At 71.6% G+C, this 56,703-nt stretch carries 51 protein-coding genes and 3 pseudogenes (1 of these 54 only partly in view); 26 read left to right on the forward strand and 28 right to left on the reverse strand.

The genetic code is table 11. From position 1 onward, the window contains the following. Positions 1–254: 254 nt before the first annotated feature. From OG737_RS31375 to OG737_RS31395, 5 genes are all read left to right on the forward strand, one after another. A complete protein-coding gene (locus OG737_RS31375) occupies positions 255–665 on the forward strand; it encodes a hypothetical protein (RefSeq protein WP_405922279.1) in 411 nt (136 codons plus the stop codon). Between the two features lie 528 nt (positions 666–1,193). Then, complete coding sequence (gene cseB / locus OG737_RS31380; protein ID WP_405681292.1) at positions 1,194–1,862, forward strand: two-component system response regulator CseB; 669 nt, start codon at positions 1,194–1,196, stop codon at positions 1,860–1,862. Beyond that, positions 1,859–3,121, forward strand: a complete 1,263-nt coding sequence (locus tag OG737_RS31385) for a sensor histidine kinase (protein WP_405922462.1) — start codon at positions 1,859–1,861, stop codon at positions 3,119–3,121. The genes cseB and OG737_RS31385 overlap by 4 nt, the downstream gene beginning before the upstream one ends. 90 nt (positions 3,122–3,211) lie before the next feature. Further along, positions 3,212–4,048, forward strand: coding sequence for an ABC transporter ATP-binding protein (locus OG737_RS31390; RefSeq protein ID WP_405676803.1), 837 nt, complete (start codon positions 3,212–3,214; stop codon positions 4,046–4,048). Between the two features lie 73 nt (positions 4,049–4,121). Further along, on the forward strand, positions 4,122–6,656 hold the full coding sequence (locus OG737_RS31395) for an FtsX-like permease family protein (protein ID WP_328929580.1): 2,535 nt from the start codon (positions 4,122–4,124) through the stop codon (positions 6,654–6,656). 84 nt (positions 6,657–6,740) lie between these two features. On the opposite strand, the gene OG737_RS31400 is transcribed toward OG737_RS31395, so the two are convergent. From OG737_RS31400 to OG737_RS31440, 9 genes are all read right to left on the reverse strand, one after another. Beyond that, entirely contained in the window at positions 6,741–8,297 is a 1,557-nt protein-coding gene (locus OG737_RS31400; RefSeq protein ID WP_328929581.1) for a GMC family oxidoreductase N-terminal domain-containing protein, read from the reverse strand. Further along, positions 8,294–9,847, reverse strand: coding sequence for an amino acid permease (locus OG737_RS31405; RefSeq protein WP_328929582.1), 1,554 nt, complete (start codon positions 9,845–9,847; stop codon positions 8,294–8,296). The genes OG737_RS31400 and OG737_RS31405 overlap by 4 nt, the downstream gene beginning before the upstream one ends. Positions 9,848–9,876: 29 nt before the next feature. Further along, positions 9,877–11,349 carry an aldehyde dehydrogenase family protein gene (locus tag OG737_RS31410; RefSeq protein WP_328929583.1) on the reverse strand — a complete coding sequence of 491 codons (1,473 nt, stop codon included), beginning with the start codon at positions 11,347–11,349 and terminating at the stop codon, positions 9,877–9,879. Further along, positions 11,342–12,472, reverse strand: coding sequence for an aromatic ring-hydroxylating dioxygenase subunit alpha (locus OG737_RS31415; RefSeq protein ID WP_405922280.1), 1,131 nt, complete (start codon positions 12,470–12,472; stop codon positions 11,342–11,344). Before OG737_RS31415 ends, OG737_RS31410 begins: the two co-directional genes overlap by 8 nt. Positions 12,473–12,482: 10 nt before the next feature. Beyond that, positions 12,483–13,652: an N-methyl-L-tryptophan oxidase gene (solA, locus tag OG737_RS31420; RefSeq protein WP_328929585.1), complete on the reverse strand. Its 1,170-nt coding sequence runs from the start codon at positions 13,650–13,652 to the stop codon at positions 12,483–12,485. Positions 13,653–13,676: 24 nt separating this feature from the next. Continuing rightward, positions 13,677–16,121 (reverse strand): FAD-dependent oxidoreductase, encoded by a 2,445-nt coding sequence (locus OG737_RS31425; RefSeq protein ID WP_328929586.1) that lies wholly within the window; start codon positions 16,119–16,121, stop codon positions 13,677–13,679. 32 nt (positions 16,122–16,153) lie between these two features. Next, positions 16,154–16,789, reverse strand: coding sequence for an MBL fold metallo-hydrolase (locus OG737_RS31430; RefSeq protein ID WP_328929587.1), 636 nt, complete (start codon positions 16,787–16,789; stop codon positions 16,154–16,156). After that, a complete protein-coding gene (locus OG737_RS31435; protein ID WP_328929588.1) occupies positions 16,786–17,871 on the reverse strand; it encodes an S-(hydroxymethyl)mycothiol dehydrogenase in 1,086 nt (361 codons plus the stop codon). Before OG737_RS31435 ends, OG737_RS31430 begins: the two co-directional genes overlap by 4 nt. 228 nt (positions 17,872–18,099) lie before the next feature. Further along, positions 18,100–18,918, reverse strand: coding sequence for an IclR family transcriptional regulator (locus OG737_RS31440; RefSeq protein ID WP_328929589.1), 819 nt, complete (start codon positions 18,916–18,918; stop codon positions 18,100–18,102). 181 nt (positions 18,919–19,099) lie between these two features. On the opposite strand from OG737_RS31440, the gene OG737_RS31445 reads away from it, so the two are divergent. Further along, positions 19,100–19,420: a bifunctional 3-phenylpropionate/cinnamic acid dioxygenase ferredoxin subunit gene (locus OG737_RS31445; protein WP_328929590.1), complete on the forward strand. Its 321-nt coding sequence runs from the start codon at positions 19,100–19,102 to the stop codon at positions 19,418–19,420. Beyond that, a pseudogene (locus OG737_RS31450) lies at positions 19,417–20,562 on the forward strand (NAD(P)/FAD-dependent oxidoreductase); the annotation flags it as partial. The gene OG737_RS31445 and the pseudogene OG737_RS31450, both read left to right, overlap by 4 nt. 12 nt (positions 20,563–20,574) lie before the next feature. Here the strand turns inward: OG737_RS31450 and OG737_RS31455 are convergent. Continuing rightward, on the reverse strand, positions 20,575–21,813 hold the full coding sequence (locus tag OG737_RS31455; RefSeq protein ID WP_328929591.1) for a SpoIIE family protein phosphatase: 1,239 nt from the start codon (positions 21,811–21,813) through the stop codon (positions 20,575–20,577). A 331-nt stretch (positions 21,814–22,144) separates the two neighbouring features. Here OG737_RS31455 and OG737_RS31460 point away from each other — a divergent pair, with 331 nt between their 5' ends. Then, entirely contained in the window at positions 22,145–22,756 is a 612-nt protein-coding gene (locus OG737_RS31460) for a GPP34 family phosphoprotein (protein ID WP_328929592.1), read from the forward strand. Positions 22,757–22,842: 86 nt separating this feature from the next. Here the strand turns inward: OG737_RS31460 and OG737_RS31465 are convergent, their stop codons facing one another. Further along, positions 22,843–23,826, reverse strand: coding sequence for a chlorophyllase/cutinase-like alpha/beta fold protein (locus OG737_RS31465; protein WP_328929593.1), 984 nt, complete (start codon positions 23,824–23,826; stop codon positions 22,843–22,845). Positions 23,827–23,991: 165 nt separating this feature from the next. Here OG737_RS31465 and OG737_RS31470 point away from each other — a divergent pair, with 165 nt between their 5' ends. Together OG737_RS31470 and OG737_RS31475 are read left to right on the forward strand one after the other, a co-directional pair. Then, positions 23,992–24,615: a TetR/AcrR family transcriptional regulator gene (locus tag OG737_RS31470; protein ID WP_328929594.1), complete on the forward strand. Its 624-nt coding sequence runs from the start codon at positions 23,992–23,994 to the stop codon at positions 24,613–24,615. After that, positions 24,612–25,652, forward strand: a complete 1,041-nt coding sequence (locus OG737_RS31475) for an MBL fold metallo-hydrolase (RefSeq protein WP_328929595.1) — start codon at positions 24,612–24,614, stop codon at positions 25,650–25,652. The genes OG737_RS31470 and OG737_RS31475 overlap by 4 nt, the downstream gene beginning before the upstream one ends. Before the next feature lie 70 nt (positions 25,653–25,722). Here the strand turns inward: OG737_RS31475 and OG737_RS31480 are convergent, their stop codons facing one another. Then, entirely contained in the window at positions 25,723–25,947 is a 225-nt protein-coding gene (locus OG737_RS31480) for a hypothetical protein (protein ID WP_328929596.1), read from the reverse strand. 330 nt (positions 25,948–26,277) lie between these two features. Between OG737_RS31480 and OG737_RS31485 the strand changes: the two genes are divergently transcribed. Together OG737_RS31485 and OG737_RS31490 are read left to right on the forward strand one after the other, a co-directional pair. Beyond that, on the forward strand, positions 26,278–27,012 hold the full coding sequence (locus OG737_RS31485) for an SOS response-associated peptidase (protein WP_328929597.1): 735 nt from the start codon (positions 26,278–26,280) through the stop codon (positions 27,010–27,012). Positions 27,013–27,165: 153 nt separating this feature from the next. Further along, entirely contained in the window at positions 27,166–28,524 is a 1,359-nt protein-coding gene (locus OG737_RS31490; protein ID WP_328929598.1) for a family 43 glycosylhydrolase, read from the forward strand. A 6-nt stretch (positions 28,525–28,530) separates the two neighbouring features. On the opposite strand, the gene OG737_RS31495 is transcribed toward OG737_RS31490, so the two are convergent. Further along, a complete protein-coding gene (locus OG737_RS31495; protein ID WP_328929599.1) occupies positions 28,531–29,409 on the reverse strand; it encodes a helix-turn-helix domain-containing protein in 879 nt (292 codons plus the stop codon). A gap of 363 nt (positions 29,410–29,772) precedes the next feature. Between OG737_RS31495 and OG737_RS31500 the strand changes: the two genes are divergently transcribed. The 3 genes from OG737_RS31500 to OG737_RS31510 all read left to right on the forward strand — a co-directional run bounded on the left by OG737_RS31500 (position 29,773) and on the right by OG737_RS31510 (position 31,421). Then, positions 29,773–30,372 (forward strand): hypothetical protein, encoded by a 600-nt coding sequence (locus OG737_RS31500; protein WP_328929600.1) that lies wholly within the window; start codon positions 29,773–29,775, stop codon positions 30,370–30,372. Between the two features lie 129 nt (positions 30,373–30,501). Continuing rightward, positions 30,502–30,993 (forward strand): RICIN domain-containing protein, encoded by a 492-nt coding sequence (locus OG737_RS31505; RefSeq protein ID WP_328929601.1) that lies wholly within the window; start codon positions 30,502–30,504, stop codon positions 30,991–30,993. Positions 30,994–31,097: 104 nt separating this feature from the next. After that, a complete protein-coding gene (locus tag OG737_RS31510; protein WP_328929602.1) occupies positions 31,098–31,421 on the forward strand; it encodes a hypothetical protein in 324 nt (107 codons plus the stop codon). Here OG737_RS31510 and OG737_RS31515 read toward each other — a convergent pair. Next, the gene (locus OG737_RS31515) at positions 31,414–31,641 is read right to left on the reverse strand and encodes a hypothetical protein (RefSeq protein ID WP_328929603.1); all 228 of its coding nucleotides are present in this window, start codon (positions 31,639–31,641) and stop codon (positions 31,414–31,416) included. The two genes, OG737_RS31510 and OG737_RS31515, sit on opposite strands and share 8 nt — an antisense overlap. Before the next feature lie 89 nt (positions 31,642–31,730). Beyond that, the gene (locus OG737_RS31520) at positions 31,731–32,618 is read right to left on the reverse strand and encodes an FAD-dependent monooxygenase (protein ID WP_328929604.1); all 888 of its coding nucleotides are present in this window, start codon (positions 32,616–32,618) and stop codon (positions 31,731–31,733) included. On the opposite strand from OG737_RS31520, the gene OG737_RS31525 reads away from it, so the two are divergent. The 6 genes from OG737_RS31525 (at position 32,589) to OG737_RS31550 (ending at position 38,471) form a co-directional block, all read left to right on the forward strand. Continuing rightward, positions 32,589–33,227 (forward strand): TetR/AcrR family transcriptional regulator, encoded by a 639-nt coding sequence (locus OG737_RS31525; RefSeq protein WP_405922281.1) that lies wholly within the window; start codon positions 32,589–32,591, stop codon positions 33,225–33,227. The genes OG737_RS31520 and OG737_RS31525 overlap by 30 nt on opposite strands. 55 nt (positions 33,228–33,282) lie before the next feature. Continuing rightward, positions 33,283–33,747 (forward strand): hypothetical protein, encoded by a 465-nt coding sequence (locus tag OG737_RS31530; protein WP_328929606.1) that lies wholly within the window; start codon positions 33,283–33,285, stop codon positions 33,745–33,747. A 482-nt stretch (positions 33,748–34,229) separates the two neighbouring features. Then, on the forward strand, positions 34,230–36,395 hold the full coding sequence (gene helR, locus OG737_RS31535) for an RNA polymerase recycling motor ATPase HelR (protein WP_328929607.1): 2,166 nt from the start codon (positions 34,230–34,232) through the stop codon (positions 36,393–36,395). 178 nt (positions 36,396–36,573) lie between these two features. Further along, on the forward strand, positions 36,574–37,197 hold the full coding sequence (locus OG737_RS31540) for a DUF308 domain-containing protein (RefSeq protein ID WP_328929608.1): 624 nt from the start codon (positions 36,574–36,576) through the stop codon (positions 37,195–37,197). Further along, positions 37,194–37,619, forward strand: coding sequence for a VOC family protein (locus OG737_RS31545; RefSeq protein WP_328929609.1), 426 nt, complete (start codon positions 37,194–37,196; stop codon positions 37,617–37,619). Before OG737_RS31540 ends, OG737_RS31545 begins: the two co-directional genes overlap by 4 nt. Before the next feature lie 150 nt (positions 37,620–37,769). Then, positions 37,770–38,471 (forward strand): DUF4232 domain-containing protein, encoded by a 702-nt coding sequence (locus OG737_RS31550; protein WP_328929610.1) that lies wholly within the window; start codon positions 37,770–37,772, stop codon positions 38,469–38,471. Positions 38,472–38,551: 80 nt separating this feature from the next. Here OG737_RS31550 and OG737_RS31555 read toward each other — a convergent pair whose 3' ends face one another. Then, on the reverse strand, positions 38,552–39,055 hold the full coding sequence (locus OG737_RS31555) for a cupin domain-containing protein (protein WP_328929611.1): 504 nt from the start codon (positions 39,053–39,055) through the stop codon (positions 38,552–38,554). A 120-nt stretch (positions 39,056–39,175) separates the two neighbouring features. Between OG737_RS31555 and OG737_RS31560 the strand changes: the two genes are divergently transcribed. Next, positions 39,176–40,054 carry a LysR family transcriptional regulator gene (locus OG737_RS31560; RefSeq protein ID WP_328929612.1) on the forward strand — a complete coding sequence of 293 codons (879 nt, stop codon included), beginning with the start codon at positions 39,176–39,178 and terminating at the stop codon, positions 40,052–40,054. A gap of 212 nt (positions 40,055–40,266) precedes the next feature. Beyond that, entirely contained in the window at positions 40,267–41,808 is a 1,542-nt protein-coding gene (locus tag OG737_RS31565; protein WP_405681290.1) for an IS1182 family transposase, read from the forward strand. 59 nt (positions 41,809–41,867) lie between these two features. On the opposite strand, the gene OG737_RS31570 is transcribed toward OG737_RS31565, so the two are convergent. Genes OG737_RS31570 through OG737_RS31590 form a run of 5 tightly spaced genes read right to left on the reverse strand, consistent with a single transcriptional unit; the run spans position 41,868 to position 49,342 of the window. Next, positions 41,868–44,435: an acyl-CoA reductase gene (locus tag OG737_RS31570; protein WP_405676788.1), complete on the reverse strand. Its 2,568-nt coding sequence runs from the start codon at positions 44,433–44,435 to the stop codon at positions 41,868–41,870. Continuing rightward, entirely contained in the window at positions 44,432–45,580 is a 1,149-nt protein-coding gene (locus OG737_RS31575; RefSeq protein ID WP_328929614.1) for an acyl-protein synthase, read from the reverse strand. Before OG737_RS31575 ends, OG737_RS31570 begins: the two co-directional genes overlap by 4 nt. Then, positions 45,577–46,722 (reverse strand): GNAT family N-acetyltransferase, encoded by a 1,146-nt coding sequence (locus OG737_RS31580; protein WP_328929615.1) that lies wholly within the window; start codon positions 46,720–46,722, stop codon positions 45,577–45,579. The genes OG737_RS31575 and OG737_RS31580 overlap by 4 nt, the downstream gene beginning before the upstream one ends. Continuing rightward, entirely contained in the window at positions 46,719–48,062 is a 1,344-nt protein-coding gene (locus OG737_RS31585) for an MFS transporter (RefSeq protein ID WP_328929616.1), read from the reverse strand. The genes OG737_RS31580 and OG737_RS31585 overlap by 4 nt, the downstream gene beginning before the upstream one ends. Next, positions 48,059–49,342, reverse strand: coding sequence for an AMP-binding protein (locus OG737_RS31590; RefSeq protein WP_328929617.1), 1,284 nt, complete (start codon positions 49,340–49,342; stop codon positions 48,059–48,061). Before OG737_RS31590 ends, OG737_RS31585 begins: the two co-directional genes overlap by 4 nt. A gap of 412 nt (positions 49,343–49,754) precedes the next feature. Here OG737_RS31590 and sigJ point away from each other — a divergent pair, with 412 nt between their 5' ends. Then, the gene (gene sigJ / locus OG737_RS31595; protein ID WP_405676784.1) at positions 49,755–50,744 is read left to right on the forward strand and encodes an RNA polymerase sigma factor SigJ; all 990 of its coding nucleotides are present in this window, start codon (positions 49,755–49,757) and stop codon (positions 50,742–50,744) included. A 13-nt stretch (positions 50,745–50,757) separates the two neighbouring features. On the opposite strand, the gene OG737_RS31600 is transcribed toward sigJ, so the two are convergent. Both OG737_RS31600 and OG737_RS31605 read right to left on the reverse strand, forming a co-directional pair. Further along, the gene (locus OG737_RS31600) at positions 50,758–50,841 is read right to left on the reverse strand and encodes a hypothetical protein (RefSeq protein ID WP_405922463.1); all 84 of its coding nucleotides are present in this window, start codon (positions 50,839–50,841) and stop codon (positions 50,758–50,760) included. Between the two features lie 52 nt (positions 50,842–50,893). Next, positions 50,894–51,088: pseudogene (locus tag OG737_RS31605) on the reverse strand (hypothetical protein); the annotation flags it as partial. 206 nt (positions 51,089–51,294) lie between these two features. Between OG737_RS31605 and OG737_RS31610 the strand changes: the two are divergent. Continuing rightward, positions 51,295–51,432, forward strand: a pseudogene (locus OG737_RS31610) (IS5/IS1182 family transposase); the annotation flags it as partial. A 43-nt stretch (positions 51,433–51,475) separates the two neighbouring features. Here the strand turns inward: OG737_RS31610 and OG737_RS31615 are convergent. From OG737_RS31615 to OG737_RS31625, 3 genes are all read right to left on the reverse strand, one after another. Next, entirely contained in the window at positions 51,476–52,183 is a 708-nt protein-coding gene (locus tag OG737_RS31615; RefSeq protein ID WP_405676782.1) for an intradiol ring-cleavage dioxygenase, read from the reverse strand. 149 nt (positions 52,184–52,332) lie between these two features. Next, a complete protein-coding gene (locus OG737_RS31620) occupies positions 52,333–52,689 on the reverse strand; it encodes a VOC family protein (RefSeq protein ID WP_405681286.1) in 357 nt (118 codons plus the stop codon). A 120-nt stretch (positions 52,690–52,809) separates the two neighbouring features. Further along, positions 52,810–53,955, reverse strand: coding sequence for an epoxide hydrolase family protein (locus tag OG737_RS31625; protein ID WP_405676780.1), 1,146 nt, complete (start codon positions 53,953–53,955; stop codon positions 52,810–52,812). A gap of 63 nt (positions 53,956–54,018) precedes the next feature. Here OG737_RS31625 and OG737_RS31630 point away from each other — a divergent pair, with 63 nt between their 5' ends. Continuing rightward, positions 54,019–54,987 (forward strand): helix-turn-helix transcriptional regulator, encoded by a 969-nt coding sequence (locus OG737_RS31630; protein ID WP_405676778.1) that lies wholly within the window; start codon positions 54,019–54,021, stop codon positions 54,985–54,987. On the opposite strand, the gene OG737_RS31635 is transcribed toward OG737_RS31630, so the two are convergent. Both OG737_RS31635 and OG737_RS31640 read right to left on the reverse strand, forming a co-directional pair. Next, positions 54,929–55,993 (reverse strand): LysR family transcriptional regulator, encoded by a 1,065-nt coding sequence (locus OG737_RS31635; RefSeq protein ID WP_405676776.1) that lies wholly within the window; start codon positions 55,991–55,993, stop codon positions 54,929–54,931. The two genes, OG737_RS31630 and OG737_RS31635, sit on opposite strands and share 59 nt — an antisense overlap. 106 nt (positions 55,994–56,099) lie before the next feature. After that, positions 56,100–56,703, reverse strand: partial view of an ABC transporter substrate-binding protein gene (locus tag OG737_RS31640; RefSeq protein WP_405922282.1) — the 3' end only. It continues 1,151 nt past the right edge of the window; the window shows 604 of its 1,755 coding nt (coding positions 1,152–1,755); its start codon lies off the right edge, out of view — the gene reads right to left on this strand; its stop codon occupies positions 56,100–56,102.

Here is a 56,703-nt window from a genome sequence, read left to right on the forward strand (position 1 = left end):
GACCGCTACGAGGGCCAGCTTGCGCAGGGGAGTCAGAGAGCCATGTGACGTGCCCCGGGCGCGCCTGCCGTGTACGGAGGGCCGGGAATCCGCGGCCCAGAGGTGTCCCCGTCTGTCAAGGTACGAAATGTGGGGACATGACCTTGTCTGCTCGGCGGGGCTTACTGGAGATGCGGGTTCACCGAGGACGGATGACCCCCTCAGCCCGCACCGCACACCACACACCACGAACCCTTTCCCGAAGGAGAACCACCGTGATCCGCACTACCCGCAAGCAGCGTTTCGTGATGCTCGGCCTGTCGACGGCCCTGGCCGCCGGAGGCGCCCTGCTCCCCTCGAGTGCCTTCGCCGCCCCCGCGACGACGCACGCCGGTGTCACCACGACAGCTGTCCAGGGCAAGCCGGCGCACGGCGACCCGAAGGGCAAGAACAAGAGCCACAACAGCGGTACCAAGAACAAGAAGGGCAAGAAGGGCAACAGGGCTCGCGACATCGAGAACATGCCCGGCTGCAAGTTCGTCAGCGGCAAGGTGTACTGCGAGTTCAAGCCCGAGAAGCCGAAGGCCATCGACCCGAAGCCGGTCGACCCCGCGCCCGCGCCCGCACCCGCACCCGCACCGGCGCCCGCGCCCGCGCCGCATCAGGGTGGGCCCACCGGCAAGTAGCCGCACAGGCGAGGCTCCCCGTTCCATCGTGAGAATCCCGTCCGATCGCTCAGATCGGGCGGGATTCTCCATGAGCGCGACATCCCGCGCCCGACCGGTGCCGTGATCTCGGAGCGGCGCACCGCCCCGGACGGCTTTCGTATCGGGCAGGTATCAGGGAGCGCTTGGTTGTCCATCGAATCGGTGTGCCGGGCAGTGCCGAAGGGGGCCGCCCGGAGCCGGAGTGTCGTGGACCTGGCCCCCGACTGAGCCGTGCCGACCGGCCTGACCTGGGCGTCAGCGGATGGAAGGTGCTGCCACGGCTGTGACGCGTGTCCGGTATGCGACGCAACGGCCACGCCCGGTGTCTGCCCTATCGTTCGTTCAGGTCATCGGCCGCGCGTGAGCGCACGCGCGGCGCGTACCTCCCGACCATCCGTCCGTCCGTCCGTTCGTCCGAACAGGAGTGATCTGCCCGTGCCCTCGTCCGTCCCGGCCCCGGCCTCTCCGCGCCCCGTGCGCGTACTGCTGGTGGAGGACGACGACCTGATGCGCCGGTCCTTCACCGTCGCCCTCGAGCGCTACGGATACCGGATGAAGGCCGCGGCCGACGGGCTGGCGGGGCTGGAGCTCTTCCGCGACGAAAGCTTCGACCTGCTGATTCTGGACGTGATGCTGCCCGGCCTGGACGGGATCGGCCTGTGCCGCAGGGTCCGGGAGACCAGCCTGGTGCCGGTTTTGATGATGTCCGCCCGCGGCGACGGACTCGACGTCGTCGCCGGTCTGGAGGCCGGGGCGGACGACTACGTGGTCAAACCCGTGGACACCTACGTGCTCGTGGCACGCATCCGTTCGCTGCTGCGGCGGGCGACCTACGCGCCCTCCCCGGAACCTGAGCGGGCCACGGGCGACGGGCCGTCACCGTCCGGGCGTGAGCTGTTGGTCTTCGGGGACCTGACCATCGACACCGGCGGCCTGGAGGTGTTCGTCTCGGGAAGCCCGGTGGCGCTGACCCCGACCGAACTGAAGCTGCTGCTGGAGTTCGCCGCCCACCCGGGCATCGTGCTGGAACGGCACACCCTGCTGCGGGACGTGTGGGAGTACGGCTGGGACGGCGACAGCCGGGTCGTGGACCTGTGCGTGCAGCGGCTGCGCAGCAAGCTGGGCCGCGACCGGATCGAGACGGTCCGCGGTTTCGGCTACAAGCTCAGGCGCTGAGCCCGGTGCGCCCGTTCCACCGGCCGCGGTCCGCCCGCGTGCCCCTGCGCTGGAAGATCGCCGCGCTGGCCGCGTCCACCGCTTGCCTGGTCGCGGCGGCCGTGGGCGTGCTCGTGCACCTGTGGACCGCACAGGACATCCGGAGCCGGGCCGAAGGGCAGGCCTTCAACAGCCTGTACTCGGCCATGGACACCTACCGTCGTACCGGAATCCTGGCGGACGGCGCCGAGCTCGATCCGGCCGAGCTGCCCGCCACACTGCGGCGCCCGGCCGACGACGCCCGGCACACGGCCTACGACGCACAGGTCCTCGGGAATCTGGGCCCGAGCGTCTGGGGCGCCCAGCGGGTCGACGGCCCGGGCAGCCGGGTGCTGGCCGTCCACGTCAACATGAGCTCGGAACTCCACGAACTGCGCCGGCTCGACGTGATCATGGCCGTGGCCTCGCTGGTCGCGCTCGCGGCGGCCACGCCGCTGGCCGTCTACGGAGCCGGGCTGCTCGGCCGCCGGCTGGGGCGGGTCTCCGAGACCGCGGGCCGGATCTCCGCCGGGGACCTGGATGCCCGAACCGGGCCCACCAAGGGCCGCGACGAGGTGTCCGACATCGCCGCCACCGTCGACCGCATGGCGGACAGCCTGAGCCGAAGGCTGCGCACCGAGCGCCAGTTCACCGCGGACGTGGCCCACGAGCTGCGTACTCCGGTCGGCGGTCTGCTGGCCGCCGCCGATCTGCTGCCGCCCGGTGAGACGGAGGACCTGCTCCGTGCCCGGGTGCGCGATCTGCGCGGTCTGGTCGAGGACCTGCTGGAGATCTCCCGGCTGGACGCCGGCGCCGAACAGCCGGTGCGCGCCCATGTCCCGCTCGACGCGGTCGTCTCCGAGGCCGTGGCGCGTACCGGCCTCGACGCGGAGGTCGCCGTCGCCGAGGCGGAGACCGCGCAGACCGTGGAGACCGATCCGCGCCGTCTCGAACGGATCGTCAGCAACCTCGTCGTCAACGCCCACCGGCACGGGAGCACCCCGGTGCAGGTCACCGTCGAGGGCCGTACCGTCGTCGTGCGCGACCACGGTCCCGGTTTCCCGCCCGATCTGCTGCGCGACGGCCCGCGCCGGTTCCACACGGGCAGGCCGGAGCGCGGTTCGGGCCACGGCCTGGGCCTGACCATCGCCCAGGGCCAGGCCCGGCTCCTCGGCGCCGAACTGCGCCTGGACAACGCCCCGGACGGCGGCGCCGTCGCCACCCTGCGCCTGCCGGCCTGACCGCCCGGCCCCGCAGAACCGCTACGAAGCGGAGCGGACGCCGATACACGGCTGCTGAGTTCCTGATACGTCCCCCGGACACCCTTTGGCATGCACCCTTCCGCACCCGAAGACCGCACCCGAAGAGGAGTCCCCGTGACCGCCGACCCCCGTGACGTGATCGCCACGCTCACGCCGCACCCGACGACCGGGACCGCGGCCGCCACCACCGACCTGTCGAAGGTCTACGGCAGCGGAGACACCCGCGTCGTCGCCCTGGACCGTGTCAGCATCTCCTTCCGGGTGGGCGAGTTCACGACGATCATGGGTCCCTCCGGCTGCGGCAAGTCCACCCTGATGCACTGCGCCGCCGGACTCGACTCGTTCAGCTCCGGCTCCGTCCGCATCGGCACCACCGAACTGGGCACGCTCGACGACCGCCGGCTCACCGAGCTGCGCCGGGACCGGATCGGCTTCATCTTCCAGGCGTTCAACCTGCTGCCGACACTGACCGCGCTGGAGAACATCACGCTGCCGCTGACCATCGCCGGCCGCCGGCCCGACCAGCAGTGGCTGGACCACGTGGTCTCCATGGTGGGCCTCTCCCAGCGCCTCGACCACCGTCCCGGACAGCTGTCCGGCGGGCAGCAGCAGCGCGTCGCGGTCGCCCGCGCCCTGGTCTCCCGCCCCGCGATCGTCTTCGGCGACGAGCCCACCGGCAACCTCGACTCCCGTGCCGGGGCGGAGGTCCTCGGCTTCCTGCGCGACTCCGTGCGCGAGCTGGGCCAGACCGTGGTCATGGTCACCCACGACCCCGTCGCCGCGGGCTACTCCGACCGCGTGGTCTTCCTCGCCGACGGCCGCCTGGTCGACGAGATGACACGTCCCACCGCGGACCGGGTGCTGGACCGGATGAAGGCATTCGACACCCGCTCGCGCACCAGCTGACCCAGCACCGAACGCGCATCGAAGCAGCCACCCGCTCGCATCCGCCGAGCCAGCCCCCCAGGATCCGCATCCCATGTTCCGTACCGCCCTGCGCAACGTGTCCGCGCACAAGGCCCGCCTCCTGATGACCGCGTTCGCGGTCATGCTCGGCGTCACCTTCATCTCCGGCAGCCTCGTCTTCGGCGACAGCCTGAACCGTGCCCTCACCGCCCGGGCGACCGACGGCTACGAGCGCATCGCCGTCAGCGTCTTCCCCGAGTCCTCCGCCACCGGCGGCGGCCGCCCGGCCGGGCTCGACGCCAGTACCGTCACCACCCTGTCCCGGGTCCCCGGCGTCGCCGTCGCCGCGGGCCGGGTCGACGGCTTCGCCGCGGTCGCGGGCCGCGACGGCCAGCTGCTCGGCCACGGATCGTCCCACAAGGGCGGGAACTTCTCCCCGGGAGCCGACGGCACGGACCCCGCCTACCGGTTCACCCAGGGTTCCGGGCCGACCGGCGACGACAGGGTCGCCCTCGACGAGACGACCGCCGCGCGGGGCGGCTACCGCGTCGGTGACACCGTGCGCGTCGGCACGGACGAGGGCGCCTCCTCCTACACCCTCAGCGGGGTCTTCCGTACCGACGGGACCACGCGATCCTCCGGGGGCAGCCTGACACTGTTCACCGACGCCGCCGCCCAGCGGCTCTTCCTCCAGCCCGGCCGCTACCAGATCGTCGAGCTCACGGCCGCTCCCGGCACGGACGCGCAGCAGCTCCTGCGCCGCGTCGAGTCGGTGCTGCCCCAGGACGCCGGCGCAGCCACCGGTGCCCAGCTCGCCCGGATCCAGGCGAACCTCGCCACCGGCGACAGCGACACCATGAGCCAGATCCTGTTGGGTTTCGCCGCCGTAGCCCTGTTCGTCGCCACCTTCCTCATCTCCAACACCTTCACCATGCTCATCGCCCGACGCACCAGGGAGCTGGCCCTGATGCGGGCCGTCGGCGCCTCGCGGGGGCAGGTGCGCCGCATCCTGCTGACCGAGTCCCTGCTCGTCGGCGCGGTCGCCTCCGCGGCCGGACTCGCCGTCGGCACCGGGGTCGCCGCCCTGCTCCGGACGCTCTTCGCCGCCGCCGACACCCCGGCCGGCCCGCTCGTCCTCACCCCGGGCACCGTGATCACGTCCATGCTGGCCGGCACGGCCCTGCCCATGGTCGCCGCGTGGCTTCCGATCCGCCGGGCCATGGCCATCCCGCCCGTCGCCGCGCTCGGCGCGGCCGAGCCCACGGCGCCCGCGCGCGCCGGCTCCCTGCGGGGCGGCATCAGTGCCGCGCTGGTGCTCACCGGCACCGCCGCCGTGGTGTACGGGGCCCTCACCACCGGGAAGGACGCCCGCACCGTCATCGGCCTCGGCGCGGCCCTCACCCTGGCCGGCGCGATCGGCCTCATCCCGCTGCTGTCCCGGCCGTTCGTCGCCCTGCTCCAGCCGCTGCTGAACCGTCTCCACCCGGTGCACGGAAACCTCGCCGCCCGCAACACCGTCCGCGACCCGCGCCGCACCGGCGCCACCGCCGCCGCGCTCGCCATCGCCCTCACCCTCGCCTCGGGCCTGTCGGTCCTCGGGGCCTCCGCCGCCCAGTACCTCGACCGCGCGACCACCCACGACTTCACGGCCGACTACCTGGTGAAGGCCGCCGAGGGCGGCATGCGGATGACCCCCGCCACCGCGGAGGCGCTGCGGAAGCTGCCCGGCGCCACGGTCAGCCCGCTCAACCAGTCCACCGAATACCGCCTGGCCGGCACTTCCTCCGTGCTGACCGGCGTCGACCCCGCCGCCATCGGCCGACTGCTGCGCTACGACGTGGCCGAGGGCTCTCTCGACTGCCTCGCCAAGGGCCAGATCGCCGTGGCCGATTTCAAGGCCAGGAAGGCCGGCTGGCACGTCGGTCAGACGCTCCCCCTGGAGCGTCAGGACGACCAGCGCGGCAGCGTCACCATCGGCGCCGTCTACCGGGCGGACGAGCAGAGCAACCTGCTGCCCAGCATCACCGCACCCGACTCCCTCGTCGCCCGCTACGACTCCACCCCGCACACCGCCGGGATCCTCGTCGCCACGGACGGCGGACCCGGCCGGGCCGCGCTCGGCAAGATCACCCACGCCCTCGGCGACAACCCCGCCCTGGCCGTCCTCGACCGGGCCGCCATTCGAGCCGAGGACAGCGGAACCATCGGCGACCAGCTCAACGTCTTCTACGCCCTGCTGAGCATGGCCCTGGTGATCGCCGCGCTGGGCATCGCCAACACCCTCGCTATGTCCGTCCTCGAACGCCGCAAGGAGATCGGCACGCTGCGCGCCCTCGGCCTGGACCGTGCCGGAGTGACCCGGATGGTCCGCCTGGAGGCCCTGCTCGTCGGCGCGCTCGGCGCGACCGTCGGCACGGTCCTGGGCGTCTTCCTGGGCTGGGCGCTCGGGCGCACGCTGCAGGAGAGCGTCGCCGGCTACACGTTGGTCCTTCCCTGGGGTCGCCTCGCTCTCGGCGTGCTCATCGCCCTGGCGGGCGCGCTGGTCGCCTCGCTCTGGCCGGCCCGCCGGGCCGCCCGCGTGGACATTCCCGCCGCGACGGCGGCGTAGCGACCGCTCCACCGGCGAGGCACCTCGCGCGGAAGACCCCGGCCCGAGGCCGGGGTCCTCCGCGTTCGGCCACGGGGCCGGTCGTCACGCGTCCGCGCGCAGGAGATCGGCGCACTTCTCGCCGATCACCATCGTCGTGATGCACGGGTTGACGGTGACGAGATCCGGCATGACCGATCCGTCCGCGACCCGCAGCCCGTCGACCCCTTTGACCCGCAGCCGGGCGTCGAGCGGCGCCATGGGATCGCCGTCGGCCCCCATCTTCACCGTGCAGGACGGGTGGTAGACGGTGTTGTGCGTCTTGCGGACGTAGTCGAACAGCTCGTCGGCGGTGCGGACGTCGGGGCCCGGGGCGAGCTCGGCCCCCGCCCACCCGGCGAGCGCCGGCTGCGCGGCGATCCGGCGGGCCAGCCCGATGCCGGCTCTCATCACCCGCGTGTCGTGCTCGTGCGTGAAGTACCTGGGGTCGACCCTGGGCTTGTCGCGGTAGTCGCGCGTCCGTAGCCGCACCGTCCCGCGCGACCTGGCACGCGTCACGTTCGGCGTCAGACAGAAGGCGTTCTCGGACGTCGGATAGCCGTGCCGCGCGGTGTTCATGTCGAAGGGCACCGAGCCGTAGTGGAACATCAGGTCCGGCCGGTCCAGACCCGGCTCGGTGTCGTAGAAGATGCCCGCCTCCCACCACTGGCTCGACCTGGTGGTCATCGGCTGCCTCGCCTCCCACATGACGACGCCCTCGGGGTGGTCCTGGAGGTTCTCGCCGACCCCCGCGGAGTCCACGAGCACCTCCACGCCCACCTCGCGCAGATGCTCCGCCGGGCCGATGCCCGACAGCATCAGCAGCTTCGGAGTGTCGATCGAGCCGCAGGAGACGACCACCTCGCGGCGCGCGCGGACCGTACGGGTGTGGACGAGATCCGGGTCCAGGTACTCGGCGCCGACGCACCGCGGCCCGTCGAACGCCAGCTTCTTCGCCCGCACCCCGGTGCGTACCTCCAGGTTGGGGCGCTTGCCCAGCACCGGGTGGAGGTAGGCCACCGAGGAGGACTGGCGGATGTTGTTCTCGTCGGCGTTGATCTGGAACCAGTTGGCACCCCGCACCACCGTCGAGCCGGTGTTGAACGGGGTCGTCGGTATGCCCGCCTGCGCACACGCCTGGAGGAGGGCGGCGCCGCACGGGTCCTCGCCCTTGAGCGTACGCAGCTTCACCGGTCCCGACCGGCCGTGGTGGTCCCCCGGAGCGTCGTTGTTCTCCAGCCTCCGGTACAGCGGGAACAGGTCCGCCGCGCTCCAGCCCGCACAGCCGGCCGCCGCCCAGTCGTCCAGGTCCTCGGCGGGCGCCCAGAAGGCGATGCAGGAGTTGTGCGAGGAGCAGCCACCGAGCACCTTGGCGCGCGCGTGCCGCATGAAGCTGTTGCCCCTGGCCTGCGGCTCGACCGGGTAGTCCCAGTCGTAGCCGGACTCCAGCAGGCCCATCCACCGTTCCAGCTTCAGGACGCTGTCGTCCCCGACGTCGCTCGGACCCGCCTCCAGGACGCACACGGTGACGGACGGGTCCTCGCTCAGCCGCGCCGCGACGACGTTGCCCGCGGTTCCGCCGCCGACCACGACGTAGTCGAACTCTCCGGCCTCTCCGCTCATGAGGGGGTGACCTCCTCCAGTGCGACGGGCTCGGGGCGGGCCACGGCGGCGTGTTCGGCGAGGACGCCCGTACGGTGCCGTTGGACGAACCAGTAGTAGGCGAAGCCGCCCAGCGCGATCGCGCCGACGAACAGCACCGCGCCCCAGCGCAGGTACCAGTGGTACGGGGCCGCCGCGTTGTACACGGCCGACCGCGGCCAGATGAGGTTGAGGGTCATCGCCGCCCCCCACACCACGGCGACGATGTTGACGGGCAGTCCCCAGCGGCCGAGTGAGAACTTGCCCTCGGCGGGCTGCCACCGGCCGCGCAGCCGCGCCACCAGCATCGGCCCGGTGACCAGGAGATAGGCGACGTAGATCAGCACGATGCCGATGCTGGTGACCACGGTGAAGATCTGCGGCTGGCGGATGTTGACCAGCAGGATCGCGAGGGCGAGCACCCCGATGATCACGGTCGGCAGGATCGGGGTGCCGAACCGCGGGCTGACCTTCGCGAGCCGGGAGGAGGCGGGGAGATTGTTGTCCCGGGCCATGGCGAAGGCGAGCCGGACGGCCGCCGTGTGCACCGCGAGCGCGCAGACGGTGACGGCGATCAGCACGCACCACAGCATCGCCTTGCCCGCCGTCGGGCCGAGGACGTCGAGGACGACGTACTGCAACCCGTCGGTGGAGAGCTTCTCGCCGCGCAGACTCGACACGCTCATCAGCGCGAGGATCAGGACGAGGCCGCCCAGGACGAACGAGGCGACGATCGCGCGGATGATGGCGCGCGGCGCGTTGCGCGAGGGGTCGAGGGACTCCTCGCCGAGCGAGGCCGCGGTGTCGAATCCGTACATCACGTAGGCCGAGGCGAGCGAGGCGATCAGGAACGCCCCGAAATAGCCCAGGGGCTGGCCGGAGCCGGTGCCGGCCGTGTCGGTGACGACCTGCGGGCCGCGTACGACGTTCACCGCGAGCAGCACGATCAGGACCACGGTCGCGATGAGTTCGAGGAAGACACCCGCGGTGTTGATCCGCGCCATCAGCTTGACGCCGAAGGCGCTCACGACCGTGGTGAAGAGGATCAGGACGGAGGCGAGGACCACCGCGTTGGTCGCCACGTCGTACGTCCCGGTCCCGTCTCCGACGAACTGGAAGACGGACGAGATCTGAGGAAGCGTGAGCTGGTAGGCGAGGGCCACTGCGGCGATGGAGACGATCGAGGCGATGAGCATCATCCAGCCGGCGAGCCAGCCGACGTGTCCGTTCCCCACCTTCTTAGCCCAGTTGTAGATGGACCCGGCCACGGGATAGCGGGCGGCCAGTTCGGCGAAGCAGAGCGCGACCATGAACTGGCCGGCGAAGACCATCGGCCAGGACCACCAATAGGCGGGACCGCCGCTGGCGTATCCGAAGTAGAAGAGCTGGAAGGTGCCCGTGAGGATCGAGATGTAGGAGATGCCGGCTGCGAAGGTGTGGAAGTTGCCGAGCGTCCGCTTGAGTTCGGGACGGTAGCCGAACTCGGCGAGTTCCGCGTCGTCGCCCGGCGGGGAGGGTGGAGCAGTTTCCATGGGTCAACTCCTGGACAGTAGAGGTTGTTTCAGGCGAACCAGCCCTGCGGCTCGGGTGCGGTGTTGCGCCAGATGTGCTTCGTCTCGCGGTACTCCGCGAGACCGGTCGGACCGAGCTCCCGCCCCGTGCCTGACTGCTTGAACCCGCCCCACTCCGCCTGCGGCAGATAGGGGTGGTAGTCGTTGATCCATACGGTGCCCAGGCGCAGCCGTCCCGCGACGCGCCGGGCCCTGCCCTCGTCGCCCGTCCACACCGCGCCCGCGAGACCGTAGACCGTGTCGTTCGCGAGCCGCACGGCCTCGTCCTCGTCGCCGTCGCGGAACCGCTCCACCGTCAGGACCGGGCCGAAGGACTCCTCCCGTACCACCGACATCCCCGCGTGACACTCGTCGAGGACCGTCGGCAGGTAGTAGAAGCCCCGGTTGTACGCGGGCCCCTCGGGCCGGGCGCCGCCGCAGCGCAGCACCGCGCCCTCGGTGACGCCCCGCGTGACGTAGGCCTCGACCTTGGCGCGATGCGCGGCCGAGATCAGCGGCCCGGTCCGGGCCCGCTCGTCGAAGGGACCTCCCAGGCGGATCTCGCCGGCCCTGCGCACGATCTCGTCGACGAACCGGTCGTGCAGCGCGTCCTCGACGAGCAGCCGCGCCCCCGCGGAACAGACCTGCCCCGAATGCAGGAACACCGCGGTCAGCGCCATGTCCACCGCCGTCTCGAAGTCGGCGTCCGCGAACACGATGTTCGGGTTCTTGCCGCCCAGTTCGAGCGCGACCTTCTTCACCGTCCCGGCGGCCGCCGCCATCAGCCGGCGGCCGGTCTGCAGACCACCGGTGAAGGAGAGCAGGTCGACGCCCGGGTGGTCGGCGAGCGGCGCACCCACCTCGGGGCCCGCGCCGAGCACGAGGTTGGCGACCCCGTCGGGCAGTCCCGCCTCGGCGAGCAGACGCATCAGGTGGATCGCGGTGTGCGGGGTGAGCTCGCTCGGTTTCAGGACGAAGGTGTTGCCCGCGGCGAGGGCCGGCGCGACCTTCCACGCCGTCTGGAGCAGCGGATAGTTCCACGGCGTGACGAGCCCGCAGACCCCGACCGGCTCGTGCACCACCCGGCTGTCGGCGTTCGCCGTGCCCGTGTCGATCACCCGTCCGGTCTCGACGGGGGCGAGCCGCCCGAAGTACCGGAAGCACTTCACGACGTCGCCGATGTCGTACGCGCTCTCCACCAGCCGCTTGCCGGTGTCGAGGGACTCGGCGCGGGCCAGCGCGTCCATGTCGCGGGCGATCAGATCGGCGACGCGCAGCAGCAGGTCGCCGCGGTCGGCGGCGGAAGTACCCGGCCACGGGCCCTCGTCGAACGCCCGGCGGGCCGCGGCGATCGCGTCGGACGTGTCCTTGCCGTCCGCCTCGTCGACCTCCGCGACGAGAGTGCCGTCGGCGGGACAGCGGATCTCCCGCGTGCGCCCGTCGCGGGCAGCCGTCCACACGCCGCCGATGAACAGATCAGGCACCGGTGCCTCCCAGCCTCTCGGTCAGCCAGGCGTGGAAGATCCCGATGTGGTGCTCGGCCGGCACCAGCACGCCGCCCGCCCGGTACGCGCGCGACGCCATCGCGGGCTGGGTGCGCTCGCAGGCGTCGAAGTCCTGGACGTTGACCCGGTGGAACAGCTCCACGGACTTCGACACGTCCGTGCCCGACTCGACGACCTCCGGCGCGTACAGCCAGTCGCACTCGACGATCGTGCGGTCCTCGGCGAGCGGGAACATCCGGTGCAGGATCACATGGTCGGGGACGAGGTTGATGAACACGGTCGGCTTGACCGTGATGGCGTAGTAGCGCCGGTCCTGCTCCTCGGCCACCTCGGGCAGCTTGGCGAACCCCGCGCTGCCGTCGACGGTGAAGCCCTCGACCTCCTCGGCGAACGCCGCGCCGTGCCCCACGTAGTACTGCGCCGCGTAGCCCTCCGCGAACTCCGGGAGCACATCGGTGAGTTCGGGATGGATCGTCGCGCAGTGGTAGCACTCCATGAAGTTCTCGACGATCAGCTTCCAGTTCGCCTTCACGTCGTACGTGATCCTTCGGCCGAGCGCGAGATCCTCCGTGCCGTACCGCTCGATGGACGCCGTGTCGCCGAGCCGCTCCACGGCCGCGCCGATCACGGTCTCCTCGAAGGACGGCGCCTCGTCGGCCAGGCACACCCACGCGTAGCCCAGCCATTCGCGCAGCTGCACCGTCACCAGGCCGTAGGTGGTGCGGTCGACGTCGGGCATCTTCACCAGGTTGGGAGCGGCGATCAGCTTGCCGTCGAGGTCGTACGTCCAGGCGTGGTACGGGCATTGGAGCGCGCGCCGCACCTCGCCGGACTCCTCGGTGCACAGCCGGGCGCCGCGGTGCCGGCAGACGTTGAGGAAGGCGCGCAGCTCTCCGGCCCGGTTACGGGTCACGATCACGCTCTCGCGGCCGACCTGGACGGTACGGAACGCACCGGGTCCGGCGAGGTCGGAGCCGCGTACGGCGCAGAACCACATCGATTCGAAGAGCCGCTCCTGCTCCCGCCGGAAGACGTCCGGGTCGGTGTAGAAGCGGCCGGGGAGCGTGGCGATCAGGCTGGGCGGGAGGTCGGTGGCCGTCAAGGCGGACTCCTCAGGCGGAAGGCGCGGGCGTGGTCGTCGCGGACAGCCGGCGCGGGTCGAAGAGTTCGATGGGGTGCTCGGTGACGCCGTTCAGCGCCAGGTCGGCGACGATTTCGCCGACGACGGGCACGAACTTGAAGCCGTGGCCGGAGAACCCGCACGCCACGGTCACCGAGCCGGGGTGCTCCGGATGGCGGGCGATCACGAAATGCTCATCGGGGGTGTTGGAGTACATGCAGGTGGCGGCCTTCAGGAAACGGCCGGGCAGGGACGGGATGCGCCGGGAGAGCTGCTCCGCCATCGCCGCGACCTCCTCCTCGCGCACGATCCGGTCGATGGTCTCCGGCGTGCACACCGTGCCCTTGCGGAAGAACGCCACCTTCGCGCCGAGGCCGGGACCGTCGATCGCGGGGAAGCCGTAGAACTGGACGTCGTCCGCGTCCTCCCAGATGTAGATCGGATGGTTCTCGGGGAGGAAGGGACCGGTGCCGCCCTCGGGCTGGAACCAGTACATGACCTGCCGCTCGATGGTGAACGGCACGCCCAGGTCGGTGAGCAGCTGCGGCGCCCAGGCACCCGGGCAGATCACCAGCTGGCCCGCGGTGTAGGTGTCCTCGGCGGTGTGGACCCGTACCCCGTCGCGGTACGGCTCCCAGCGCACCATCGGCTCCTCGAAGTGCAGATCCGCGCCAGAACGCGTCGCGAGCTGGAGGTGGGCGGCAACCGTGTTCTCCGGCCGGACGAGCCCGGCCCGCGCCTCGTACAGCGCCACCTCGTCCTCGGCCGGGGTGAGGGTGGGGAAGCGGCGGCGGATCTCCTTCGCGTCGAGCATCTCGTGCGGCAGGTCCCACCGCAGGGCCGAGAGCAGCGAACCGGACACCGTCCGGGAATCGGGACGGCCGACCATCACGCCGCCGCACAGCGTGGCGATGTCCCGGCCGGTGTCTCGCTCCAGTGCGTCGAACAGCTCGTAGGAGCGCAGCAGCAGCGGCACGTACGCGGGGTCCTCGAAGTACGACTGCCGCGTGATGCGCGAACCGCCGTGGCTCGAACCGCGGTTGTGGACCGGTCCGAACTTCTCCAGGCCGAGCACGCGCACACCGCGCGCGGACAGGTGGTGGGCGGCGGCACTGCCCATTCCGCCCAGGCCGACGACGATCACGTCATAGGTGGGTGACACGGTGGGGTCCTCCTCGGACGCTCCCTAGCGGCGGATGCGGCTCATGCCGGGGTCGAACAGCGGCTCGTCGGCGACGGTCGCGGGGACCTTCTCGCCGAAGTACTCGATGTGTACCGGGGTGCCCGCGGTGAGTGGGGGCAGCCACGCGTACGCGACGCAGCGGCCCAGTGTGTAGCCGTACGAGGCGCTGGTCACGTACCCCGCGGGCAGACCGCCGGCATACACCGGTTCCTTGCCGAGGACGACGGCCGCGGGGTCGTCGAGCAGCAGTGCGGTGAGCTTGCGCCGGGGCTCGCCCGCTTGCTTCAGAGCAGCCCGTCCGACGAAGTCGCCCTTGTCCATGCGTACGGCGAAACCGAGCCCGGCCTCGTACGGGGTGTCCTCGTCGGTCATGTCGTGGCCCCATGAGCGGTAGCCCTTCTCCAGGCGCAGGCTGTTGAAGGCGGAGCGGCCCGCGGCGATCACGCCGTGCTCCCGCCCGGCCTCCCAGAGCGTGTCCCAGAGCCGCAGCCCGAGGTCGGCGCCGGTGTACAGCTCCCAGCCGAGCTCGCCGACGTAGCTCAGCCGCATCGCCGTCACGGGTACGTGGCCGAGGTAGGTCTGTTTGGCGCGGAAGTAGCCGAAGCCCTGGTGGGAGAAGTCGTCCCGGGTCAGCGGCTGCACCAGCGCGCGGGCGAGAGGGCCCCACACCCCGATGCAGCAGGTGCCGGAGGTGATGTCGCGTATCCGCACGTCGTCGGGCGCGTGGCGCAGCAGCCAGTCCTCGTCGGCGCGGCTGTTGGCGCCGATCTGGAAGCGGTCGGCGGCCAGGCGGGCCACGGTGAGGTCCGAGCGGATGCCACCGGTCTCGTCGAGCAGCAGGGTGTAGGTCACCGCGCCTGGCTTCTTGGCGAGGTCGTTGGTGGTCATGCGCTGCAGGAAGGCCAGGGCGCCGGGGCCGGTGACCTCCAGCCTGCGCAGCGGGGTCATGTCGTACAGGGCGACCTTCTCACGGGTCGCCCGTGCCTCGGCGGCGGCGACCGGCGACCAGTAGCGGGCCGACCAGGAGTCCCGCCCCGGCAGGTCGATGGACTCGGCGAGCGGGGCGTTCGCCTCGTACCAGTGCGGTCGCTCCCAGCCGCCGCCCTCCAGGAAGCGGGCCCCGAGTTGCTCCTGGCGGGGGTGGAAGGGGCTCACCCGCAGGGGGCGCGGCTGCTCCATGGGCTGCAGCGGGTGCAGGACGTCGTACACCTCGACGAACTGCCGGGCCCCGCGGTCGGCGACGTACGCGGGGGAGCGCTGGGCGTCCTCGAAGCGGGTGAGATCGCACTCGTGGACGTCGATCCGGGGCCGGCCCTCCACCATCCACTCCGCGACGGCCCTCGCAACCCCCGCCGAATGGGTGACCCACACGGCCTCGGCGAGCCAGAACCCGCGCAGGGCGCGGGACTCGCCGAGCAGCGGCATGCCGTCCGGTGTGAAGGAGAAGACGCCGTTGAATCCCTCTTCGACCTCGCTTCCGGCGAGCGCGGGCAGCAGTTCCCGGCAGTCCTGCCAGCTCGGTGCGAAGTCCTCCGGTGTGAAGGGGTACGAGGACGGCATGACCGGTGCCTCGTCGTAGGCCGGGACGGTGAAGGGGTCGACGGGCAGCGGCCGGTGGGCGTAGCTGCCGATGCCGATCCTGTCGGTGTGCTCGCGGAAGTACAGGTCGCGGTCCTGGAACCGCAGGATCGGCCGGGACGCCTCGGTGCGCGGGTCGCCCGCGCCCGCGAGCTCCGGCAGGGGGCGGGTCTTCGCGTACTGGTGGGCGAGCGGCTGCAGGGGCACGTCGACGCCCGCCATCCGGCCGACGACCGGACCCCAGAAGCCGGCCGCCGATACGACGTGGTCGGCGGAGAAGACACCCCGGTCGGTGACGACCCCTGTCACCCGGCCGTCCTCCCGCTCGATGCCGGTGACGGTGTGCCGCTCCAGGAACCGGGCGCCGCGGCCCTCGGCGCGCTCCATCTGGGCGCGGCAGGCGAGGACGGCGCGGGCGAGGCCGTCGTCCGGGGTGAAGAACCCGCCGAGGACCTTGCTCGTGTCCAGCAGCGGCCACAGCTCCTTGCACCGCTCGGCGGAGACCAGCTCGCCGCGGATGCCCCAGGACGCGGCGTATCCGGCCCTGCGGTGGAGGTCGGCCAGACGCTCCTCGGTGGTGGCCAGTTCCAGACCGCCCACCGGGTTGAAGCAGGGCAGACCGTCGACTTCGAGTGCGCCGAACTTCTCGATGGTGTACCCGGCGAACGCGCTCAGCGTCTTCGACGGGTTGGTCCGGAAGACGAGACCAGGGGCGTGCGAGGTGGAACCCCCGGGGGCGGGGAGCGGGCCTTGTTCGAGGACCGTGACGTCGCTCCAGCCGCGGGCGGTCAGTTCGTCGGCGAGCGAGCAGCCGACGATGCCGGCGCCGATGACCACGACACGGGGACTGGGTGCGGGCGCGTGGGACATGCCCCTCCTTGAGTCGGGTGGGGACGGACGGCCTAGCGGACGGCCGGCAGGGTGGTGCGCTCGGCGGCGACGGTGGTGTCCTCGCCGTGCCCGGTGTGGACGACGGTCGCGCCGGGGAGCGTGAGCAGGCGGCGCCGTACGGACGCCAGGATCGTCGGCCGGTCGGAGTACGAGCGGCCGGTCGCGCCCGGACCGCCGCGGAAGAGGGTGTCGCCCGTGAACACGGCGTCGAGGAAGGGCGCGTGGAGGCTGCAGCTGCCCCAGGTGTGGCCGGGGGTGTGCAGAACGCGCACCTCGGTCGCCGCGACGAGCAGCCGCTGCCCGTCGGAGAGTTCACCGTCCGGAGCACGTGACGCGTGGACGTGGTCCCACAGTTCGCGGTCGGCCGGGTGCAGCAGGACCGGAGCACCGGTCGCCTCGGCCAGCGCGGCGGCCGCGCCGATGTGGTCGTCGTGGCCGTGGGTGCACACGACGGCGGTGACCCGGCGTCCCGCGACGGCGGCCAGGATCGCACGGGCGTCGTGGGCCGCGTCGACGACGAGGACCTCCTCGTCGTCGCCGATGAGCCAGACGTTGTTGTCGACGTCGAAGGTCTCGCCGTCGAGGGTGAACGTGCCCGAGGTGACGACCCGTTCGGCGCGCAGGCGGCCGCTCTGCCGGTTCGTCACAGCACCACGACCGAACGCAGGACCTCGCCCCGGTGCATCTTGGCGAAGGCCCTCTCCACCTCGTCGAGTGCGATCGTCTCGGAGACGAAGGCGTTCAGGTCGAGCCGGCCCGACAGGTACTGGTCGATGAGGACGGGGAAGTCACGGCTGGGCAGACAGTCCCCGTACCAGGAGGACCGCAGCGCGCCTCCGCGCGAGAACAGGTCGATGAGCGGCAGATCGATCCGCATGTCCGGGTCGGGCACCCCGACCTGCACGAGAACGCCCGCGTGGTCGCGCATGTAGAAGGCCTGGCGGTAGGTCTCGGGCCGGCCCACCGCGTCGATGGCGACGTCCACCCCGAGCCCGCCGGTGAGTCCGCGTACGGCCTCGACGGCGTCCGTCCCGCGGGAGTTGACCGTGTGGGTCGCGCCGAAGCGGGTCGCGGCGTCGAGTTTGCGGTCGTCGATGTCGACGGCGATGACGCGCCGGGCCCCGGCCAGCGAGGCTCCCGCGATCGCCGCGTTCCCGACGCCGCCGCAGCCGATCACCGCGACGGTGTCGCCCCGGCCGACGTTCCCGGTGTTCACCGCGGCCCCGTAGCCGGCCATCACTCCACAGCCGATGAGCCCGGCGGCCTCGGGCGGGGCGGCCGGGTCGACCTTCACTGCCTGCCCGGCTGCGACCAGGGTCTTCTCGGCGAAGGCGCCGATACCGAGGGCGGGGGAGAGGGGCGTGCCGTCCAGCAGCGTCATCGGCTGTGCGGCGTTGCGGGAGTCGAAGCAGTACCAGGGGCGGCCGCGGCGACAGGAACGGCAGTTGCCGCAGGGAGCGCGCCAGGCGAGGACCACGTAGTCGCCCGGTGTCAGATCGGTGACGCCCTCCCCGACCGCTTCGACGGTGCCCGCGGCCTCGTGGCCGAGCAGGAAGGGGAAGTCGTCGTTGACGGCGCCTTCCCGGTAGTGCAGATCCGTGTGGCAGACACCGCAGGCCTGTACGGAGACGAGAACCTCGCCGGGCCCGGGATCAGGGACGACGATCGTCTGCACCTCGACGGGTGCCCCCTTCTTCACGGCAACGACGGCACGGACCTCATGCGGCACGATGGGCTCCTCAGCTGTTGCGGAGTGCACGATGTGTTGCGCGATGGGGAACATAGTGGGAACGGCGACAACCCGCCGTCAAGGGGCGGGTGTTAACGACTGGCAAATCCGTGCGGGCCCGCGGAAACGCCCTCGGCACGAGCTCCACGCGCGTCCTCCCCGCATACGACGACGCGGGGCCGGGTCTCCCCGGCCCCGCGTCGAGTGGGCACCGCTCGGCGGAATGGCTCAGAAGCCGTAACCCATCCGTCGTGACAGCTCGTCGGCCGCGACGACCGTCCGCGCGGCGAGCTCCGGCAGCCGGTCCCGTCCGAGGCGGTAGGCGGGGCCCGAGACGCTGAGCGCGCCGAGCACCCTGCCGTCGTGCGCGCGCACCGGCGCGGCGACCGCGTTCAGGCCGAGTTCCAGTTCCTCCGCGACGATCGCGAAGCCCTGCGCGTACGCCGCGTCCAGCTCGGCCCGCAGCATGCCGGCGCTGGTCACCGTGTGCTCCGTGAACCGCGGCAGGGCCCGGGCGAGGAGTCCTTCGCGCAGCGTCGCCGGCAGATGGGCCAGGAGCACCTTCCCGCTGGAGGTGGCGTGCAGCGGAGTGCGACGGCCCAGCCAGTTCTGCGCGGTGACCGAGGCGGGGCCGCGCGCCTGCATGATGTTGACGGCGGCATCGTCGTCCAGGACCGCGATGTTCACCGTCTCGCCCAGTTCGTCGGCGAGTTCCCGGCACACCGGGGCGCCCTCCTGGGAGATGTCCAGGCGTACGGCCGCCGCCCCCGCCAGGCGCAGGATGCCCGCCCCGAGGAAGTACTTGCCGCGGTCCTGGGCCTGCGAGACCAGGCCCCGGTTCTCCAGCACGCAGAGCAGCCGGAACGCCGTGGACTTGTGCACGTCCAGCTCGTCGGCGATGTCGGTGACGCCCGCCTCGCCGCGCCGGGCGAGGATCTCCAGCACGCTCACGGCGCGGTCCACGGACTGGATCGCCCCCGCCCCCGTCTTGGGCGCCCGGTCCTGCGCTTCCTCGTTCTGTTCAGCCACTGCCTGGTCGCCGGTCATAGCTCAACTCTCGCCATCGTGCGGTCCATTGGGTACACAGGTGGGCACCCATCTTCGGGAAGCCCTTGACGCGGCGGGCACCCCGACCGGATTCTGTTGCGCATCACGCTCCATCATGCGCCATACGCAACCTCATGCTAGCGAAGAGTCCTGCCGAAGAGTCCTGGACCGAGGGGGGCCCGTGATTCCCGTCTGCCGCCTTGAAGACCTCCCCGCGGGCGAATCCGTCCGCATCGACACCACACCGCCCATCGCGGTGTTCAACGCCGACGGAGAGCTGTACGCCATCGACGACACCTGCAGCCATCAGGACGCCTCGCTCTCCGAGGGGTGGCTCGAAGGCTGTCTCGTCGAATGCCCGCTCCACGCCGCCTCGTTCGACGTCCGTACCGGGCAGCCGACCGGTCTGCCCGCCCGTCGTCCCGTCCGCACCCACGAAGTCGTCGTCGCCGACGGCGTCATCCACGTCCGCCCGGCCGCTCAGGAGGACACCGCCGCATGAGGACCGTCACCGTCGTCGGCGCCTCGCTCGCCGGCCTGTACGCCGCCCGCGAGCTGCGTGCCCAGGGCTTCGACGGACGGCTGGTGATCGTGGGCGAGGAACGTCACCGCCCCTACGACCGCCCGCCCCTGTCCAAGGACTTCCTCGCCGGCAGGGCGGACGAGGACCAACTCGCCCTCTGCGACACGGAGGAGGAGACAGGACTCGCCGCGCAGTGGCTGCTCGCCACGCGCGCCCGGGGGCTCGACGCGGGTGGCCGCACCCTGCTCCTCGACAACGGCAGGACGCTGCTCACCGACGGACTCGTCATCGCCACAGGGGCCTGTGCCCGGCGCCTGCCGGGCACCTCGGGACTCGCGGGCGTCCGATCGCTCCGTACGCTCGACGACGCGACGGCGCTGCGGGACGACCTGAGCGGCGGCACCCGGAGGGTCGTCGTGATCGGCGGCGGATTCATCGGCGCCGAGACCGCGTCCACCTGCGTCTCGCTCGGCCATGAGGTCACCGTCGTGGAGGCGGCGCCGCTGCCGCTCGTCCCGCAACTCGGCCCGGAGATGGCCGCCGTGTGCGCCACGCTGCACCGGCGCGGCGGAGCGGAGCTGATCACCGGCACCGGCGTCTCCCGGCTGCTGGGGCAGGGGGCCGTCACCGCCGTGGAGCTGACCGACGGGCGCAGGGTCCCCGCCGACCTCGTCGTCGTGGGCATCGGAGCCGTACCCAACACGGGCTGGCTCGCGGGCTCCACCCTCCCGCTCGGCGACGGTGTGCTCTGCGACGACGGCTGCGTCACCGCGCTGCCGCAGGTCGTCGCGGTCGGCGACGTCGCCCGCGTGGGAGGGCTGCGCGCCGAGCACTGGACCAGCGCGACCGAGCAACCCGCCGTCGCGGTGCGCAACCTGCTGGCGGGCCGGACGGTGGACAGTGCCCGCCCGCTGCCCTACTTCTGGTCGGACCAGTACGGCGCACGCATCCAGTTCGCGGGGCGACGGGGCGAGGGCGACACGGTCCGCGTCGTCGAAGGCTCCACGGACGAGGGGAGCTTCCTGTGCGTGTACGAGCGTGAGGGCCGTACGACGGCGGTGCTGGCCGTCGACCGGCCGAGGCCCTTCCTGCGTGCCCGCCGTGAACTCGCCCGCTCGGCCGCGCTGCCCGTATCAGTACGCGGCAGAGCCGGTGCCGGTGCCGGTGCCGCTTCCGGCGTCGGCGTCGGCGTCGTCGTACGGAGCCCGCAGGCGCAGCCGCGCGGCGAGGATGGCGACGTCGTCCTCGGCGTGGGCGGCGTCGAGTGCGCCGCAGACCGCGTCCACCACGTCCGTGAGGGGCCCGGTGGTGGGCGGGCGGAGGGCGGCGAGGCGGGCGAGTGAGGTGTCGATGTCCTCGCCCCGGCGTTCCACCAGGCCGTCCGTGTAGAGCAGCAGCGTCTGCTCCGCCGTGATGGGCCGGGCGAGTGCCTCGTACCCTCCGACACCCGTGCCCAGCGGCGGGCCGACCGGTACCTCCAGGAGCTCGCCCGGGCCGTCGCGCGTGAACACGGCGGGCGGGAGGTGACCCGCGCTGGCGTACACGGCCATGCCGCGGGCCGGATCGATCCGCACGAGCAGGCAGGTCGCGGGCCGACGGGACTCGTCCGCCGCGGACAGGGCGTCGAGCTGCCGCAGCACCCGGTGCGGGGCGAGGTCGGTGGAGGCGACCTCGCGCAGGACGGAACGGTAGGCGTTCATGTCGACGGCGGCGTCCAGACCGTGTCCCATGACGTCCCCGACCACCAGCAGGGTGCGGCCGAAGTGCAGGCGCACGGTCTCGAACCAGTCGCCGCCGACGATGGCGCGGGATCCGACCGGCAGGTAGCGGCTGGCGATCTCCAGGTTCGGGTGGGGGCGGCCCGGTTCGGCGACGAGCGCCCGCTGCAGGTCCAGCGCGGTCTTCTCCGCGGCCGCCAGGCGCCGGGCGAGGCCGATGTGCAGGCCGGCGAGCCGGGCGGCGAAGTGCATCGTCGCCGTCTCGTGGTCGTCGAAGCCGGTGGGGGCCCGGGCCGCGAGGAGCCGTCCGTAGGTCTCGTCCCGGCCGACCAGGGGAACCGAGACGAAGTGGACGGGCCCCTGCGCGGAGCGCCCGGTCCACACCCGCAACGGCCGGCCCTGGTCCAGCGCCCGTACCGCGGGTGCGCTGTCGGCGGCGGGGCCTTCCAGCAGGTCCGTCGCGCCCGCGGTGGCCACGCGCTCGCTCCTGCCGCCCCGGCCGGTCACGTCCACGGCCGCGGCGCCGCTCAGCGTACGGACGAGGAACCCGGCCAGCTCCCGGCAGGTCTCCCGCTCGTCCCGGGACGTTCCGATACTTTCGAGGGCCTCTTCCATGGCGTGCAGGCGTGCTGCCGAGCCGTCCCGCTCCGCCATCTGGCCTCCCTCGCTCGTCCGCCCCGGGCAGCCGGGCCGAGGAAGGCATTCCACCAGCCCGCCCCGGCCTGTGGGGATCAGCGAGGGGCGTGTCCGTTTCCGTGTACGTCGACCGTACCGAAGGGAGCAGACGCGCCGGGCGCGGCGACGCCGTGAGGTCGGTCCGACCGGGCCGTGTCCGCCGAAGCGGATGCGGCCGCCGCCCTCGCTCCGTATGCTCGGGCGCGGGAGAGCCCGGCGGCCGACCTCGCCCACCCCGTGCGGTGGCGATCGCCGGACCAGCTGCTCAGGGATCGGATGTGCTGCGGATGCATGGGACGTGGAGCCCTTCATGACCACACCGAGGGACCTGCTGATCGTCGCCATGGACACGGAGGCCGGTCGCCCTGCCGAACAGGGCACCCTGTCGCTCGCTCTCGCGGGCGCCGAGATCATCGACCTCCTCGCCGCCCAAGCCGTCGGACTGGACGGCGATGACATCGTGCCGGGCCGGCAGCCGGTACCGGCGGACCGCCTGCTGGACGAGGCCGCCGCGTCGCTCGTCCGGGAGGCGCCCTACGAGTCGGTCGACGACTGGCTGTGGCGCAGGGGCCGCGGGCTGTCCGCGACCTACCAGGCCGCGCTCGAAGCAGACGGAGACCTCATCCGGCAACGCCGCCGCGGGATTGCCTTCGGGGCCGGTCAGCCGGTGCTGGCGGATTCGCCCGCACGCCGCCGGGCCGCCGACCGCTGGGCATCGGACGAACCCGTCCTCGCCGCCCTCGCGGAGGCCGCCGGGATCGGCGGCGAGCGGACCGGAGACGTTCCGGAGGTGACCGACGACGCCGTCGCGACGGTGCTGGCCGCGGTCAACGACGCGTTGCTGGAACTGGAGTCCGTGCGGCAACGCCGAGCCATCGAAGAGGCGGCCTTCGACAACATCTGGCGAGGCAGCGCCGGATGACGCCGGAGCTCCCAGGCCGGGGATCCGACCCGGGAGCCCGCGCCGCAGCCGGCCGTGCCGTCGCTCCGCTACAGGGACTCGGTCCGCTACAGGGACAGGGCCGCCCGGGCTTGCTTGGATTCGACCCGTCCCAGCGGGTCGGAGCCGGCCGTGAGAGCGTCACGCGCCGCCTGCCAAGCGGGGTCTTCGGGGTAGAGCTCGCTGCGGAGGTAGGCCCAGGTGAGCCGCTGGACCGCGGACACCCGCTCGGGGTTCTCGTCCGTGGTCTCGGCGACGTCGTATCCAGAGACCCCGCCCAGCCCGTGCTCCGCGTCGAACAGGGTGAGCAGGGCCTTGCGGCCCGGTGAGAGGACGTACGGATCGGTATGCCACTCCGGGCCCTGGACCGTCAGGTGGGCAGAGGTGTCCTTGTCGCCGGCCACCACGAGCGTGGGCGTCGTCATCCGGGAGAAATCCGTGGTCGAGAAGAACGGGTAGGTCTCGGCCACGAACTTGGTGAGGGAGTCGCCCCCTCTGCCCGGCGCGGCAAGCAGCACACCCGCCTTGATCCGGGGCTCGGCGAGGTCCACTTCCGTTCCGTCGTGCGGATCGGTGAGCCGGGCGCCCAGCAGCAGGCTCGCGGTGTGCCCGCCCATCGAGTGCCCGGCTACCGCGACCCTGCTTCGGTCCAGGCGCCCGAGGAGCTGCGGGACGGCGGCCTCGATCACGTCGAGCCGGTCGAGGATGTGCTTCATGTCCTCGGCCCTCGATCGCCAGTACAGGGGCGCCCCGGAGGTATCGGGATCCAGGCTCAGCGTCGTCGAACTCAGATGGGTGGGCTGGATCACGACGAAGCCGTGCGCCGCCCAGAAGTTGACGAGTGGTGCGTAGCCGTTCAGCGAGGAGAGGTTGTTCGAGTAGCCCTGGCCGTGCGAGAGGAGGATGATCGGCAGCTCGCTCCCGGTCACCGGCGCGGAGACCCGTACCTGCAGGTCCACGGCTCGGCCGGGAGCCGGCAGGACAACCGGAGCGACCGAGAGGACGGGAGCGGGTGAGGTGACGGCGTCGGCTGCGCGAGTCGATTCGCTCATGATTCGCATGTCCCTTTCATGGCCTCCGTGCCGGTCTCATGTGGCCGGCAGCGGGTGAGGCGGTTGGGGGAGGCCCGCTTCAGCTACACTCAAAGCGGAGCGTCGTTCCGTTTAATATACGGAGCACTGTTCCGCTTTGTCAACGGCCGTCGGAAGGAGAGCGTGGTGCCCAGTACGAGCCACTCCGGGGAGGTGCCGGCCCGAAGCAAACGGGCCGACGCGCGGCGCAACCAGCAGACGCTGCTCGACGCCGCCGCTGCGGTGTTCGTGACCTCAGGCGTCGACGCGCCGATCCGTGAGATCGCGGCCAGGGCCGGCGTCGGGATGGGGACGATCTACCGACACTTCCCCAATCGGGCCGATCTCGTCGTCGCCGTCTACCGCCACCAGGTCGATGCCTGCGCCGAGGCGGGCCCGGCCCTGCTGGCCGGCGCCGACTCTCCGCTCGCGGCGCTCCGTCAGTGGGTCGACCTCTTCGTTGATTTCCTGGTCACGAAGCACGGACTCGCCAACGCGATGCAATCGGACAGCAGCGGCTTCGACGCGCTGCACAGGTACTTCCTCGACCGCCTGGTGCCCGTCTGTGCGCAGCTGCTCGAAGCCGCAGAGGACGCCGGCGAGATCAGGCCCGGTACGCACGCCTACGAACTGATGCGAGGCATCGGCAACCTCTGCATCGGGCGTGGCGACGATCCCCGCTACGACCCCCGTCGATTGGTCGAACTGCTCCTCCAGGGACTGCGGGAGCGCAGCCGTCCCGATCTCGACGGTGAGCCTGAGCAGCAGTGACCACCCGAGCGCACCCTCCGCTGTCCGAGCCCCGACCGCTCGGTGAACTCCGAAGCTGGCCCGGCGGTTTCACGGACCGGCTGACCTCTCCCTTGCCGGGGATCGCCGATTTCGTCCGCCTCGCCCTGCGGGGCGAACGCCTGCGCCCGTCAGCCGAAAACCGGGCCCAGATCCCCGACCTGCCCTTCCAGCCCGGCCCGCTGCCCGAGGCCGGGCCCGCGGACCTGGCCCTGACCTGGGTGGGACACGCGAGTTACGTCCTGCGGATCGGAGGCCTCACCGTCCTCACCGACCCGGTCTGGTCGCGGCGGATCGTGGGAACCCCGGACCGGGTGACGCCCGTCGGCGTTGCCTGGGAAGACCTTCCGCCGGTCGACGCCGCGGTCATCAGCCACAACCACTACGACCACCTCGACGCTCCCACCCTGGACCGACTGCCGCGCGACACCCCGGTGTTCGTGCCGGCCGGTCTCGCCCGCTGGGTGCGCGGCCGGGGCTTCGAACGGGTCACCGAACTCGACTGGTGGGAAGCGGCGGAACTGATCGGCGAAGCAGGCCCGGTCCGCTTCGACTTCGTACCCTCCCACCACTGGAGCCGACGCGGCCTGACCGACACCTGCCGGAGCCTGTGGGGCGGCTGGGTCCTGACCGCGCCCGACGGCCGGCGCCTCTACTTCGCGGGGGACACCGGATACGGACACTGGTTCGGGGAGATCGGCGCCCGCTACCCCGGGATCGACGTCGCACTCCTGCCGATCGGCGCGTACGAGCCGCGCTGGATGCTGTCGCCCGTCCACACGTCTCCGGAGGAGGCCGTCCGCGCCTGCGCCGATCTCGGCGCGCGGATCATGTCGCCGATGCACTGGGCGACGTTCCTGCTCTCGGCCGAGCCGCCGCTGGAGCCCCTGCACCGGGTGCGGGCCGCGTGGGCGGAGGCGGGACGCCCCGCCGCGGACCTCTGGGACCTTCCCGTCGGCGGCTCCCGCGTACACCGCAGCGGCGACGGCCCGGACGGCTCGCCGACCGCATCCTCGTAGCGGGCCGAGGGAAGATGGCGGGTGCCCCCGCTGGACGAAGTCCAGGACCGCTCAACGGCTTTCCGTTCCGTCAGCCCGGTCTTGCGTCCGAACCCGCCAGCGACTGGGCGGAGATACCGAGGTCGGCGGGCTCCGCGGCCGCCGTGCACGGGCGGGCTGCGCCGTCCAGCACGGACCCCGTCGCCCGCTGGCGGCGGATGTGGCGGGTGCGTACGGCGGTGTACAGCGCGGCGGTGATGACGCTGGTGGCGCACCAGGCGCCGAGGACCACGACGATCGTGGTGAGGACGGCCACGAGGGCTCCTCGGGTGTGAGACGGAAGAGGCGGGACTGGCACGGCAGCGGTGTCGGCCGCTGTCACGGAGGAACGGGCGGCAGGGTGTTCGGCGGCGCAGTGGCCCCCGAGGCGCATCGCGGCGGTGACCGAGTGCCGAGATGAGCTGGGCTAGGGGTACTCACCGTGACCGACACGTACCCCAACGGCATGGACTTCACGCTGACCACCTCCGACGACTTCAAGCCGGTGACGGGAAACGTCGAGGGCGACAGTTGAGTTCGGCGGTACGCGGGTCCCGGCCGGGTGTGGTTCGGCCCGTTCCCCTCGGCGGGGTGGCAGGGTGGGGGTATGTGTGGTCGCTATGCCTCCTCCCGGGCCCCGGAGGACCTCGCGGGCCTCTTCGACGCCGAGCGGGATCCCGGCGCCGGGGAACTCGGGCCCTCGTGGAACGTGGCCCCGACCGATGACGTGTGGGCGGTTCTGGAGCGCGCCGACCGCGGTACCGGAGAGGTGGCGCGGCAGCTGCGGCCGGTGCGCTGGGGCCTGGTGCCGTCGTGGGCCAAGGACCCGGCCGTCGGCTCGCGGATGATCAACGCGAGGGTGGAGACCGTGCACGAGAAGCCGGCGTACCGGCGCGCGTTCACCCGGCGGCGGTGTCTGCTGCCCGCGGACGGCTTCTACGAGTGGGTCGCGGTGCCCGCCACCGGCTCGGCCAAGGCCTACAAGCAGCCGTACTTCATCCGCCCCGAGGACGCGGGGGTGATGGCCATGGCCGGGCTGTACGAGTTCTGGCGCGATCCGGGCGTCAAGGACGACGACGACCCGTCCGCGTGGCTGACCACGGCGACGATCATCACCACCGAGGCCACCGATCTGGCCGGCCGCGTCCACCCCCGCATGCCGCTGGCCCTCGACCCGGGGGACTACGACACCTGGCTCGATCCCGCCCACCAGGACACAGCCGATCTCCGTGCTCTCCTCCACACCCCGGCCGGAGGCCGTCTCGCGGTGACCGCGGTCTCGACCGCGGTCAACAGCGTCCGCAACAACGGGCCCCACCTCCTGGAACCCGCCACCCCGTGACGCCGGCCTCGGCGTGGCCGCCGGTGGCGGCGCAACCCGTGCCCCGCTCCGTCGTTCATCAGTGGCGTACGGCAGAAATCCATGCGGCGGGCGCGTGCGCCCTTGCTCCCGCGGCACCGGCGATCGGGCCCCCGACCACTTGGAGGAGACGACGTGCTTCGTGCGGCTGTGCACCGGATCGGACGGAGTCTCGCGGTCGCGGCCACCGTCGTGTGCGCCATCGGGGCCCTCGCCGCCGCTCCGGCCGGGGCCGATGTGGCGGGCCCGGTCTTCGACCGGGAGTTCGCGGACCCGGACATCGTGAAGGTGGGGAGTACCTACCACGCGTACGCGACGAATGAGGGCAGCAAGTACATTCAGCACACGACGTCCCAGGACCTGGCGCATTGGTCGATGGCCGGCTCCGACGCCTTGCCCGAAGTCGGGGGTTGGGCGGATCCGGACCACCGGCAGGTATGGGCGCCCGAGGTGTTCGACAACGGCCGCGGCTTCACCATGCACTACACCGCCCTCGACCGCGCGAGCGGCAGGCAGTGCATCGGCGTCGCCCTCTCCTCCTCCCCGGACGGACCGTTCCGGCCCGTCGGCGTCGGGCCGCTGGTCTGCCCGGCCGCCCAGGGCGGCGCCATCGATGCCGCGAGCTACACGGAGAACGGCGAGCGGTACCTGCTGTGGAAGAACGATGGCAACTGCTGCGAGATGGACACGTGGCTCCATCTCCAGGCCGTCTCCTGGGACGGTACCCGGACCACGGGTGAGCCTCTCCGACTCATCAAGCAGGACCGGGAGTGGGAGGGGCGAGTGGTCGAAGCCCCCACCCTCGTCAAGCGGGACGGCCGCTACGTGCTGTTCTACTCGGCCGACTTCTACGACGGCGACGGGTACAAGACCGGCTATGCGGTGGCGGCCAGCCTCACGGGCCCGTACACCAAGGCGGCCGCACCGCTGATGACCACGGCGTCCTTCAGCGGTGCGGTGCACGGTCCGGGGGGTCAGGACGTGGTGACGGGACCCGACGGACGGGACCGGATCGTCTTCCACGGCTGGCGCGACGGCGGTGTCCGACGACGCGTCATGTATGCGGCCGACCTGGGGTTCGCCGACGGCCTTCCGGTGGTCCGGGGCAGCAGAGTGGTCTACCAGGCAGAGAGCGCACGGGTGAACCGCGCGGTCGTCCGCGACGCCGTCGGCGCCCTCGACGGGAGGGCGGTCGGCTACATCGACCACGAAGACAGCTTCGCCGAATTCACCGTCTTCGCCGCCTCGGAAGGCCCCCACACCCTCTGGGCGCGATTCGCCAACGGCTCCCGGAACAGCGCCGACGGCCCGGCACCGGCCTCGCACCTCCTGACGGTCAACGGCCGGGCCGCGGGCGCCGTGAACTATCCGCACACCGGCTGGGACCGCTGGGACGAGTCGGCGGTGTCCGTCACCTTGCGCAAGGGCTGGAACGCCGTTCGTCTGTCCAAGGGCGAGCGCTATGCCGAGCTGGACTGCGTGGCGGTGGCCTGAGCCGCGTCAGCCCCACTTCTGCTGGTCCGAGCGGTTGCAGGGCACGGCGCGCAGCCCGGCGGTGCCGCCGTCGTCCAGGCAAGTCCCGGTGGTCTGGCTCCTGACCTGGACCGACTCGTCGGCCCACGACGTGAGGGACCACTTCTGGGACGAGGTCCTGCCGCAGGCCGCGGCGTGCAGCCCGGAGCCGCTGCTGTCCAGGCATGCCCCCGTGGCGTGGTTGCGCAGTTCGCTGGTGCCGTCGGGGTTCGGGTGAACGGTCCACCGCTGGTAGCTCATCCCGTTGGGCGCGAACGAGCGCAGTCCCTTGTCGAGGCTGTGGTCCAGGCAGTTGCCGGTGGCCCGGTTGACGAAGTTCCGGACCTCGTCGTGCGATGACGGACGGTGGTCCTGGGCGTTCTCGCCGTCCGCCGGTGCCGCCGCCGGATCCCGCGTGGACGCCGGGCTGCCCGGCAGTAGAACGGCCCAGGTCAGCGCGGCTCCGAGGACCAGGCCGACGAACACGCCGCCGACGGCCCCCGCGTGTCGGCCACGGATCCGGCCGACGCCCAACCGCTGCCATGGGCGCCACCATGACGGGGGCCCCTGTTCGGCTGCGGGCTTGCTGCTGCTGCCGCCGCCAGGCGGTTTGGGCTGGCACCGGTCCGCCGCTTTCCACAGCACCAGGTAGTCCGCCGGATCCGCGTCCAGCGCACGGCACAGATCGCGGACGGTGTCCCAAGGCGGGACCGTCTGGCCCAGTAGGTAACGCGACAGCGACGAGTCGCTGATCATCACTTCCGATTCGAGGGAACGCAGTGTGCGCCCCGAGCGCTGCTGCAGTTCCTTGAGCGCATCCGCCAGTTGCTTTCCCGCCCCGGCGTGCTGCCCGTCGACGCCTGCCATGTTCGCCCCTTCCGGCCGGCGCCACATGTGCTGCCCCGGCAGGCCGCGCTTGTCCCGGGATGGTCATGTCCCAGCAGGTCAGAACCCTAGGGATCCCGACATCGGTGAAGCAAACGGGACAGCCTTGCGACGCCCCGACGCGCCCCCACAAACTCGTCATCACCCCGCTCCGCAGCCCGTGCAGAGGCAGGAACACCTGCGTCGCACACGGTGACCCGGGAGGGATGACGGGTGAGGCCGACGGAACGCCTTTCCTCGGCCACCAGGGCTCTTTCGACCCCATCAGGGGTCTGCGGAGCCGTGCCCCGTCGCCCTCCCTCACGCGGGCCGGTGTCATTCCCTACGAGCAATCGGAGAACCGAGATGTCCAAGAACACCACCCGTCGCTGGAGCATGGCGGCGTTGACCGCCGTCGTCTGCGCAGGCTCGGCCGCGCTGACCGCCCCATCGGCACCCGCGGCGCAGCCCACGACGCCCCGGACGCCGACCGCCTCCTTCGAGAGCCGGTACGGCGAGGCCGTCCAGGCTGCTCCCCGCACCAGCCGTGCGCAGGTACTGGCGCGGGCGAAGACCTGGCTGACCGCCGACAACGGCCGTCCCGTGCCGTACAGCCAGAACAAGCGGTGGAAGGACGGCTACCGGCAGGACTGCTCCGGTTTCGTCTCCATGGCCTTGGGCCTGTCCAAGCCCGGACCCAACACCGTCGCCCTGAAGAAGGGCGCTTTCACGCGCCGGATCTCGATGAGCCAGCTCGCCCCCGGTGACCTGGTCATCAAGGCCGACAGCAACAGCGCCGACAAGCGCCACGTCGTCATCTTCGACGGCTGGGCCAACAGCGCCCACACCGTCTACAAGTCCTACGAGCAGGCCGGCGGCGTCGGAACCCGCTGGAAGCAGCACTCCTACGGAGTCAACGGGCGCGACGGCTACCACGCCTACCGCCCCGTCAACATCGTGGGCTGACCTCCCGCAGTCGCAGTCGCAGCCATCCCACTCCCGCGCCCCACCCCCCGCCCGCACCACCGCGGGCGGGGGGTGGGGCCCTCACCCGCACCGGATCACCCCCCGGTCACCGCGGACCAAGGAGCACACATGAACACCACTGCGTTCACGATCAAGTCCCGAGCAGCCCTGACGGGCATCCTGCTCGCCATCGGACTGGCCGCGGCCACCACGACGGCCGGTGCGGCGGTGCCGGCCGGCGCACTCGACAGCGTCCAGACCTTCCGCAACGGCGCGACATCGGTCTGCCTGGACGACAGCGATGCCGGCGTCCGCACTTACACCTGCCTGGGTAACGACCACCAGAAGTGGAACGTGCACCGGTGGGCCGACGGTACCCGTGAGCTCAGGAACCTCAAGACCGGACGCTGCCTCACCGACTTCCCGCGAGGCAGCGTCTCGGTCCATCCCTGTGACAAGGACAAGGACGAGAGCTGGATCGTCCACCGCTACCCGGACGGAGCCGTCGAGCTGAAGAACCAGGCAACCGGGCTGTGCCTGGACGACAGCTTCGAACACCACCTCCGCACCTTCCCATGCGGTACCCACAGCGCCAGGAGCCCGTTCCAGACCTGGCGCTAGCGTCCCAGGCTGCTGACCCGAGCCCGGCCCCCGACGGCTGCCGGGCTCGGGGCAGGCCTCGACCCGACGTCACCGCCATGGATCCGGCGATGTTGGATGGTGGCATGGTGAGACGGAAGAGGGAGAAGGACAAGCGGCCTCCCTTCGGCATGCCGAAGGGAATCGTCTTGCTTGCGACGCCGGACGGCTGGCGCCACAGCGTCCTCACGGTGGAAGACGGCATGCTCTGCGGCCGCCTCAGCGACGAGCTGCTCGACCCCGAGGCTGCCCTGGCCGCCGCCACGACGATGCTGAAGGAACTCGCGCGCGACTTCCACGACTCCGCCGTCGAAGTGACCTGGGATCCGCGTCAGGAGCCCTGGACCTGGACCGGCCACGTCGTCCCCGCCGACGGAAGCAGCTCGCCGATCGGCTCCCGGCTCAGATGATGTGGATGCGCTCCAGGGATCCGGCGGTGTCGCGGACCATCAGGTCGTGGCCCTTGGCGCGTTCCTGCTCGATGAAGCCGAGCAGGAGTACGGCCCGGTTGATCACGTCGGATTTGCTGACTCCCGTCGCGGCGGTCAGGTCGCCGACCACGGTGACGGCGGGAGGGCACAGGGTCACGGAGTACCGCTCGCTGTCGGGGTGGGAAGGGAGCTGATCCATGGCAATGCCTTTCTGTCGGCCGAATGTGCACCGAGTCTGCACCAGAAGCGTGCTGTTGTGCATCGAATATGCATCGCGCGCCCCGGGAGTCAGAGGGTTGGGGTGAACTGCGGAAGCGGGAGGGCGTCCTTGGGGCGCATGAGACGTTCTGCTGCGGCGAGGGCGCGCAGCAGCGGCAGACGGGCGAACGTGTCGCGGACGCGCCTGCCGGCGGCGGTCTTGGGGACCATGAGGCGGACGTTGACTCCGATCCGCTGCTTCTTGCGGACCAGGTCGCGGTGGGTGGCTTCGTAGCGGAGGAAGGCGGCCCGGTGGTCACCGCGTGCCGCGGCGAGTTCCCCGGCCAGCCGGTAGGCGCCGACGAGGGACAGTTCCGTGCCGGCGCCCGAGGCCGGGGAGGCGCACCAGGCGGCATCGCCCACCAGGGCCACCCGGCCCGTGGACCATGACTCCATGTGGACCTGGCTGAGCGCGTCGAAGTAGAAGTCGGGATCGTCCAGCGCCGTGGAGAGCAACTCCTTGATCCGCCAGGGGGACTCGCCCTCGAACGCCGCGCGCACCAGACGCTTGTGCTGTTCGACGTCCCGGTGGTCGTAGGCCAGGCGGCCGGAGCGGAAGATGAAGTACGCCTTGGCTCGGGCGTGGTTGCCGGAGCGGTAGACCCCGGCCATCTTGCCCGGCAGGTTGAACATCGTCACCCAACGGTCCTCGCCCAGGGCCGCGTCGGTGTCGGCGAAGGCGAAGTGGTGGTCCTTGTGCCGGATGAACTTCGCTTCGGGGCCGAAGGCCAGGCGGCGGACCGTGGAGTGCATGCCGTCGGCGCCGATGACCAGGTCGAAGCGGCGGGTGTCCGCGTGCTCGAAGGCGACCGTCACTCCGTCGTCGTCCTGCTCCAGTCGGCTGACGGAGTCGCCCCAGAGGTGTTCCACGCCCGCGTCGGTCGCCTGGTGGAGCAGCGCCACCAGGTCGCCGCGCATGATCTCGACCGCGTCGGCGTCCCGGGTGTCGATGCGGGCGAGGCCGCGGTCGTCGGCGTCGACGAACTTCTGGCCGAGCCGGGCGCCCCCCTCACGGTCGAGGCCATCGCCAAGAAGGCCGGCCTGGGCGCGGCGACCGTGGTTCGCGCCTTCGGCGGCAAGGACGCGCTGCTCGACGCCGCGGTCTCCGGCCTGCTCGAACCGGTGGTCCACCGCGCTGGGCAACTGCTGGACGAGACCCGCCCGGAACGGGCCCTGCGCACCTTCCTGACCGAACTGATCGCCTTCCAGTCCGCGCACCACGCCATCGGCGACCAGCTGGGCAGCCTGGAACTTCCCGCCACCACGGCCCTGCGGAAGGAACTGGTGCGGGCCGTGGAGGAAATGGTCGCCAGGGCGCAGCGCGACGGCGCGATCCGCGCCGACCTCGATCCCGCCGTCATCACCACCCTGATCGGCCAGACCGCCTATGCGATCGCCCGGGCGCAGGCCCAGCCCGCGTCCGAGGGACTTGCCGCCGCCTACATCACCGTCGTCATGGACGGGCTCCGCCCCGGGCAGCCCGGCCCTGGCGGCGACACGGGCCGGCTGCCGCCCAGCGCGCCGTGACCTCCCGAGTACGTTCGCCTGTCGCCGTCAGGGGCAGGTGTCATGATGCGGAGTCATGGGAACGAGGGATGACAGCGATGAGGCGTACGTAGTCGGCCTGTGCGACCAGGTGCTTGGCGAGACGGCCGTTGCGCAGCACAGGTTCGACTGGCTGGTCGGGGATCCTGGATCCGGCGGGCGGCGGGCCAGGCTGCCGGTCGATGCCTACTGGCCCGGGCATCAACTCGTGGTCGAGTACCGCGAGTTGCAGCACGATCAGCCGACGCCCCATTTCGACAAGCCTGACAGGCTCACGATCAGCGGGGTCCATCGGGGTGAGCAGCGGGCGCTGTACGACGCCAGGCGCGATGCGGAGATTCCCGCTCACGGTCTGCGGCTCGTCGTGCTCCGCCCGGCCGACCTTGACGCGGACGCCCGCGGGCGTCTGCGCCGCAACCAGAAAGCGGATCTGTCCGTACTGACGAAGATCCTGGCACGGGGCAGCGACGAGTGCCGGGTCACGGATGCGTTCCGGACCTGACTACTGGCCCAAGGCTGGACGCCGGTTGCCCCGACCGGACCGCTGGACCGACCTTGAAGCCGTGCGCGGCGACGAGCGATTGATCTGCGAGGCCAAGGGCCGGACCAGCGAGAAGGGCACCGACTCGGGTTCGAAGGTGATCCGGACGTCCGTGCGACGCCGATGAGTTGGTCGCGATCGCGGGTGGAGAAGACGAAAGGCAAGGAGGTGTAACCACTCCTTGCCACTCTCAACTTATAGCGCACCAGGGGGCTTGCGGCAAGGCCCCGGCCGTGGGGCAGAATCGCGGACCGAGGCCAGGACCTGCGAAAACGGGGGATTCACGAAGTGCATTTGTTGTTGTCGTTCTATGGGGTGCGCGGCGAGGCCGAGCCGGTGGCGGGACTCGCGTCGCGGTTGAGGCACCGGGCACCGGGGCGCCGAGGCGCGGGTGGGCGCGCTGCCGGGCTTCACGGGCGCGTCCCCGGATCGGGGCTGATGGCATGAACCACCTGACCACCAGCGCGTTCGACCTTCCCGACCACCTCTCACCCAAGGCCGCCCCGACGCTGATCGACGGCGACGAGCAGCACTTCGCGGCCATCGCCGAGTGCCTTGAGCAGTCGATCGCCGAAGTGTCCGACCGTCTCGATGCCGCGCGCCTGGCGCCCGGCGGCATCGGCCGGGAAGCGATGGACCGGGACGTGGAGATCCACCGGCTGACCGGTCGTCTGCGTGCCTTGCGCCGCTTCGGTCTGGACCTGTGCCTCGGACGCATCGTCGGCACGGACAGCTCCGAGCCCGTGTACATCGGACGACTCGGCCTCACCGACAGCGCGGGTCGCCGGCTGCTGCTCGACTGGCGTTCACCCGCGGCCGAGCCGTTCTTCGCGGCGACCCACGCCAACCCGATGGGTCTGGCAAGCCGCCGACGGTACCGCTGGACCCGCGGCCGGATCGGCGACTACTGGGACGAGGTGTTCACTTCGGACGGGCTCGAAGGGCACGCCGCGCTCGACGACCAGTCCGCCTTCATCGCCAGTCTGGGCAGCAACCGGTCGTCCCGGATGCGGGACGTGCTCGGCACCATCCAGGCCGATCAGGACGCCATCATCCGGGCGGGATCCCGCGGCGCCCTCGTCGTCGACGGCGGTCCGGGTACGGGCAAGACCGTCGTCGCTCTGCACCGCACCGCCCACCTCCTCTACTCCGATCCTCGCCTCGGTCACCGTCGCGGCGGCGTGCTGTTCGTCGGTCCGCACCGGCCCTACCTGGACTACGTCGCCGATGTCCTCCCCAGCCTCGGTGAGGAGGGCGTGCAGACCTGCATCCTGCGCGACCTCGTCGCCGAGGGAGCCGGAGCGGCGATCGAGCGCGACCCGGACGTGGCCTCGCTGAAGTCGTCCGCGGACATGGTGAAGGCGATCGAGCCGGCCGTCGGCATCTACGAAGAGCCGCCCACCAAGGGGATGACGGTCTCGACCCACTGGTCCGACATCTGGCTGAGCGCCGACGACTGGGCGGCGGCGTTCGAAGCGCCGGAACCCGGTACTCCGCACAATGAGGCGCGCGACCAGATCTGGGAGGAACTGGTCGCGATCCTGCTGGACAAGCACGACGGCGACGAGGTCTCGCCCGAGCTGTTCCACAGGTCGCTACGGCAGAACCGGGAGCTGGTCACGACCCTCGACCGCGCATGGCCGATGCTCGAAGCGACCGACCTCGTCGGAGACCTCTGGACCGTACCCGCCTACCTGCGCAAGTGCGCTCCCTGGCTCAGCCGCGACGAGGTCCGCAAGCTGCAGCGTGAGGAAGCCCAGGCCTGGACGGTGTCCGACCTGCCGCTCCTGGACGCGGCCCGGCAGCGGCTCGGTGATTCGGAGGCGTCGGCGCGAAAGCGTCGCCGGGACGCCTCTGTCGCGGCCGAACGCGAGCGCATGGCCGGCGTCATCGACAGCGTGCTCGCGGCCGATGCCGACGGTGAGGGCGCGGTGACGATGCTGCGGGGGAAGGACCTGCAGGACAGCCTGATCGACGAGACCGCACTGCCCGGCGCCGACCGGGACCTGCTCGCAGGCCCGTTCGCGCACATCGTCGTGGACGAGGCTCAGGAACTGACCGACGCGGAGTGGCAGATGCTGCTGCTCCGCTGCCCGTCCCGGAGCTTCACCATCGTCGGGGACCGGGCCCAGACCAGGCACGGGTTCACGGAGTCGTGGCGGGAACGGCTCGAACGGGTCGGGCTCGACCGGATCGACATGGCTTCCCTGAGCATCAACTACCGGACCCCGGAAGAGGTCATGGCGGAAGCCGAGCCGGTCATCCGAGCCGTGCTCCCGGACGCCAACGTGCCGGCCTCCATCCGCAGCAGCGGCGTCCCCGTCGTCCACGGATCCGTCTCGGATCTGGACTCGGTCCTCGACGCCTGGCTCGCCGCACATGCCGACGGGGTCGCCTGCGTCATCGGTACCGGTGACATCGGGGGTGGCACCTTCCCGGCTACGTCCCGGGTCCGGTCGCTGACCCCGGCACTGTCGAAGGGGCTCGAGTTCGACCTGGTCGTCCTCATCGACCCGGAGGCGTTCGGCGAGGGCGTCGGGGGAGCGGTCGACCGCTACGTCGCGATGACCCGCGCGACCCGGCAACTCGTCATCCTCACGAGCTCCTGACGCCGGCCGGCCGGGCGGTGGCGGCCGCCACCGCCCCGCCCCGGCCTCGGCGCATGGCCTCACCCGCCGGAGCGGCGAGTCGTACTACAACGACCTAAAATGACCCGGAAAGGTACACAAGGTATTCCGGCGGCTCCGAGGTGCCCCTATGGGCCGTGCGGCTGGCCTGGGAGGCGTGATGACCGTACCCCCCGACGCGGCACCGCAGCACACGCAGAACGATCCCGAGGACGCGCTCAAGCAGGTCGGCAGCTCCTGGCGCTGGGCGCTCGGCTTCGCCCTCGCGACCCTGATCCCAGGCATCCTGGTGCTCGTCTGGCCCGACGAGACGCTGCACATCCTGGCCGTGATCATCGGTCTGCAGCTCCTGGTCGCGGGTGTCTTCCGTTTCGTCACGGCCTTCTCGCACAGCAGCGACGGGGGCGGCAGCAGACTGGCGGGCGTCCTGATCGCGATGCTGGCGTTCCTGGCGGGCGTCCTGGTACTGCGGCATCCGATGCAGACGATCGGCGCGCTGTCCCTGATCGTCGGCGTGTTCTGGCTGCTGACGGGAGTGCTCACGGCGTACGTCGCGATCGCCGACCGCACGCTCGTGCATCGCGGCCTGCTCTTCGGCCTGGGCGCCCTCGGCACCGTCGCCGGCATCGTCGTACTCTGCTTCCCGGTGGACTCGGCCGTCGCTCTGACACGGCTGCTGGGACTGTGGCTCGTCCTGCTCGGCGTGTTCGAAGTGGTGATGGCCTTCGCACTGCGCTCCGCCACCCGCCCGTCGGCCGCCGCTCACGGCACAGTGGAGACATGAACGCAGACGACAGGAGCGCACTGGCCCGGGCACGCGCGGCGACCAGGCTTCCCGCCGGGGACCTGGACCGCGCGCGGCGCTTCTACTCCGAGAAGCTCGGTCTGGAGCCCGTCGACGAACGGCCCGGTGGACTGCTGTACCGGTGCGGAAGCGCGGAATTCGCGGTGTTCAAGTCGACGGGATCCTCGCCCGGCACCTTCACCCAGATGGGGTGGGAGGTCGACGACATCGAGGCGGTCGTGTCGGAGCTCGAACGGCGCGGCGTGGTGTTCGAGGAGGTCGACGTGCCCGGTTTCCGCACGAGGGGCGGGATCGCCGATATCGAAGGGAACTACCCGAGCAAGGGCGCCCGGGGTGAACGCGCCGTCTGGTTCCGGGACAGCGAGGGCAACCTGCTGGGCATCGGCGAACCGGTCGTCTGAGGAGCCGGCACCGGCGGGTCGGCGACATTCGTCATGGTCGCGTCACGGAACCGCCACAGCGCCGCAGCCTGGGAACCCGGGAGGGGCGCAGTGCCGTGTCCATGCGCGAGTGCCGGTGTGGGACCGGTCGTGAACCTCGGGGAGCGCCCAATGCAGTACACAGCAGGTGTCTGCCGGATCGCGGCAGCGCTGGTGACGGCGGCGGCTGTCACAGCCTTGACGGCGGGCTGCACGCCCACCGGCGACGACGGCGCGACGGCCAAGCCGTCGACGCCGCCCGCGGGCTCGGAGCCGGCGAAGCCGACGCCCACCGGGGGCTCGTCCTCCACCGGGGGCGGCACGGGCGGTACCGGCGGTACGGGCAGTACAGGCGGTACAGGCGGTACGGGCGGTACGGGTGGCGGGACGAAGGCGTGCAAGATCGACCAGATCAAGGCCTCGGATGCTCACCAGGCCGACGACCGGCCGCCGGGTACGGGAACGGGAGCTGCCATCGTGTCCGTCACCAACACCTCGAAGGCTCCCTGCACACTCAACGGATTCCCGACGGTCGCAGGAGCCGGGAACGGCTCGCCCGGCAAGAACCTGCCGCTGGCCGTCACCCAGAGCGGCTCGGCCTCGACGGTGACCCTGGCCCCGGGGGCCCGAGCCTGGACGAAGCTCACGTTCGTCAATGTCCAAGGCGAGGCGGACGGCTACTGCGTATCCGGCGCCACGCCCGCCAGCTTCCCGACCCTCGTCCTCGGTGTGCCGGGCGCGGGCTCGCATCAGATCGCCATGGATGACGGCGTCTTCGCCGAGTGCGACAACAAGGTGACCGTCACCGCGTTCTCGTCGACCAAGCCCTCCTGAACCCATGTGGCCGGCCGCCGCCGGGACTTCGGTCCCGGCGGCGGCCGTGCGTGTGCACCGTCGCCGACCGAGGGCGCCCGTCAGCAGGCTGCCCGCAGGGACCGCCAGGCCGTGTCGTCGAGGAAGTGCACGTCGTAGCGGTCCTGTTCGGGCAGAAGGCTCTCGAAGGAGTCCTGGCCGTGCTGGATGCGGCCGAGCGCGCGGAAGTAGCCGAAGCGGTCGACGCCGGGCGTCAGTACGGCGATCAGGTCGGCCGTGGAGCCCCGGGCCGCGCCGAACGCGTGCGGCATCCCCGGCGGGACGACGACCAGTCCGCCCTGCCCCACCGACGCCGTCTCCCCGTCCAGGAAGAACTCCACCGTGCCGTCCAGGACGTAGAACAGCTCGGACGACAGGTCGTGACGGTGTGGCCTGGCTCCGTCGGCCCCTTCACCGAGGGTCAGTCGGTTGGCTCCCAGCGCGCCGCCCGTCGCTCCGGCGTCCGCCAGCAGGCGGAAGCCTCCGCCGTGCGGCAGGGGGACGTGTTCGGCCTCCTCGCACCGCACGATCAGCGCGGGCGCGGCATCCGGGACTTCCTCGGACATCTGCTGGTCTCCTCTCGCGAACCGCTCGGTTCGGGTCCCATTCGATCCCGGGAAGAAGCGGTGCACCACAGGCGGTTGTCACCTGCAGAAATCACCGATCGAGATCAATCGGAGGGGCGCGTGGAGCTGCGGCAGCTGCAGTACTTCGTGGCCGTCGCCGAGGAGGGCGGCTTCAGCCGTGCCGCCGAGCGGCTCAGCATCGTCCAGTCGGCGGTGAGCGGGCAGATCCGCCGCCTCGAACGCGAACTCGGGATCGTGCTCTTCGAGCGGTCCACCCGGCGCGTGCACCTCTCGGGTGCCGGCGAGCGGTTGCTGCCGGAGGCGCGCGCCGTACTCGAGGCCGCGCACCGCACGCGCCAGGTGGCCGCCGAGATCGCCTCGGGCCACGACGGGGTCCTGCGGCTGGGCACCGTCCACGGCCCCGGCGACCGGGTCTACCGCCTCCTGCACGAGCTGACGGCCACCAGTCCCCGGCTCCAGGTCCGGCCGCGGCGCCTGCCCGTAGCGGAACGGCTGGCCGCCCTGCGTTCCGGCGAGCTGGACGCGGCTCTCGTACGGGGCCTGGACGCGGCACCGGGACTGGAGGTCCTGCCGGTGTGGAGCGACCCGCTGTACGTGGCCATGCCCGAGGGGCATCCGCTCGCGAACAGCCCCGTCCTGCACGTGGAGGAGCTGGCCGGCCTGCCCCTGCGGCTCGCTCCACGGGAGCACAACCCGCCGTTCCACGACCTGATCACCGACGCTGTGCGTGCCGTCGGAGCCGAGCCGCTCCTGGGTCCTTCGTTCACCACCTTCCAGGAGACGCTCACCGCCATCGGCGCCGGCACACCCTCCTGGACCGTGTTCTACGACGTGGTCGGGCTGCCCGCCGTCCACCAGGTGGCCCTGCGCCCGCTGGCCGAGCCCGCCCTCACCACCTCGCTCGCCGTACCGCCGGGCCCGCCCGGCCCCGTGCTGCGTCACCTGCTCGCCGCACTCGCCCGTACCTCCTGCCGGTGACCGAGGCCGGGCTGGCCGACTGGGTCCCGGCGCGTGCCCGGCAGCGGAGAGCCGCCGGCCCCGGTCGACCGACCAGAGCCGGCGGCTCTCCGTGACGACAGGCCCTAGAAGGCTGATGAAAATGTTGGGTTCTGGCCCCGCCGCGGGAGCGGCGGGGCAGACTCGTTTTCGTGGTTCAAGGGGAGTGGGTCGGGGAGACGGTCGGGCCGGATGTGTGGGCTACGTGCCGGGAGTTAATCCCGGTCGGGAGCGTGTTCGCGTTCCTGGCCGAGCACCGTGGGCAGCTATTTCCCGCGGTGATGTTCGAGGACATGTATCCGTCGGCGAACGGCCGTCCGTCAATGCCTCCGCAGGTTCTGGCCGCGGCGATCACTTTGCAGGCCCTGCATGGGATGTCGGACTTCGAGACGGTCCAGGAATTACGCTGTGACCTGCGGTGGAAGGCCGCGTGTGGGCTCGGCTTGCACGATATGGCGTTCGATCCTTCGCTGCTGGCCTACTTCCGCCGCCGCCTGGCCCGCTCGGCCCGCCCGAACCGGGTCTTCGAGGCGGTGCGCGAGGTCGTGAAGGCCACCGGCGTGCTGAAGGGAAAGCACCGGCGGGCACTGGACTCCACCGTCCTCGACGATGCGGTGGCCACCCAGGACACCGTCACCCAGCTGATTTCCGCCGTGCGGGCAGTGATCCGTGAGGTCCCCGGCGCCGGACCTGTCGCGGCCGTGCAGTGCACCGCCCACGACTACGGCGACCCGGGCAAACCGAGGATCGCCTGGAACGACCAGCAGGCCAGGGCGGATCTGGTGGACGCCCTCGTTGGTGACGCGCTGCGGCTGCTGGGCCACCTGCCCGAACAAGAACTCGGCGAGAAGGCCGCGAACGCGGCCGGCCTGCTGGCCCTGGTCGCAGGCCAGGACGTCGAACCGGCCCAGGAGTCCGACGGCCGTGACGGACGCTGGCGCATCACCCGGGGGACCGCACCCGACCGCGTGGTGTCCACGATTGATCCCGAGGCCCGGCACATCCACAAGAACCGAACCCGCCATCAGGAGGGCTTCCGTGCGCATGCCGTGTTCGAGCCCGAGGCGGGACTGTTCACCGAGGTCGCTCTCACCGCCGGCAGCGGAGCCGACAACCACGAGGCCGCCGTCGCCCCAGACCTCCTTGCCGACGAGGACCAGGAACTGACCGTCCTCGGCGACACGGCCTACGGCACCGGCGACCTCCGCCAGAGCCTCGAAGCCGACGGCCACACCCTGGTGATCAAGCCGCCGCCACTGCGGCAGGCAGTCCCCGGCGGATTCAGCACGGACGATTTCCAGGCCGATACCCAGGCCGGGACCGTCACCTGCCCGGCCGGCCACACCAAGCCCCTCGGCCGCCCCCTCGCAGGAGGCAACCGCCAGGCCCAGTTCAAGAAGCTCTGCCTCGATTGCCCTTTGCGCGACCGCTGCACCAGGTCCAAGACCGGACGCGTCTTCAGTGTCCATCCCCAGTACGACCTCCTCAAAGCCGCCCGGGACCAGGCCGCCACCAGCCAGGAATGGCAGGACGAATACCGCCGCTGGCGACCACCCGTCGAACGCGCCATCGCCTGGCTCGTCGCCAGAGGCAACCGCCGCGTCCCCTACCGCGGCGTCCTCAAGAACAACACCTGGCTCCACAATCGGGCAGCCGCCCTAAACCTCCGCCGCCTCATCAACCTCGGACTCACCCACACCGGCACCACCTGGGCCCTCACCCCCGCCACCACATAGACCCAGGGGCCACCCGGCCTACGGCCGGACAGCCCCACAACAAGATCTTCATCAGCCTTCTAGCGGCGCGCGTCCACCACCGCGAGGAGCTTCCCACTGGTCGGGCTGCGGTCCAGGGACGCGCCGTCCACGGCCTCGACCACCAGGTCCAGCAGACGCTCCGTCACCGCCGAGCGGAGCTCCGGGTAGCCGGCCAGGAAGACCTCCCGCAGCCGCTCCGGGTCCGTCGCCCCGGCCCGCTCCACCCGTACGGTCAGCCGCTCGCGTGCGTCCGCGGCGTCCAGCCGGATCTGCAGCTCGCCGCGGTGCCCGCCGCGTTCCTCCGCCAGCGCCAGGAAGCGGCGGTGATTGAGGAAGTACGTCGCCACCCGCATCACGTCACCGGTGCGCCCCCGCAGCTCGAAGCGGGGCGCGTGCCGGCCGCACGGGCAGCGGCCCGGGACCTCCCGGCCGAGGTCGCCTATCACGTACCGGCCCAGGTGCTGGCCGCGCCGGGCGTGCGTGGTGAAGACCAGCCGGCCCGTCTCGCCCGGGGCCACCGGCCGGTCCTCGGCCAGGTCCAGGATCTCCATCGTGTGGAGGTCGGCGTGCAGGTGGTGGACACCGCCGGAGCTTTCGGTGCACTGGTAGCCCAGCGGGCCGAGGTCCGTACTGCCGTACGTGATCGAGCGGACGGCCTCGATGCCGAACGTGTCCTTCAGCGTGCGCTGCTGCTCCTGCGTGAAGTGCTCGCCGCCGTAGAAGACCTTGCGCAGACCTCCGTACGCGCGCAGTGCGTCCGCCTCCGCGTGCAGCAGCTGCCACAGGTAGGAGGGCATGCCGAAGAGGGTGTCGGCCCCGTGGTCGATGATGGCCCGGGCCGTCGCCCGGTGGTCCGGTCCCGCGGACAGCGGCAGCTGCACCCCGCCGAGCCGTTCCAGTACGGAGAAGAAGCTGATGAAGCTGCCGTACATGCCGCCGCAGTAGAAGAGGTTGGCGGTGCGGTCCCCGACCGGGTCGTAGCCGGCGGCGAGCAGGCCGCGGGCGGCGGCGTGCATCTGGGTGTCGTAGTCGTCGTAACTGAAGATCGACAGGGCCGGCGCGCCGGTGCTGCCGCCGCTGCGGAAGTACAGCTCGGCATCGGCCCGCGCCACCTGTCGGGCCGACTCCTGCACGTCCTCCTTGCCCAGCAGCGGACCGGCGGGCTGCGGCAGCACGACGGGCCGGGCCAGGTCGTCGAGGCAGGAGGTGGTGGCGAAGCGGGCCGGGTCGGCCTGGACCGCGACACGGCGGCTGTAGCGCTGCAGGGCGTAGACGCCGTCGTGCGGCTCGCCCGCGTAGCTTTCCAGCATGGCGCCGACCGGCGTGACGCGGGTGACGCCCGCGGCCAGCGCGGTGCGGGAGAGCTCTGCGATGTCGGTCCGGCTGCCCGCGAGGCCCGCCGTCTGCAGATAGCGGCGCATCGGGCGCAGGGTGGCGATCAGCCGCTTGCGGGGCAGCGGCTTGACCCACACGCTGCGGTGCAGCGGCGAGGCGGTGAGCGGGGAGCGCGTGTCGGCCATGACCCGCCACGACCCGTCGGGCGCGGCGAACACCCGGGTCAGGCCCAGGTGTTCCTCCAGCCGGGCCACCAGCTCGGTGGTGGTCAGCTCGGCCTCCTCGGCGGGATCAGGCCCGCCCGCCCCGCCCGCCGACGCGGTGGTCACGGCCGGCGGCCGGGCCGCGAGGACCGCGGCGAGACGCTCGGCGAAGGCGAACACCTCGCCCTCGTCCTCGGTGTCGAGGTAGACCACCTGGGGGCTGGAACACGCCTGCTGCTCGTGCAGGCACACATCGTCCGCGAGGGCGTCGAGGGTGCCGGCATCGGACCAGGCGTCGCCCGTCAGGTACGCGAAGGAGATCCGGTGCCCCCACTCCACCAGTCGGCATCCGGACGGCACATGGGCCGCCACCCCTTCGACCGCGCCTTCTCCGCCCCATACGGCGACGGCGTCGGCGGGCGCGCACATCAGTCGCAGCCACTCCTGCCGGGACGAGGGGAAGCGCAGGACGACGATCCGCCCGGCCAGTGCGCCGCTGGGGTCCAGGGCCGCGAGCTCGGCCATCAGATGCTGGGTCAGGAGGGTGTCGGCGCTGCTGGTCTTGAGGATGTTGACGTTTCCGGCGAGCAGGCCCTCGACGATGCTCAGCGGCGCGACCGTCGCGGCGTTGCCCGGGGCGATGTGGGCGACCAGGCCCACGGGCGCCCACGCCTCGTAGACCGTCTCGCGCGGATCGGCCCGGTTCAGCCGCCCGGGAGTGGCGCTGCCGAGTTCCCGGCGCAGCTTGCGCGTCAGCTCGCGCCGGCCGAGGAGGCTGCCGAGCTCGGCCAGGACGGCCGGGTCCTCGCCCTCGGGCAGGTGCGCGGCGAGCCGGGCGCGTACCGGATGGGCCGGGTCGCGCAGGGCGGTGGCGAGGGCGTCGCAGGCGGCCAGGACGGTCTCGGTCTCCAGGACCGTGGCCAGCGCGGCCTCGACGGCCGCCGGCAGGTCGGCCAGGTGGCGCCCGGCCTCCTCGTCGCCGATGAAGGTGCCCTGCCAGTAGTGGGGTGCGGCGCCGTCGCCGCTGCCGTGCCGGTCGTTCGCGGCCTTGGTCTCCGTCACGGTCACGCCATGCCCTTCATCAGTTCCGCTGCGGCCACCGCGCAGCTGCGGTTGCGGCTCACCCCGGCACGGCCGTGGACGGTGAACCAGGGGGTCTCCAGCTCGCACCCGCAGGCGTCCCCCGGCTGGAGGGAGGCGAGGTCGCCCATGACCACGCTCTGCGCCGGCACCGAGGTGATGTACGGCGACACGAGGTGCAGATAGCCCCGCTCCCCGTACGGCACGGGTTCGAGCGTGCGGGTGGAGCGGATCGTCACCCGGGACCAGACGGGGGCGTGCAGCCGGTGGTGGTCGCACTCGATGTACGGGATGCAGTGCTCCACCGACCCGAAGGTGTCCCGGATCCGCTCACCCGGGATGCCGAGCTGCTCGGTGACGCGGGCGTACAGCTCCTCCTTGCCGATCCGCCGGTCGGCGTGCCCCTTCCAGCCTCCGCCGAGTACGACGAGGGAGCCCTCGGGCAGGCGCAGCGGAGGCAGCCCCATGGCCCGCATCCGTTCCAGGGTGAAGAAGAGGAAGGCCGGGAAGCCGAGGATGCGGACCGGGGCGTCCTCCCGCTCGAAGCGGCGCAGCGCGGCGATGCAGCCGAAGGGGTCGAACTCGTGGTCGCCGCCGGTGTTGCGCAGCGCGTACTCGACGCTGCGCGCCGGGGCGAAATCGCACAGGTAGTTGTCGGTGAAGGCGGTCCCCAGGTTCAGGGAGGGGGCCGGCTCATAGCTGTACAGGAGGTAGTTGACCTCCTGGTCGGGGGTGATCCAGCCGTTGCGCTCGAAGATCCGGGCGACCATGCGCTGGGCGGATCGGATGGTCCAGTGGTCGAAGAACATCTGCGACTTCTGGCCTGTGGTGCCGGAGGAGGTGAGGTGCAGCTCGACCTCCTCGCGGGGGATGGAGAGCACCTCGTGGCACTTGAAGAAGTTCGCGTGGACCAGGGGCGCCCGGTACGGCTCCGCCGGGGGAGTGGCCTCGTACAGGGAGCGGAAGAAGGAGGAACGCTCGGTGTGCCAGGCGTTGGTCTCCGCCATGGCGGCGGCGAACAGTTCGTCCTCCGCGGGCCCGCAGGCGTACGGGTCGGTCAGGTCGCACAGCTGTTGTACGTGCGGCAGGAGGGCCGGGTCGGGTACGGCGACCGGCGCGAGATGGGGGTTCACAGGGCAACCTCGGATGATGTGGGCAGGTGTGCCGACGCCCAGGCCGACACGTAGCAGTCCAGATAGGGCTGGAGGGGCGGTTCGACGGCGACGCCGCGGAAGTCGATCCGCTCGCTGGAACGGGACAGGACGGCGTAGTCGTGGAAGCCGTCGCCGTCCGCGCGCATCGCCGGGTAGAGAGCCCCGGCGACGAACCCCTGGGCCAGGAAGGCCGAGAGGGCCTCCTGGTGCGCGAGCGGCACCAGGGCCTCGACGTAGCCGGCGCCCGCGCGGGCCAGGGCCCGGGTGACGGGTTCGAGGTACGCGGCCGCGGCGGCCGGGTCGGGGTGGGCGGTCAACAGGGAGCAGTACCCTCCGGCGCGGTTGAGGTAGGCGTAGACCTCGAACCGGCCGTCTTCGGGAGTGAGCAGCACGTTCGGGGTGTGCAGCGGGTAGAACCAGCCCTCGGCGCCCGGGAACTGCTCGCGGAAGCGGCGGCGTACGAAGGCCGGCGCCTCGATCATCTCCAGTTGTTCGACGGCCCCTTGCGGCGCGGGTTCCGGGAGCGGGTCGGCGGCGGCCCGGACCCCGGGGTAGCCGATGCCGAGCGTGGCTTCGGCGGTGCGCAGCAACGGCAGCAGCGGGGCGGGCACTTCGGTGACGGGCATCCGGCGATCGAGCACACCGGTGGAGTGACGCGCGTAGAGTGCGAGGCTCTCGCGGCTGCGGAGATCGACCGCGTTGGGCAGGATGCCCAGCGGACGGAAGCCGTTGCGCGCCACGACGCGCTGCGGACCGGCGCTGACGGTGCGTACGGTCGCGTACACCGAGTCCAGTCGGCCCGTGTCCAGCATTCCGGCGCACAGTGCCTCGGTCAGGGCTGCGGCCAGGCCGGCGGAACGGTGCTCGGGATGTACGGCGATGCCTTCCAGGCGGCCGATGCGACTGCCCGCCTCACCGTGGATGGCGGCGGACGCGGTCAGGGCCCCGGTGTCGGCGCAGCGGCCGACGAGCCACAGGGAGTGCGGGTCCTCGATGAGCCGGGCCATTTCGGCCGGGTCCGTGCCGAGGGCCACGGGGTAGTGGGGCCCGTAGACGGCGTAGTAGAGCTGGCGCAATTCGGCGATGTCCGCGCAGGCGGCCGGGGTGATGACGGGATTCACCGCTCGCCTCCGACGGGTTCCGGGCCGCGGTCTGTATCCGTACCCGCATCCGCTGTGGGCGGCGCGGCCGTACGGGACCCGAGCAGGGCCAGCGCGCAGGCGGCGGGGACCAGGCCGACGCCCTGCACCAGGCACAGCGTCCGGGGCGAGAAGAAGTCGCCGGCGGAGCCGAACACCAGGGATGCCACCGGCAGGGAGGCGCCCAGTACGGCCTGCATCACGGCGAAGAACCCGGGCTTGTCCGCCGTAGGCACCAGCCGCTGGAAGAGGGCCACGAAGCGGACGCCGACGGCCCCGGCGCACCAGCCGGCCACGGCCAGGCAGCCCGCGACGACCGCACGGTGCGCGACCAGCCCGGGCAGTGCCAGGGCGAGGGCCATCAGGCCCAGGCAGTAGGCGCCGGCGACCGTGGGCCGTCCCGGCACGCGGGTGCCGGTGAAGGCGCCGATGAGGGTGCCGGCCCCCAGGGAGGCCTCCAGCAGTGCCACGGTGCCGCCACCGCCCTGGAGGACCGAGCGGGTGTAGAGGGGGATGACGACGAACACGGCGGTGGTGAAGAGGTTCGCCGCGGTGAAGCAGATCAGGATCCGCCGCACGTAGGGCAGTTCGTCCAGGATGCGGCGGAGCCCCCGCCGCCGGGGCACGGCTGCCGTCGGGTCGGATGCGGCGGTCGGGGCCGCGCGGAAGCGGGCGCTCGCGACGAGGACGGCGGCGCCGAGGTAGGCGGCCGCGCAGCCGACGGCCAGCCCGGCCACGCCAGCCCGGTCGACGGTGAGGGCTCCGAGCAGCGCTCCTCCGAGACCGGCCAGGGACTGGGTGGACAGCTCGAAGCCGGTGGCCGTCTCGATGTCGGCGTCGTCGACGAGTTCCGGCACCGAGGTGGTCAGGCAGGGGTCGAAGAACGCCTGGCAGGTGGCCAGGGCGAGAGCCGCGGCGTAGACGGCGGGGAGCGGCAGGCCGCCGCCGTACGCCCACAGCGCGAGGACGCCCGAGGCGGCCCCGGCCAGCCCGGCGGCGGTCCGCAGCACCGAGCGGTGGGCGAACCGGGCGACGGCCCCGGCCACGGCGGGCGCCAGCGCCACGGCGGGCAGCGTGCAGGCGGCCATGAACAGCCCGGAGGCCAGACCACGGGAGTCGTGCACGGCGTACGCGACGATCCACCAGGAGACACCGACCTGGAACATGCGGATGGCGGCCTGGGCGAGGACCTGGCCGAGCCACACGGCGCCGAAGGCGCGGTTGCGCAGGATCAGCGGAGCGCGCCGCCCGCCGGCCTCGGCGCGGGTCTCCGCGCCGGTCCCGGTCTCGGTCTCATGTACGGAAACGGGTGAGGCGGTCACGCGGTCGGCCTCTCGTCGAGGACCCGGACGAGCTTGCCCGAGCGCGGGTTGACGGTGAGGTCGCGGTGGCGCGCCCACTCCACGGACAGCGGGTGCACGAATCCGGCGCGCACGCTGTCCGGATACAGCGGCCGTACGGTCTCCAGCTCCGTGAGGACCGCCTTGGCCAGTGCCTCCCGGCCACCGTCGACCGCACCGGAGGTGTCGTCGCCGGGGGCCGTCGCCAGCCGCAGGACGAGCCCGTCGCGGCCGTCCCACCGGCGGACGACGAGCTGCATGCCGACCACGTGCCCCGCGGTGTCCGCGGAAGCCACGGCGTCCTGGGCGTCCTGGGTGTAGAGGGAGACGGGGCCGACCCGTACGCCCTCCTCGGCGCGGCCGAGGATCCGGAAGTGTCCGGGCCCGGTTCCGGTCCACTCGGCCCGGTCGCCGGCGGGGTACCGGATGATCGGCATGAGGCGGCGGAAGAGGCTGGTGACGACGACCCGGCCGGGCCGACCCGGTTCGGTGATGGGCTCATCGGTGGAGTCGTCGAGGATCTCGACGACCGAGTACGGGGTGAAGGCCCGGTGCACGCGGGTGTCGGTGCCGGGTACGGGGCGGCCGAGGAGGCCGGCGTCGACGCTTGCGTATCCGATGGAACGCGCCTCGGCGCGGGGGAACGCGGCGGCCAGCAAGCGCCGTTGGTCGTCGAAGAGGGCCTCGCCGCCGAAGAGGAGCAACTCCACCGAGTCGAGCCGGGCACCGGACGCGACGGCTTGTTCGGCGAGCCTGCACAGGGTGGTGGGCGTGCCGGCCAGTACCTGGGCGGCGAGATCGCGCAGTGTGGGGATCGTCGACTCCAGCGGCGCGCCGCCGCCGATGGGCAGGCGGACGTTGTCCACGGGCGCGTGGGTGAGCGAGTCGAGGACGAAGAGGAAGCTGGCGTACAGCTCCCCGGCGTAGAAGAGGTCGGCGACGCGGTGTCCCGGGCGCAGACCCGTGTCCACGAGTCCCTGGCCGAAGGAGGTGACGAAGGTGCGCCACTCGTCGCGCGTGTAGACGGAGAACTTGGGGGCCCCCGTGGTGCCGCCGGTCTTGTAGACCGTGGCCTCGCTGAGCGGGCCGGTCAGTACCCGGCTGCCATGAAGGGTGTTGGCCTCCCAGAACTCCTGCTGGTCGACCACCGGCAGGTCGGTGAGGCGGTCGGCGTGCGGCGAAAGGGGCGCGTAAAGGTCTTGGTAGAAGGGCGAGTTGTGGCGGGCGAAACGTATGAGGTCCGAGAGTTGCTGGGCGGACATGGGCCTTTGCCTTGGTGACGGGAAATGGGACGGGAGCCACGGCGGGGCGCGGCGAGTGAGAACTCAGCCGCGGGATCGACCGGTGTGAACGGGGGACCCCCCGGCGCCCCCGCCTCCTCGATGCACGCCGAAAGGTGACGTGCAGTCACAATCATGAAACATTGGCGTGCTTGTCACCAAATTGGCCAAGGATTTTCGGTCAGCGCGGCCATATTCACCAGTATTTCTGGTGTCCGCCGTGCCTTCCATCAAGAGGCGGCGGCCCCGGCGGCGGCCGCGTGCTCTTGCAGGCCAGGCGGCGGCTCGCCCGTGCCGGGTGAGACGGCTCACCGGCCTCACATTTCGTCGCGGTGTCTCGTCGATCATGGTGAGAGGAAGATCCGGACAAGCCAACAAGGGAGTCGTCGAGACCATGACCACCAGATCCGAGCCCGTGTCCGAACCCGAGTCCGAGCCCGTGTCCGAGTCCGATGCCGCGTCAGGACAGGGCCACCCCGATCCGAGTCTGAGCGCGATCATGAGCGAGCGCCGGCAGCTGATCAATCTCGCCTACCGGCTCCTCGGCTCCCTGGCCGAGGCGGAGGACGCCGTTCAGGAGACATACGTGCGCTGGTACGCCATGTCCCAGGAGCGGCAGGAGGCCATCGAGTCCCCAGGGGCCTGGCTGACGAAGGTGGCCGGTCGCATCTGCCTCGACCTGCTCGGCTCGGCGCGGGCGCGGCGCGAGAGCTACGTGGGCCAGTGGATCCCGGAGCCGCTGCCCGACCGTGCGGAATGGATGGGCGGGCGGCCGGGTGACAGCAGGGGTGCCCCGGCAGACCCGGCCGACCGGGTCACCCTGGACGAGTCGGTCGACATGGCCTTCCTCGTGGTGCTCGAATCGATGACCCCGGCCGAACGGGTCGCGTTCATCCTGCACGACGTCTTCCGGTACCCCTTCGCCGAAGTCGCCGGGATCGTCGGCCGCACCCCGGCGGCGTGCAGGCAGCTTGCGTCGTCGGCCCGCCGTCGCATCCGTGCGGCCCGGACCCCCGTGGCTCCGACGACCCGACAGGCCGGCGTCATCAGGGACTTCAAGCAGGCGTGGGAGGCCAAGGACATCGCCGCCCTCGTCGGCCTGCTCGACCCCGATGCCACGATGATCGCCGACGGCGGCGGCCGGGTCGGCGCGGTGCTCCACCCGGTGGCGGGCAGCGAGCGGATCGCCCGCTACATCGTCGAGATCGGCAGCAGGGCACCCGGCATGACGCTCCTGGAGCGTTCGGTCAACGGTCGGCCCGGCCTGGTGGCCCAGCGCGGCGGCGTCACCGTGACGGTGGCCGCGTTCGGCCTCGCGGACGGCCGGATCACGCACATCTGGGCGGTGCGCAACCCCGAGAAGCTCCGGCCGTGGACCGCGTAGCACGCCCCTGGAATCAGGCGGGGGTGAGCACCAGAGCGGTCGGTCCGCTGCCGACAGGGATGGTGCCGGTGACCGTTCCGGTGGCGGTCCGGACCACTGAGACGGTGCCGGACGCGGCGTTGGCGACGTACAGGGTGCATCACGACCGTGCCGGTGCCGGTGTCGACGACCGACACCGTGTCGGAGTGGAGGTTGGCGACGTAAACGAGGGCATCGGGCCGCGGGGACAGATCGGGCGCCGTCGTCCCGGCGGATGCGCCGGCCGGGTTTCCCGGTCCCATCAGCGCCGCTGTCACACAGAGCACCACGGCTGCTCGCCGCCCCATGTCCTGATTCCTCGTCATGGGGCCACGTTAGGGCTCCGGAGCGGAGGGCTACGTGAGGCTCACGCTCAGACTGACCGAACGGCGCACCGTCCACCGGGCCGCCTACGACGACTCCGTCTACACCGGCCGCACCGGCCGCACCCTGGGCAATCTCACCCAGGGCACAACGGCGCCCTGCTCCGACAACAACGACTGCGCCGCCGACCCGTTGGCCGGGCTGCGTATACCAGCGGAACACCGTCGAGCGGTGCATCAACCGGCTCAAGCAGTGGCGCGGCCTGGCCACACGAACCGACCAGCTCGCCATCGCCTACCAGACCGCACTCCGCCTCGCCGGCATCCTCATCCGGACCCGACGCTGACCAAAGAGACAGAACCCAGAGCCGACCTGAGGGTGGGTAAGGCTCAGGCGATTCCCACGGTGTACGCGGCACGGTAGCCGTCGCCGTCGGGTGAGAGGGCCAGCGTCATGGCGGCGCCGGCGGCCCTGTAGCGGCTGTCCCGACGGTTGGGGTGCTCCGGTGCGGGGCGGCGCGCGTAGGGCTGGAGCGCGTACACCTTCAGCAGGAGGTCCTCGGGGAAGAAGAACTGAGAGGTCGTCTCGGTACGGGTGTCTGGGTGTACCTTGAAGTGGATGTGCGGCGCCAGTCCCGCGTACCAGCCGGGCACGATCGTCCGGAACACGCATCGGCCGGCGCCGTCGGTGACTTGCGTGCCGCGCAGGAACGTGGACCCGCCGGTGGAGTAGGCGCCGGAGGCGTCGGCATGCCACACATCGACGCCGGCGGCGGCGAGCGGTCGGCAGCCCGCTGACACCCGGACCACCGTCAGGTCCAGCCGGAACGGCACCCCGCTCCGGCCCTCGGTGATGTCCGACCGGACCCGGTCCAGGTCCACGTAGTACGGGCCCGCGCCCGCTTCGGTGGTGAGGACGCAGGCCGGGCCGCTGCTGCCGCTGCCCGACGGCCGGGGGGGCGAGGCCGACGGTTGTCCCGCCGCACCCCGGGTCCCGGCCGGGCCGGAGCAGCCCGCGGTCAGTAGCGCGGCCCCGGCGGATCCTGCAGCCAGCAGAACAGTACGACGGCTGGTCCGGGAGGCGTCTTTCTCGGACATGCGAACCCCTCACAGGTGCCCTGGGAGCCGTCACGCGCGGACGGCTGCACACTGCGCCCCACCGTGCCGGACGGCAGAGTTCCGGGTCGGCACCGACACACCCACGCCCGTCGTCGTCACACCTCGTCGCCCCGCCCGCGTACCCCCGATCAGCCTCTGGTGAGGCAGAAGGGGTGCCCGGCAGGATCGGTGAGGACCCGCCACCTGTCCTCGTGGGGTTGATGGTCCGGCTTGCCCGCGCCCAGCTCCAGCAGGCGGGCCTGGGCCTCGTCCAGGTCCGCGACGTCGAAGCAGAGGTGCAGCTGCTGGGGAACGGTCTGATCGGGCCAGGTCGGAGCCCGGTGGCCGTCGACCCGTTGGAAGCCGATGAGGAGTCCGTCCCCACGTTGGAGGCCAGCGAAGTCCGCGTCCGACTTCGGGTGCGGTTCCAGGCCCGTGGCCTGCTGGTAGAACGCCGCCAGAGCCAGCGGATCAGGGCAGTCGAGTGTTATCGCACTCAATTTCATCTCCGGGAACACGGCACCTCCAGGCCGATCGTGGACGTGATCCACACCCTAGGCGCACGGCCCGGGCGGTCCACGGTCCTGGATCTTCAAAGCCGTGGGCTGCCCGGGCGCTCGCAGGTGTCAGGCGCCGAGCGCGGCGAAGAAGGTGCGGACGTCGGTGACGAACGCCTCGGGCTGTTCCAGTGCGAGGAAGTTGCCGCCGCGCTCCAGCTCGCTCCAGTGGGTGATGTTGTGGTCCCGCTCGGCGAAGCGGCGGATGGCGATGTCGGTGTGCAGGGCGACGGCCACGCCGGTCGGGACGGTGCCGCGGGCTTTCGGGGCCCAGGCGGCCGGGTCGTGGCCCGCCTCGTAGTACAGGTTCGCCGAGGAGCCGGCCGTGCCGGTGAACCAGTAGACGCTGATGTTGGTCAGCAGGCGGTCGCGGCCCACGGCGTCCTCGGGGAGCTCGGCGGCGGGGTCGGTCCATTCCTTGAACTTCTCCGCGATCCACGCGAGCTGGCCGACCGGCGAGTCGTGCAGCCCGTAGGCGAGGGTCTGGGGGCGAGTGGACTGGATGGCGTTGAAGCCCATCTTGTCCTGCTGGAAATCCTCCAGCCGGGCCAGCCGCTCCTGCTCGGACGCGGTCAGCCCCTCGAACTCGGCAGGATCCCCGGAGGGGAAGGTGATCAGGCCGTTGACGTGGACGCCGACGACCCGGTCGGGCGCCTGGCGCCCCATCTCGGCGGCGATCCAGGCGCCGCCGCCCGTTCCCTGGACACCGTAGGAGCCGTAGCCGAGCCGGCCCATCAGCTCGACGAACGCGCCCGCGATGCGGCCGGTGTTCCAGCCGGCCTCGCCGAGCGGCCCGGAGAAGCCGGTACCGGGCGTGGAGGTCACGATGACGTGGAAGTCCTCCGCGAGCGGCCGGATGACCTCGACGAACTGCACGAACGAGCAGGGCCAGTCGTGCAGCAGGAGCAGTGGGACGGCTGCCGGGTTCTGCGAGCGGACGTGGAGGAAGTGGATGTTCTGGCCGTCGATCCCGGTGGTGAACTGGGGGAACTCGTTGAGCTCCGCCTCCGCCTTGCGCCAGTCGAAACCGTCGGCCCAGTACGCGGCCAGGGCCTTGAGGTAGTCGGTGGGAACACCCCGGCTCCAGCCGGCGCCGGGGATCTCGCTGCCCCAGCGGGTACGCGCCAGCCGGTGGCGCAGGTCGTCGAGCACGTCCTGCGGGACATCGATGCGGAACGGGTGGATCCGGGCGTCGGCGTTGCTGCTGCTCTCCATGGGTAAGACAGTATTCTCGATATAGGCACGCTGCGTTCCTAATGGCACAACAGGCTGGTCCTCATGCTCGATACCTCCGCACGGTTGCTGCGCCTGCTCTCTCTGTTGCAGACCCCGAAGGCCTGGCCGGGATCCGAACTCGCCGAGCGCCTCGGGGTGAGCGGCCGTACCGTCCGCAACGACGTCGAACGACTGCGCGAGCTCGGCTATCCCGTGGACGCCACGCGGGGAGCCACCGGCGGCTACCGGCTCGGCGCCGGGGCGGCGATGCCCCCGCTGCTGCTCGACGACGAGGAGGCCGTCGCGGTGACGATCGCGCTGCGCACCGCCGCGCAGGGCGCCGTTCCCGGCGCCGAGGAAACCTCGCTGCGGGCGCTGGCCAAGCTGGAGCAGGTGCTGCCCTCGCGGCTGCGCCGCCGAGTGCGGACCCTCACGGCGTACACCGTGGCCGTGCCCGCGGACCGTCCGGTGCCGACCGTCTCCGCCGACGTGCTGACCACCTTGGTATCCGCCTGCCGCGACCAGGAACGACTGCGCTTCGACTACCTGGACCACACAGGCTCGCCGACCCGCCGGGTGGTGGAGCCGTACCGGGCGGTGAACTGGGGGCGGCGCTGGTACCTGGTGGCGTGGGACGTCGAGCGCGAGGACTGGCGTACCTTCAGGGTCGACCGGATCCAGCCCCGTACCCCGACCGGACCGCGTTTCACCCCACGCGAACTGCCCGGCGGCGACATCTCCGCATACGTCTCCCGACGCGTGTCCAGCGCGGCCTGGCGCTACTGCGCGCGGGTGACCGTCCATGCCCCGGCGACGGCGGTGATCGAGCGGATCAACCCCGCGGTCGGCACGGTCGAAGCCCTCGACGCCGACAGCTGCGTCCTGGTCACCGGTGCCGATACGGTGCAGACCCTCGCCGCCTACCTGGGCGTGCTCGACTTCGACTTCGACGTCACCGAACCCGAGGAACTGGTCACCCACCTCCGCCGGCTGGCCGACCGCTACGCCCGCTCCACGCCGCCTGCCCCCTGAGACGCAAAGGCCCGCCGGGCAGCTGGGGCCGCCGGGGGCCGGTGGGCGGGAGCTGGGCCATGTCCGGGTTTCGTCGGCGCCAGTCCGCGTAGACCGGGGCGGCGGCGCACGCGTCCAGGTAACCGGCCGCCACCGTGTGCAGGATGTCGTCGCCGTGGGGGGCCAGCGGGCCGTCGCGGTGCCAGGCCAGGACGTGGCGGTACCAGAGCGGGTTTCCCGCGAGGGGACGGACGGCGACACCGGGGGTCTGCGCGAAGGTGGCCTGGCAGAGGCTGACGGCCAGGCCCGCGCGGACCAGTTCGACCAGCTGGCGTCCCTCGGCCTCGTGCGGGGCGGAGGGGCGGCGGCCGGTCAGCGCGCACACGGAGGACCAGTATTCGCGGGTGCGGTCGCCGTCGGGCCGGGGCATCGCCCAGTCGTGGTCGGCGAGTTCGGTCAGGGACACGGCCTCCTGGCCGGCCAGCGGGTGGGTCGCGGGCAGCAGGGCGAAGACGGGCTCGGTGACCAGAGGTGTGAGGATCACCCCGTCGCGCGGCGGCAGGACCTGCTCCGGGTGGTCGCCGAGGACCGCCGCCTCCAGGCGGCCGGCGGATAGGTCGTCCAGGAGCGTGACGGGGGAGTAGTGGCACCGGGACGTCACCTCGGCCTCGGGCAGCAACGACCCTATGGCCAGGACGAGGTGGCCGATCAGGGGAGCACCGACCGATCCGACGCGGACCCGGTCCGGGGACGCCAGGTGGCGGGCCGCGCGGGCGGTATCGGCGAGCAGCGCGTCGACACCCGGTAGGACGGCGTGGGCCCGGGCCAGCACCAGCTCACCGAAGGCCGTGGGCGTGGCTCCGGAACGCCGCCGGTCGAAGAGGACACCGCCGAGCATCGACTCGATGCGGCGCAACTGTGTGCTGAGGCCCGGCTGTGTCATGGACAGCGCGGCGGCGGCCCGGGTGAGGCTGCCTGCCTCGGCGATCGCACACACCACACGCAGGTGCCGTACCTCCAGTTCCATGCCGCGCATGTTATGGAGCGACGACGGCTTTCGGACAGGAGCTGACCTCTGGCAGTCCTATGTGAAATGTCACACATGGTGATGGGTGGCGCCGTGTGATGTGGGGTCAATTTCCGTCCTTCGCCGGGTCCTTGAGCCCGATCGTGGCGTAGTCGAGCTGCCCGCCGAAGGACGTGTGGCCGAAGGCGCCGGCGATGTTGGTGCCGAGGAGCAACGGCATGCGCTCGATGACGGCGGGCGCCGTAGGGGCCTTGGCGAGGATCTCCCCGTCCAACTGCCGCCACGCCGTGTTGGCCTGCGCGGCGTCGGTCATGTCGGCGATCTCGTCCATCCGCTTCATCGTCGGCTCGTCGCGGAAGAGCGAGTGATTGCCGGAGTTCCCCTTCTCCTTGATGTAGCGGCCGTCGAAGAGGAAGGGCAGGAAGGTGGAGCCGGAGGGGTAGTCGGGGCACCAGCCGGTGTAGACGAGGTCGGTGCGGTTCTTGGTGTCACCGATGGTGTCGTAGAAGGCCGACGGGTCGACGGCGTCGATCGTGACCTTGATCCCCGCCCGGCCCAGGGACTGCTGGATCGCTTCGGCAACGCCCTTGTCCCCGTTGGAGACGGTGATGGTGGTCGTGAGCCCGTCCGGCTTGCCGGCCTCCTTCAGGAGCTGTTTCGCCTTCTCCACGTCACCCGTGGCCGGGATCCCCAGGGTGTCGGGCTGCTTG

Origin of the sequence: Streptomyces sp. NBC_00122, from assembly GCF_045160845.1 — a bacterium.
Classification (GTDB): domain Bacteria; phylum Actinomycetota; class Actinomycetes; order Streptomycetales; family Streptomycetaceae; genus Streptomyces.

What these genes read in the sequence shown, in the direction of transcription:
- OG737_RS31630 (WP_405676778.1), top strand. Translation starts at nt 54,019, where the DNA reads ATGCTCGATACCTCCGCACGGTTGCTGCGCCTGCTCTCTCTGTTGCAG.
- OG737_RS31515 (WP_328929603.1), bottom strand. Translation starts at nt 31,641, where the DNA reads ATGGATCAGCTCCCTTCCCACCCCGACAGCGAGCGGTACTCCGTGACC.
- OG737_RS31460 (WP_328929592.1), top strand. Translation starts at nt 22,145, where the DNA reads ATGACCACACCGAGGGACCTGCTGATCGTCGCCATGGACACGGAGGCC.
- OG737_RS31590 (WP_328929617.1), bottom strand. Translation starts at nt 49,342, where the DNA reads ATGTCCGCCCAGCAACTCTCGGACCTCATACGTTTCGCCCGCCACAAC.
- OG737_RS31405 (WP_328929582.1), bottom strand. Translation starts at nt 9,847, where the DNA reads ATGGAAACTGCTCCACCCTCCCCGCCGGGCGACGACGCGGAACTCGCC.
- OG737_RS31485 (WP_328929597.1), top strand. Translation starts at nt 26,278, where the DNA reads ATGTGTGGTCGCTATGCCTCCTCCCGGGCCCCGGAGGACCTCGCGGGC.
- helR (WP_328929607.1), top strand. Translation starts at nt 34,230, where the DNA reads ATGAACCACCTGACCACCAGCGCGTTCGACCTTCCCGACCACCTCTCA.
- OG737_RS31520 (WP_328929604.1), bottom strand. Translation starts at nt 32,618, where the DNA reads ATGCGCGGCGACCTGGTGGCGCTGCTCCACCAGGCGACCGACGCGGGC.
- OG737_RS31495 (WP_328929599.1), bottom strand. Translation starts at nt 29,409, where the DNA reads ATGGCAGGCGTCGACGGGCAGCACGCCGGGGCGGGAAAGCAACTGGCG.
- OG737_RS31390 (WP_405676803.1), top strand. Translation starts at nt 3,212, where the DNA reads ATGCACCCTTCCGCACCCGAAGACCGCACCCGAAGAGGAGTCCCCGTG.
- OG737_RS31550 (WP_328929610.1), top strand. Translation starts at nt 37,770, where the DNA reads ATGCAGTACACAGCAGGTGTCTGCCGGATCGCGGCAGCGCTGGTGACG.
- OG737_RS31500 (WP_328929600.1), top strand. Translation starts at nt 29,773, where the DNA reads ATGTCCAAGAACACCACCCGTCGCTGGAGCATGGCGGCGTTGACCGCC.
- OG737_RS31425 (WP_328929586.1), bottom strand. Translation starts at nt 16,121, where the DNA reads ATGTCCCACGCGCCCGCACCCAGTCCCCGTGTCGTGGTCATCGGCGCC.
- OG737_RS31400 (WP_328929581.1), bottom strand. Translation starts at nt 8,297, where the DNA reads ATGAGCGGAGAGGCCGGAGAGTTCGACTACGTCGTGGTCGGCGGCGGA.
- OG737_RS31555 (WP_328929611.1), bottom strand. Translation starts at nt 39,055, where the DNA reads ATGTCCGAGGAAGTCCCGGATGCCGCGCCCGCGCTGATCGTGCGGTGC.
- OG737_RS31625 (WP_405676780.1), bottom strand. Translation starts at nt 53,955, where the DNA reads ATGGAGAGCAGCAGCAACGCCGACGCCCGGATCCACCCGTTCCGCATC.
- OG737_RS31635 (WP_405676776.1), bottom strand. Translation starts at nt 55,993, where the DNA reads ATGGAACTGGAGGTACGGCACCTGCGTGTGGTGTGTGCGATCGCCGAG.
- OG737_RS31620 (WP_405681286.1), bottom strand. Translation starts at nt 52,689, where the DNA reads ATGAAATTGAGTGCGATAACACTCGACTGCCCTGATCCGCTGGCTCTG.
- OG737_RS31465 (WP_328929593.1), bottom strand. Translation starts at nt 23,826, where the DNA reads ATGAGCGAATCGACTCGCGCAGCCGACGCCGTCACCTCACCCGCTCCC.
- OG737_RS31440 (WP_328929589.1), bottom strand. Translation starts at nt 18,918, where the DNA reads ATGACCGGCGACCAGGCAGTGGCTGAACAGAACGAGGAAGCGCAGGAC.
- sigJ (WP_405676784.1), top strand. Translation starts at nt 49,755, where the DNA reads ATGACCACCAGATCCGAGCCCGTGTCCGAACCCGAGTCCGAGCCCGTG.
- OG737_RS31510 (WP_328929602.1), top strand. Translation starts at nt 31,098, where the DNA reads ATGGTGAGACGGAAGAGGGAGAAGGACAAGCGGCCTCCCTTCGGCATG.
- OG737_RS31545 (WP_328929609.1), top strand. Translation starts at nt 37,194, where the DNA reads ATGAACGCAGACGACAGGAGCGCACTGGCCCGGGCACGCGCGGCGACC.
- OG737_RS31540 (WP_328929608.1), top strand. Translation starts at nt 36,574, where the DNA reads ATGACCGTACCCCCCGACGCGGCACCGCAGCACACGCAGAACGATCCC.
- OG737_RS31395 (WP_328929580.1), top strand. Translation starts at nt 4,122, where the DNA reads ATGTTCCGTACCGCCCTGCGCAACGTGTCCGCGCACAAGGCCCGCCTC.
- OG737_RS31615 (WP_405676782.1), bottom strand. Translation starts at nt 52,183, where the DNA reads ATGTCCGAGAAAGACGCCTCCCGGACCAGCCGTCGTACTGTTCTGCTG.
- OG737_RS31455 (WP_328929591.1), bottom strand. Translation starts at nt 21,813, where the DNA reads ATGGCGGAGCGGGACGGCTCGGCAGCACGCCTGCACGCCATGGAAGAG.
- cseB (WP_405681292.1), top strand. Translation starts at nt 1,194, where the DNA reads ATGCGCCGGTCCTTCACCGTCGCCCTCGAGCGCTACGGATACCGGATG.
- OG737_RS31530 (WP_328929606.1), top strand. Translation starts at nt 33,283, where the DNA reads ATGGGAACGAGGGATGACAGCGATGAGGCGTACGTAGTCGGCCTGTGC.
- OG737_RS31505 (WP_328929601.1), top strand. Translation starts at nt 30,502, where the DNA reads ATGAACACCACTGCGTTCACGATCAAGTCCCGAGCAGCCCTGACGGGC.